Source organism: Cellulosimicrobium sp. BMG9.22 (assembly GCF_059159975.1).
Genome location: NZ_JBZGBY010000006.1, coordinates 110884 through 167126 on the forward strand (window position 1 = coordinate 110884; position 56243 = coordinate 167126).

Annotated in this window: 54 protein-coding genes (2 of these 54 only partly in view); 36 read left to right on the forward strand and 18 right to left on the reverse strand. The window is 74.1% G+C overall.

The genetic code is table 11. The features are described 5' to 3' along the window. The 8 genes from AC4H2H_RS06790 to AC4H2H_RS06825 form a co-directional block, all read left to right on the forward strand. A protein-coding gene (locus AC4H2H_RS06790) for an aminotransferase class I/II-fold pyridoxal phosphate-dependent enzyme (protein WP_494370039.1) crosses the window boundary here: on the forward strand, positions 1-783 show its 3' portion. The gene continues 471 nt to the left of window position 1, outside the view; the window shows 783 of its 1254 coding nt (coding positions 472-1254); the start codon falls outside the window, past its left edge; its stop codon occupies positions 781-783. A gap of 142 nt (positions 784-925) precedes the next feature. Next, positions 926-2428, forward strand: coding sequence for a WXG100 family type VII secretion target (locus tag AC4H2H_RS06795; RefSeq protein WP_494370040.1), 1503 nt, complete (start codon positions 926-928; stop codon positions 2426-2428). After that, positions 2425-3108, forward strand: a complete 684-nt coding sequence (locus AC4H2H_RS06800) for a hypothetical protein (protein WP_494370041.1) — start codon at positions 2425-2427, stop codon at positions 3106-3108. The genes AC4H2H_RS06795 and AC4H2H_RS06800 overlap by 4 nt, the downstream gene beginning before the upstream one ends. Before the next feature lie 119 nt (positions 3109-3227). Next, positions 3228-5216: a penicillin-binding transpeptidase domain-containing protein gene (locus AC4H2H_RS06805; RefSeq protein ID WP_494370042.1), complete on the forward strand. Its 1989-nt coding sequence runs from the start codon at positions 3228-3230 to the stop codon at positions 5214-5216. Positions 5217-5448: 232 nt separating this feature from the next. Continuing rightward, a complete protein-coding gene (locus tag AC4H2H_RS06810) occupies positions 5449-5526 on the forward strand; it encodes a putative leader peptide (protein ID WP_483776759.1) in 78 nt (25 codons plus the stop codon). Positions 5527-5836: 310 nt separating this feature from the next. Then, a complete protein-coding gene (locus AC4H2H_RS06815) occupies positions 5837-7306 on the forward strand; it encodes a dicarboxylate/amino acid:cation symporter (protein ID WP_494370100.1) in 1470 nt (489 codons plus the stop codon). Positions 7307-7496: 190 nt separating this feature from the next. Then, positions 7497-8099, forward strand: a complete 603-nt coding sequence (locus tag AC4H2H_RS06820; RefSeq protein WP_494370043.1) for a carboxymuconolactone decarboxylase family protein — start codon at positions 7497-7499, stop codon at positions 8097-8099. Then, complete coding sequence (locus tag AC4H2H_RS06825; protein WP_494370044.1) at positions 8096-8968, forward strand: RNA polymerase sigma-70 factor; 873 nt, start codon at positions 8096-8098, stop codon at positions 8966-8968. The genes AC4H2H_RS06820 and AC4H2H_RS06825 overlap by 4 nt, the downstream gene beginning before the upstream one ends. A gap of 22 nt (positions 8969-8990) precedes the next feature. Here the strand turns inward: AC4H2H_RS06825 and AC4H2H_RS06830 are convergent, their stop codons facing one another. Next, positions 8991-9692 (reverse strand): TetR/AcrR family transcriptional regulator, encoded by a 702-nt coding sequence (locus AC4H2H_RS06830; RefSeq protein WP_494370045.1) that lies wholly within the window; start codon positions 9690-9692, stop codon positions 8991-8993. Between the two features lie 120 nt (positions 9693-9812). Between AC4H2H_RS06830 and AC4H2H_RS06835 the strand changes: the two genes are divergently transcribed. Beyond that, positions 9813-10760 carry an NAD(P)-dependent alcohol dehydrogenase gene (locus tag AC4H2H_RS06835; protein WP_494370046.1) on the forward strand — a complete coding sequence of 316 codons (948 nt, stop codon included), beginning with the start codon at positions 9813-9815 and terminating at the stop codon, positions 10758-10760. A gap of 30 nt (positions 10761-10790) precedes the next feature. Here AC4H2H_RS06835 and AC4H2H_RS06840 read toward each other — a convergent pair whose 3' ends face one another. The 4 genes from AC4H2H_RS06840 to AC4H2H_RS06855 all read right to left on the reverse strand — a co-directional run bounded on the left by AC4H2H_RS06840 (position 10791) and on the right by AC4H2H_RS06855 (position 13392). Next, positions 10791-11267, reverse strand: a complete 477-nt coding sequence (locus tag AC4H2H_RS06840; RefSeq protein ID WP_494370047.1) for an SRPBCC family protein — start codon at positions 11265-11267, stop codon at positions 10791-10793. Between the two features lie 206 nt (positions 11268-11473). Then, positions 11474-11740, reverse strand: coding sequence for a hypothetical protein (locus AC4H2H_RS06845; RefSeq protein WP_494370048.1), 267 nt, complete (start codon positions 11738-11740; stop codon positions 11474-11476). A 121-nt stretch (positions 11741-11861) separates the two neighbouring features. Beyond that, positions 11862-12329 carry a hypothetical protein gene (locus AC4H2H_RS06850; RefSeq protein WP_494370049.1) on the reverse strand — a complete coding sequence of 156 codons (468 nt, stop codon included), beginning with the start codon at positions 12327-12329 and terminating at the stop codon, positions 11862-11864. Between the two features lie 133 nt (positions 12330-12462). Then, complete coding sequence (locus AC4H2H_RS06855; protein ID WP_494370050.1) at positions 12463-13392, reverse strand: quinone oxidoreductase family protein; 930 nt, start codon at positions 13390-13392, stop codon at positions 12463-12465. Between the two features lie 238 nt (positions 13393-13630). Here AC4H2H_RS06855 and AC4H2H_RS06860 point away from each other — a divergent pair, with 238 nt between their 5' ends. Beyond that, on the forward strand, positions 13631-14002 hold the full coding sequence (locus AC4H2H_RS06860) for a TraR/DksA family transcriptional regulator (RefSeq protein ID WP_494370051.1): 372 nt from the start codon (positions 13631-13633) through the stop codon (positions 14000-14002). Positions 14003-14084: 82 nt separating this feature from the next. Here the strand turns inward: AC4H2H_RS06860 and AC4H2H_RS06865 are convergent, their stop codons facing one another. Then, positions 14085-15356 (reverse strand): amidohydrolase, encoded by a 1272-nt coding sequence (locus AC4H2H_RS06865; RefSeq protein WP_494370052.1) that lies wholly within the window; start codon positions 15354-15356, stop codon positions 14085-14087. A gap of 576 nt (positions 15357-15932) precedes the next feature. Here AC4H2H_RS06865 and AC4H2H_RS06870 point away from each other — a divergent pair. From AC4H2H_RS06870 to AC4H2H_RS06910, 9 genes are all read left to right on the forward strand, one after another. After that, positions 15933-16136 (forward strand): cold-shock protein, encoded by a 204-nt coding sequence (locus AC4H2H_RS06870; RefSeq protein WP_483776761.1) that lies wholly within the window; start codon positions 15933-15935, stop codon positions 16134-16136. A gap of 177 nt (positions 16137-16313) precedes the next feature. After that, a complete protein-coding gene (locus AC4H2H_RS06875; protein ID WP_494370053.1) occupies positions 16314-16901 on the forward strand; it encodes a hypothetical protein in 588 nt (195 codons plus the stop codon). 85 nt (positions 16902-16986) lie between these two features. Then, complete coding sequence (locus AC4H2H_RS06880) at positions 16987-17691, forward strand: Pr6Pr family membrane protein (protein ID WP_494370054.1); 705 nt, start codon at positions 16987-16989, stop codon at positions 17689-17691. A 10-nt stretch (positions 17692-17701) separates the two neighbouring features. Next, complete coding sequence (locus tag AC4H2H_RS06885; protein ID WP_494370055.1) at positions 17702-18379, forward strand: hypothetical protein; 678 nt, start codon at positions 17702-17704, stop codon at positions 18377-18379. An 88-nt stretch (positions 18380-18467) separates the two neighbouring features. Beyond that, complete coding sequence (locus tag AC4H2H_RS06890; RefSeq protein WP_494370056.1) at positions 18468-19145, forward strand: copper resistance CopC family protein; 678 nt, start codon at positions 18468-18470, stop codon at positions 19143-19145. A gap of 151 nt (positions 19146-19296) precedes the next feature. After that, positions 19297-19941 (forward strand): hypothetical protein, encoded by a 645-nt coding sequence (locus AC4H2H_RS06895; protein ID WP_494370057.1) that lies wholly within the window; start codon positions 19297-19299, stop codon positions 19939-19941. 127 nt (positions 19942-20068) lie between these two features. Then, positions 20069-20815: a YcnI family copper-binding membrane protein gene (locus AC4H2H_RS06900; protein WP_494370058.1), complete on the forward strand. Its 747-nt coding sequence runs from the start codon at positions 20069-20071 to the stop codon at positions 20813-20815. 4 nt (positions 20816-20819) lie between these two features. Beyond that, positions 20820-22523 carry a copper resistance CopC/CopD family protein gene (locus AC4H2H_RS06905; RefSeq protein ID WP_494370059.1) on the forward strand — a complete coding sequence of 568 codons (1704 nt, stop codon included), beginning with the start codon at positions 20820-20822 and terminating at the stop codon, positions 22521-22523. Continuing rightward, positions 22520-23149: a DUF1775 domain-containing protein gene (locus AC4H2H_RS06910; RefSeq protein WP_494370060.1), complete on the forward strand. Its 630-nt coding sequence runs from the start codon at positions 22520-22522 to the stop codon at positions 23147-23149. Before AC4H2H_RS06905 ends, AC4H2H_RS06910 begins: the two co-directional genes overlap by 4 nt. Positions 23150-23164: 15 nt before the next feature. Here AC4H2H_RS06910 and AC4H2H_RS06915 read toward each other — a convergent pair whose 3' ends face one another. Together AC4H2H_RS06915 and AC4H2H_RS06920 are read right to left on the reverse strand one after the other, a co-directional pair. After that, positions 23165-24511 (reverse strand): DUF1214 domain-containing protein, encoded by a 1347-nt coding sequence (locus tag AC4H2H_RS06915; RefSeq protein WP_494370061.1) that lies wholly within the window; start codon positions 24509-24511, stop codon positions 23165-23167. Between the two features lie 313 nt (positions 24512-24824). After that, positions 24825-25265, reverse strand: coding sequence for an anthrone oxygenase family protein (locus AC4H2H_RS06920; RefSeq protein WP_494370062.1), 441 nt, complete (start codon positions 25263-25265; stop codon positions 24825-24827). Between the two features lie 81 nt (positions 25266-25346). On the opposite strand from AC4H2H_RS06920, the gene AC4H2H_RS06925 reads away from it, so the two are divergent. Further along, entirely contained in the window at positions 25347-25937 is a 591-nt protein-coding gene (locus AC4H2H_RS06925; RefSeq protein WP_494370063.1) for a TetR/AcrR family transcriptional regulator, read from the forward strand. A gap of 326 nt (positions 25938-26263) precedes the next feature. Here AC4H2H_RS06925 and AC4H2H_RS06930 read toward each other — a convergent pair whose 3' ends face one another. Beyond that, the gene (locus tag AC4H2H_RS06930; protein WP_494370064.1) at positions 26264-27082 is read right to left on the reverse strand and encodes an alpha/beta fold hydrolase; all 819 of its coding nucleotides are present in this window, start codon (positions 27080-27082) and stop codon (positions 26264-26266) included. Positions 27083-27224: 142 nt separating this feature from the next. Here AC4H2H_RS06930 and AC4H2H_RS06935 point away from each other — a divergent pair, with 142 nt between their 5' ends. Next, the gene (locus AC4H2H_RS06935) at positions 27225-28253 is read left to right on the forward strand and encodes a LysR family transcriptional regulator (RefSeq protein ID WP_494370065.1); all 1029 of its coding nucleotides are present in this window, start codon (positions 27225-27227) and stop codon (positions 28251-28253) included. Here the strand turns inward: AC4H2H_RS06935 and AC4H2H_RS06940 are convergent. Then, complete coding sequence (locus AC4H2H_RS06940; protein ID WP_494370066.1) at positions 28222-29007, reverse strand: SAM-dependent methyltransferase; 786 nt, start codon at positions 29005-29007, stop codon at positions 28222-28224. The two genes, AC4H2H_RS06935 and AC4H2H_RS06940, sit on opposite strands and share 32 nt — an antisense overlap. A 188-nt stretch (positions 29008-29195) precedes the next feature. Between AC4H2H_RS06940 and rpmG the strand changes: the two genes are divergently transcribed. The 3 genes from rpmG to ykgO are packed head-to-tail and all read left to right on the forward strand — an operon-like array spanning position 29196 to position 29799. Further along, positions 29196-29363 carry a 50S ribosomal protein L33 gene (rpmG, locus tag AC4H2H_RS06945; protein ID WP_494370067.1) on the forward strand — a complete coding sequence of 56 codons (168 nt, stop codon included), beginning with the start codon at positions 29196-29198 and terminating at the stop codon, positions 29361-29363. Between the two features lie 20 nt (positions 29364-29383). After that, entirely contained in the window at positions 29384-29680 is a 297-nt protein-coding gene (locus AC4H2H_RS06950; protein ID WP_494370101.1) for a type B 50S ribosomal protein L31, read from the forward strand. Next, on the forward strand, positions 29677-29799 hold the full coding sequence (ykgO, locus tag AC4H2H_RS06955; RefSeq protein ID WP_021483271.1) for a type B 50S ribosomal protein L36: 123 nt from the start codon (positions 29677-29679) through the stop codon (positions 29797-29799). Before AC4H2H_RS06950 ends, ykgO begins: the two co-directional genes overlap by 4 nt. Before the next feature lie 75 nt (positions 29800-29874). Here ykgO and AC4H2H_RS06960 read toward each other — a convergent pair whose 3' ends face one another. From AC4H2H_RS06960 to AC4H2H_RS06980, 5 genes are all read right to left on the reverse strand, one after another. Then, the gene (locus AC4H2H_RS06960) at positions 29875-31524 is read right to left on the reverse strand and encodes an ABC transporter ATP-binding protein (protein WP_494370068.1); all 1650 of its coding nucleotides are present in this window, start codon (positions 31522-31524) and stop codon (positions 29875-29877) included. Positions 31525-31550: 26 nt separating this feature from the next. Then, positions 31551-33230, reverse strand: a complete 1680-nt coding sequence (locus tag AC4H2H_RS06965) for an ABC transporter ATP-binding protein/permease (RefSeq protein WP_494370069.1) — start codon at positions 33228-33230, stop codon at positions 31551-31553. A gap of 1 nt (position 33231) precedes the next feature. Next, positions 33232-34116 carry an ABC transporter substrate-binding protein gene (locus AC4H2H_RS06970; protein ID WP_494370070.1) on the reverse strand — a complete coding sequence of 295 codons (885 nt, stop codon included), beginning with the start codon at positions 34114-34116 and terminating at the stop codon, positions 33232-33234. Positions 34117-34258: 142 nt separating this feature from the next. After that, the gene (locus tag AC4H2H_RS06975) at positions 34259-35074 is read right to left on the reverse strand and encodes an ABC transporter ATP-binding protein (protein WP_494370071.1); all 816 of its coding nucleotides are present in this window, start codon (positions 35072-35074) and stop codon (positions 34259-34261) included. Next, the gene (locus tag AC4H2H_RS06980; RefSeq protein WP_494370072.1) at positions 35071-36189 is read right to left on the reverse strand and encodes a FecCD family ABC transporter permease; all 1119 of its coding nucleotides are present in this window, start codon (positions 36187-36189) and stop codon (positions 35071-35073) included. The genes AC4H2H_RS06975 and AC4H2H_RS06980 overlap by 4 nt, the downstream gene beginning before the upstream one ends. Positions 36190-36390: 201 nt before the next feature. On the opposite strand from AC4H2H_RS06980, the gene AC4H2H_RS06985 reads away from it, so the two are divergent. From AC4H2H_RS06985 to AC4H2H_RS07005, 5 genes are all read left to right on the forward strand, one after another. Then, complete coding sequence (locus AC4H2H_RS06985; RefSeq protein ID WP_494370073.1) at positions 36391-36960, forward strand: hypothetical protein; 570 nt, start codon at positions 36391-36393, stop codon at positions 36958-36960. Between the two features lie 103 nt (positions 36961-37063). Next, a complete protein-coding gene (locus AC4H2H_RS06990) occupies positions 37064-40624 on the forward strand; it encodes a choice-of-anchor M domain-containing protein (RefSeq protein ID WP_494370074.1) in 3561 nt (1186 codons plus the stop codon). Between the two features lie 109 nt (positions 40625-40733). Next, entirely contained in the window at positions 40734-42116 is a 1383-nt protein-coding gene (gene aztD, locus AC4H2H_RS06995; protein WP_494370075.1) for a zinc metallochaperone AztD, read from the forward strand. Between the two features lie 106 nt (positions 42117-42222). Continuing rightward, positions 42223-42615: a Fur family transcriptional regulator gene (locus tag AC4H2H_RS07000; RefSeq protein ID WP_494370102.1), complete on the forward strand. Its 393-nt coding sequence runs from the start codon at positions 42223-42225 to the stop codon at positions 42613-42615. Between the two features lie 131 nt (positions 42616-42746). Beyond that, positions 42747-43028 carry an HU family DNA-binding protein gene (locus AC4H2H_RS07005; RefSeq protein WP_483775121.1) on the forward strand — a complete coding sequence of 94 codons (282 nt, stop codon included), beginning with the start codon at positions 42747-42749 and terminating at the stop codon, positions 43026-43028. Between the two features lie 92 nt (positions 43029-43120). Here AC4H2H_RS07005 and AC4H2H_RS07010 read toward each other — a convergent pair whose 3' ends face one another. Next, positions 43121-43492 carry a hypothetical protein gene (locus AC4H2H_RS07010; protein ID WP_494370076.1) on the reverse strand — a complete coding sequence of 124 codons (372 nt, stop codon included), beginning with the start codon at positions 43490-43492 and terminating at the stop codon, positions 43121-43123. 113 nt (positions 43493-43605) lie between these two features. Here AC4H2H_RS07010 and AC4H2H_RS07015 point away from each other — a divergent pair, with 113 nt between their 5' ends. Both AC4H2H_RS07015 and AC4H2H_RS07020 read left to right on the forward strand, forming a co-directional pair. Further along, positions 43606-44838, forward strand: coding sequence for a YibE/F family protein (locus AC4H2H_RS07015; protein WP_494370077.1), 1233 nt, complete (start codon positions 43606-43608; stop codon positions 44836-44838). A gap of 50 nt (positions 44839-44888) precedes the next feature. Continuing rightward, entirely contained in the window at positions 44889-45839 is a 951-nt protein-coding gene (locus AC4H2H_RS07020) for a ketopantoate reductase family protein (RefSeq protein ID WP_494370078.1), read from the forward strand. A 50-nt stretch (positions 45840-45889) separates the two neighbouring features. On the opposite strand, the gene AC4H2H_RS07025 is transcribed toward AC4H2H_RS07020, so the two are convergent. Continuing rightward, a complete protein-coding gene (locus AC4H2H_RS07025; protein ID WP_494370079.1) occupies positions 45890-46483 on the reverse strand; it encodes a TetR/AcrR family transcriptional regulator in 594 nt (197 codons plus the stop codon). A gap of 90 nt (positions 46484-46573) precedes the next feature. On the opposite strand from AC4H2H_RS07025, the gene AC4H2H_RS07030 reads away from it, so the two are divergent. Both AC4H2H_RS07030 and AC4H2H_RS07035 read left to right on the forward strand, forming a co-directional pair. Then, on the forward strand, positions 46574-47398 hold the full coding sequence (locus tag AC4H2H_RS07030) for an SDR family NAD(P)-dependent oxidoreductase (RefSeq protein ID WP_494370080.1): 825 nt from the start codon (positions 46574-46576) through the stop codon (positions 47396-47398). A 119-nt stretch (positions 47399-47517) separates the two neighbouring features. Beyond that, positions 47518-51549 (forward strand): SCO7613 C-terminal domain-containing membrane protein, encoded by a 4032-nt coding sequence (locus AC4H2H_RS07035; protein ID WP_494370081.1) that lies wholly within the window; start codon positions 47518-47520, stop codon positions 51547-51549. Positions 51550-51625: 76 nt separating this feature from the next. On the opposite strand, the gene AC4H2H_RS07040 is transcribed toward AC4H2H_RS07035, so the two are convergent. Further along, positions 51626-52141, reverse strand: coding sequence for an Lrp/AsnC family transcriptional regulator (locus AC4H2H_RS07040; protein WP_494370082.1), 516 nt, complete (start codon positions 52139-52141; stop codon positions 51626-51628). A 141-nt stretch (positions 52142-52282) separates the two neighbouring features. Between AC4H2H_RS07040 and AC4H2H_RS07045 the strand changes: the two genes are divergently transcribed. The 3 genes in view from AC4H2H_RS07045 to AC4H2H_RS07055 are tightly spaced (each overlapping or abutting the next) and all read left to right on the forward strand, a layout consistent with a single transcriptional unit that may run on beyond the window. Beyond that, positions 52283-53746 carry a thiamine pyrophosphate-dependent dehydrogenase E1 component subunit alpha gene (locus AC4H2H_RS07045; RefSeq protein ID WP_494370083.1) on the forward strand — a complete coding sequence of 488 codons (1464 nt, stop codon included), beginning with the start codon at positions 52283-52285 and terminating at the stop codon, positions 53744-53746. Further along, positions 53743-54834 (forward strand): alpha-ketoacid dehydrogenase subunit beta, encoded by a 1092-nt coding sequence (locus AC4H2H_RS07050; RefSeq protein ID WP_494370084.1) that lies wholly within the window; start codon positions 53743-53745, stop codon positions 54832-54834. Before AC4H2H_RS07045 ends, AC4H2H_RS07050 begins: the two co-directional genes overlap by 4 nt. Beyond that, a protein-coding gene (locus tag AC4H2H_RS07055) for a dihydrolipoamide acetyltransferase family protein (protein WP_494370085.1) crosses the window boundary here: on the forward strand, positions 54834-56243 show its 5' portion. Its footprint extends 297 nt past the window's final position; the window shows 1410 of its 1707 coding nt (coding positions 1-1410); it begins with the start codon at positions 54834-54836; its stop codon lies beyond the right edge, outside the window. The genes AC4H2H_RS07050 and AC4H2H_RS07055 overlap by 1 nt, the downstream gene beginning before the upstream one ends.

Genomic DNA, 56243 nt, shown 5'->3' on the forward strand with positions numbered 1-56243 from the left:
GAGCGCGCGTTCGCCGACGCGACCGGGGCCGCGGCGAACGGGCAGGGGCCCGGGAGCGGGCGCCGCGCCGTCTGGCTCGTGTGCAACCCGCACAACCCCACCGGGACCGCGCACACGCGCGCCGAGCTCGAGGCGGGTCTCGCGCTCGCCGACCGGTACGGCGTGCGCGTCGTGGCGGACGAGATCCACGCGCCGCTCACCCGCCCGGGTCTCGACGGCCGCCCGGCCAGCACCCACACACCGCTGCTCACCGTGCCCGGCGCGGACGCCGCGGTCGCCGTCGTCTCGGCGTCGAAGGCGTGGAACCTGCCCGGCCTCAAGGCGGCCGCGGCAGTCGGCGGCCCGGCGGCCGCGGACGACCTGCGGCGCATCCCCGAGGAGGCGGGCCACGGCGTGCAGCACGTGGCCGTGCTCGCGCACGTCGCCGCGCTCGATCACGGCGGGGAGTGGCTCGACGCGGTCCTCGCGGGCGTCGAGCGCAACGCGTGGCTCCTCGCCGACCTGCTCGCCGAGGACCTGCCCACCGTCCGGTATCGCCCCGGCGACGCGACCTACCTCGCCTGGCTGGACTGCCGCGGCCTCGACCACCCCGATCCGGTGCCCGACGGCGGCCCGACCCCCGCCCGGGACCCCCACCGCTGGTTCCTCGACCGGGCGCGCGTCGCGCTCGAGGACGGCCGGCGGTTCGGTACGGGCGGTGACGGCCACGTGCGGCTCAACCTCGCCACGAACGTCGACGTGCTCACCGAGGCGGTCGAGCGGATGGGCGCGTCCGTGGCCTGACCGGCGAGCGTCGGGAGCGGGTCGGGTGGGGAGTGCTCCCCATCGCGACGGCTCGCCGCGGCGCGTAGCGTCGGCGTCCGACCGTCGAGACGAGGCTGTCGCCACGCGCCGCCCGACGGCGCACGTGCTGGGAGGAGACGGCATGAGCGGGATGTGGGGCGCCGACGTCCGAGCCCTGCGCTCCCTGGCCGACGCGCTGCGCTCCGGTGCCGACGCGCTGCGCAGCCAGCGGGCGCAGGTGGGTTCGCTCGTCGACGGCGCGACCGCCTGGGACGGGCCGGACGCCGCGCAGTTCCGCTCCGAGTGGTCCGCGACGCTCGCGCCCGCGATGGTCGCGGCCGCGACGCTGCTCGACGACGGCGCCGACCAGCTCCGGCACGACGCCGACCAGCAGGAGACCGCGAGCGCCGCCGACGGGTCGGGTGGCCCCGGTGGGACCGGCGGCTCCGGCGGGCCGCCCGGCTCCGGTACCCCGACGGTGCCCACCCCGAGCCCCGGCGAGTACGCGGCGATGAACGACTCCGAGCGCAGGGAGTGGCTCGAGAACGCGACCGACGCGCAGGTCGCGGCGCTCTACGCACAGCTGGTGCGGCTCGGCGTCGACCCGGACTCGTCCGGATTCGGGGACCTCGCCCGCACGCACTGGACGCGCGTCGCGGCGGCCGAGGCGGGGTTCGACTTCGCCGACTGGGACCCGTCCGCCGGGGCGTCGGCGAACCGCAAGATCATCGAGGGCGTCTACACGTACTACGGCGAGCTCTACCTCGACAACCCGTGGATGCAGTGGGCGGGCATGGCCGCGATGATCGGGCCGTCGTTCGCCGCCGGGTTCTTCGACCTCGACCAGATGCGGCAGCTCGCGCGGGCGGTCTCGACCGGCGCACAGGCGCTCCCGCCCGGTGTGGACCGCGCGGCGCTCGAGGCGGTCGCCGGGATGACGGACGCCGAGCTCGGGTTCTACGAGAACCAGTTCCTGTCGATGCAGCGCGAGATCTTCGTCGACCAGGCCGTCATGCACGAGGCCTACCTCCACGGCGGCATGGAGGAGATCGAGCGCCTCTTCGAGGCGGACGTCATCAACGACGACGCCACCTACGACGCGTGGGTGGACATCGACGCCGGGCGGGCGGGCGACGCCCAGGCGCTCGCGGACGGCAACACCGCGCTGCTGGACCGGGAGCAGAACCGGATCATCGCGGACGACTGGCAGACCATGCGCGACCGCCCGGTCACGGGCGAGGCGTTCACCTATCTCATGACGCTCGTGGGCGAGCCGTCGATCCCCGGCGCCGGGACGTACGCGCAGTACGACCCGTACACGGTGAGCCGCGAGACGCCGGGACCGGAGAACGTCGGCATCCCGTTCACGGGCATCTCGTTCGACAACCCGGTCCAGGGATCCGTGAGCGTCGAGACCCCGCTGCCGGGCGGCAACATCGCCGACCAGTCGACGCGGTGGGAGTACGTCTCGCGGGACACCCTCCCGGCCTACCAGGAGCTCGTCACGCAGCGCCCGGACGAGGCCGCGCGGATCATCGGCACGGACGTCTCCGACCGGATCGAGGACTACCGGCTGACCAACCCCGACCGCATCGGCCGCATCCTTGGCAGACTGACCGAGTGGGACGTGGACGTGGACCAGTGACGACCGCGCGTCCGCGCGCCCGACGGGCGGGGCGCACGCTCACGGCGGGCCTCGTCGCAGGGCTCGTCGCGCTGGGCGTCGCCGCCTGCACGGTCACGTTCGGCGACCCGGACGACCCGGCCACCGGGACGTCGTCGGGCACGAGCCCGAGCACCGGGAGCGCGGCGGGGACCGGCACGACGATCGAGGACATCGAGGAGGGCGAACCCATGCGCTGGGACGTGAGCAGGCCGATCACCGCGGAGTCCGTGGGGCTGGGCGACTCGATGGCCGTCGTGAAGGTGCCGGGCGGCGCGGCCGAGGTCGAGCTGACGATGCCCGACGGCGTGTGGACGACCACGGCGGAGGAGCTGACGATCGCGCCACGCCGCGGGTACGTGAACGCGATCAACGTCTTCCGCACGTTCTCCGGCGGGCAGGCGGTGCACGACCAGCTCGTCGCGGACGCCGAGGTCCTCGGGTTCCACCGGTCGCGGATCGACCGGTGGCTCGACGAGCTGCCTGCCTCGCTGGAGCCGTCGCGGTCCGGGGGGCTGCGGGAGCGGACCGGGATCAAGGGGTCGAACGGCGACGTCGTCACGTCGGTGGAGATCAGCCACGACCCCGGTCCGGGCGGCGACGAGACGATCCGGCTCTGGTACGCGATCGGCCCCGTCACTCCTGCGGACGGGCAGGGCTGAGCGCTCCCGGCGTGAAGAAGCCGGGGACGAACCGGGCCGGTTCGTCCCGGACGCCCGGGACTTCCGGGCCGTGAGGTAGCGTCCCTCCCGTCCCGAGAGTCCGGAGCAGGGAGCAGCCAGTGAGCAGCGTCGCGCACGTCCACGGTCGAACGAGCACGCCCGGGCGTCGAGGGCGGGTCACCCGGTGGACGACGGCGCTCGCGCTCACCCCCGTGCTGGCCCTCCCGCTCGCGGCGTGCACGCCCGACCGCCCGGAGGCGCAGGACGCGGCCGCGGCGCTCGCGGACGCGATCGCGACGGGCGACGTGAGCGCCCTGGAGTTCCGCAACGGCGCCGCGAGCGACGTGCAGGGCCACCTCGAGGCCGTGCTCGAGCCGCTCGCGCCCTACGAGCGGACCGTGGAGGTCTCGACGGTCGACGTCGTCGAGGAGGGCGACGACGCGGGGGAGCGCGCGACGGCGACGCTCGCCTACCGCTGGGCCGTGGCCGGCGAGCAGGGGTGGGAGTACACGACGACGGCGGAGCTCACGTTCGCCGAGGCGGCGGAGGGCGAGGAGGGCCCGGGGCACTGGGACGTCGTCTGGGAGCCCGACGTGCTCGTCCCCGACCTCGAGCAGGGCGACCGGCTCGCGGTGAACCGGGTCGCGGCGACGCGCGCGGGCATCCTGGGCGCCGACGACGTGCCGATCGTCCAGGACCGGCCCGTCTACCGCATCGGGGTCGACAAGACCCTCGTGGCCTCGGGGGCGTGGGACCGCGCCGCGCGCGAGCTCGCGGGCGTCGTCGGCCTCGACCCGGAGGAATACGCGCAGCGCGTCGCGGGAGCGGGGGAGAAGGCGTTCGTCGAGGCGATCACCGTCCGCACCGAGGACACGGCGGGGGTCGACGTCGACGCGGCGCGCGAGGTCGCCGGAGCGCGGGTGGTCGACGACGAGATGCCGCTCGCGCCGACCCGCGAGTTCGCGCGGCCCGTCCTCGGGCGCGTCGGCGACGCGACCGCCGAGATCGTCGAGGAGTCCGAGGGCGCGGTCGTCGCGGGCGACCAGGTCGGGCTGTCCGGGCTGCAGCGCCAGTACGACGAGCAGCTGCGGGGCGTGCCCGGACTGTCGATCGAGATCGTCCCCGACGAGAGCACCCCGGACGAGGCGGCGACGGAGGTCTTCACGGTCGAGCCGGTCGACGGCGTCTCGCTGCGCACGACGCTGCACCCGGACATGCAGGTCGTGGCCGAGCAGGTGCTCGCGGGGCAGGCGTCGCCGAGCGCGATCGTCGCCATCCAGCCGTCGACCGGCGAGGTGCTCGCCGTGGCGAGCGGCACCGCGGGCGAGGGTCTCTCCACCGCGACGACCGGCCAGTACGCGCCGGGCTCGACGTTCAAGGTCGCGACGACGCTCGCCATGCTGCGGGCCGGTCTCACGCCCGAGACGACGGTCGCGTGCCCGCCCACGATCACCGTGGACGGCCGCGAGTTCCAGAACGTCCCCGGCTACCCGACGGCGGCGCTCGGCGACGTCCCGCTGCGCACGGCGTTCGCGAACTCGTGCAACACCGCGATGATCGGCCAGCGTGACACCGTGACGCAGCAGGCCCTGCACGACGCGGCGGCGTCGCTCGGGCTCGGCGTCGAGGCCGAGCTCGGCGCTCCCGCGTTCTTCGGCGACGTGCCCACGGACTCCGCGGACACCGAGCACGCGGCGTCGATGATCGGGCAGGGCAAGGTGCAGGCCTCGCCGCTCGGCATGGCGACGGTCGCCGCGAGCGTCGCGGCGGGGCACCGTGTGTCCCCCGTGCTGGTGCACCCGGAGGTGCAGACGGTCGCGGACGAGGAGGCACCCGCCGGCGACCTCACCGCGGAGGAGGCGGCGACGCTGCAGTCCCTCATGCGGTCCGTCGTCACGGACGGCTCGGCGTCGATCCTCCAGGACCTGCCCGGCGAGGTCGGGGCCAAGACGGGCACCGCGCAGTACGGCGACGGCAGCCAGTCGCACGCGTGGATGATCGCGACCCAGGGCGACCTCGCCGTCGCGGTGTTCATCGAGACCGGCGACGGCGGCGCCGTCACCGCCGGACCGCTCCTGCACACGTTCCTCGACGCCCCGAACGCCTGATCACCCGGGAACGTCGCGAGATAGCGATCCCCGGCACCTGACCAGCGGAGAACGGTGCCGGGCGTCGCTATCTCGGCCGGACGTCGCTCTCTCGGGGCGGGCCTTCTGCGAGCCGGCGTGCCGAGGGAATGCGGGATGCGTCCGGGTCGTTGCGTGCTAGCAGGTATGATCGGGTGCCGCGGGCGTCGATCTGCCCGCATCAGCGAGAACCCTCGTCCCGGGAGACACCTTCGTGCTTGTCAGCGCGTGGCACCTGACCGAGCGCCGCGACATCGACCTGCGTCGAGTCGCCAGCGCTCTCTGTCGCTGACCCCCGTCGTCGCTGACGCCTCCCCGCCTCCGCACTCCTGTCAGTACGTCAGGTCACCCAGGTGACCTGGGCTGCTGACACGCGTTGCGCGCCCCGGGCCGGCAGTACCGCAGATCACCTGGGTGACCTGACGTACTGACACGTGGTCGTGCCAAGCCGTGCGTTCGGCGCCCGGCCTCGCGGCCGCTGCAGCGACGTCGTCCCGAGCCCCTCTCCCGAGAGCGGGCGCTCGTGCGCCCGCGTCACCCCGAAAGGTCCACCCGTGTCCTCGACCCCCTCGACGGCCTCCCCGCAGGCCGGCTCGAAGCAGGTGAGCCAGGCTCCCGCCACGGCGCCCGCGAAGTCCAAGCGCCGGTTCCCCTCGTTCAGCGTCCAGATCCTGCTCGGCCTCGCGGTCGGCGTCATCCTCGGTGGCGTCGCCCTCGCCATGGGCCCGCAGGACGCCGCCGGCGAGGTCCCCAACGGCCTGACGACGACGCTCGACACCATCGGCTCGTCCTTCGTCACGCTGCTCAAGGCCGTCGTGCCGCCGCTCATCTTCACCGCGATCGTCGCGTCGATCGCAAACCTGCGCACCGTCACCAACGCCGCCCGCCTCGCGGGCCAGACGCTCCTGTGGTTCGCCATCACGGCCGCCATCTCCGTGGCCGTGGGCATCGGCCTGGGCCTGCTGTTCCAGCCGGGCAACCGCGCGTCCGTCTCGCTCGACGCCGCGTCCGAGCCAGGCCGCACCGGCACGTGGCTCGACTTCCTCAACGGCCTCATCCCGGGCAACGCCCTGGGCCTCGGCGCCTCGACCAGTCTCGAGGCCGGTGACGACGGCGCGATCACCGGTGCGTCGACCTCCGTGAGCTTCAACGTGCTGCAGATCCTCGTCGTCGCGCTCGTCATCGGCATCGCGGCCCTGAAGTCCGGCACGAAGGCCGATCCGTTCCTCGCGTTCAACCGCTCGGCCCTCGCGATCATCCAGAAGGTCCTGTGGTGGATCATCCGCCTCGCGCCGATCGGCACCGCCGGTCTCATCGGCTACGCGATCGCCGCGTACGGCTGGACGTCGCTCGCGTCGCTCGCGTGGTTCGCCGTCGCGATCTACGTCGGTCTCGCCGTCGTGCTGTTCGTCGTCTACCCGATCCTGCTGCGCACCAACGGCCTGAAGATCTCGAGCTACTTCAAGGGCGCGTGGCCGGCGATCCAGCTCGCGTTCGTCTCGCGCTCCTCGATCGGCACGCTGCCCGTGACGCAGCGCGTCACCGAGCGCAACCTCGGCGTGCCGAGCGAGTACGCGTCGTTCGCCGTGCCGCTGGCGGCGACGACGAAGATGGACGGCTGCGCCTCGATCTACCCGGCCATCTCCGCGATCTTCGTGGCGGAGATGTTCGACGTCGACCTGTCGATCACCGACTACCTGCTCATCGCGTTCGTCTCGGTCGTCGGCTCGGCCGCGACCGCGGGCCTCACAGGCGCGATCGTCATGCTGACCCTCACGCTCTCGACCCTGGGCCTGCCGCTCGCGGGCGTCGGCCTGCTGCTGGCGATCGACCCGATCCTCGACATGGGCCGCACGGCGGTCAACGTCGCGGGCCAGGCGCTCGTGCCGACCATCGTGGCGAAGCGCGAGGGCATCCTCGACCTCGAGCAGTACGAGGCCGCGACGGCCGAGGACCTCTTCGAGGACGACGACGACGCGTCGACCGAGGCCGGGACGACCTCCGAGGCGACGTCGGGCGCCGAGGCGGCTGCGCCGTCGGGCACGAAGGAGCCCGCGACCACCTCCGTCTGACGCCGACCAGGCGATTCCTCGCCGTCGAGCACGACGTTGCTGCCGTTATCCGCGGGATAACGGCAGCAACGTCGTTTTCGGCCTCAGGGCTGGGGGGCGCGTCCCGGGGTAGCGCCGTCGCGCACGTGTCACACGGGCGCCGCGGCCGGTGTCTCATGCCCGACACCCCCTCGACACACCTGGAGGAGACATGACGACGACGACCCCCCGCGTCCCGCCCACCGAGGTCACCGGGCTCTACGGGTCTCTGGTGAAGCGCGTCACCCGGTCGATGTTCGGCGAGGTGCCGGAGTCGATCGGCGTGCTGTGGCACCACCCGGCGGTGTTCAAGGACCTCATGGGCGTGGGCCGCAAGGCCGAGAAGTGGGACCGGCTCGACCCGAACCTCGCGACCTTCGCGTCGATGGCGTCGGCCGCGACGGTCGGGTGCGAGTTCTGCCTGGACCTGCACTACTTCCGGTCGCGCAACGAGGGCCTCGACGAGGTGAAGGCCCGTGAGGTGCCGCGCTGGCGCGAGTCGGCGGTGTTCACGCCGGTCGAGCGACGGGTCCTGGAGTACGCCGAGGCGATGAGCCAGACGCCACCCGCGGTCACGGACGAGCTGGCCGCCGCGCTGCTCGAGGACCTGGGACCTGCCGGTCTCGTCGAGCTCTCCGCCCGCGTGGGGCTGATGAATGCGACCGCGCGGTCCAACGTCGCGCTCGGCATCCGGTCCGAGCAGTTCGCCGCGTCCTGCGGTCTGCCGCCGCTCCCGCCCCGGTCGACCGTTCCCGCCGTAGGGTCGGACGCATGAGCGACGACCCCTTCGTCCGCCACCGCAGCCTGCTGTTCACCGTCGCGTACGAGATCCTCGGGTCGGCCGCCGACGCGGAGGACGTCGTCCAGGAGACGTGGCTGCGGTGGGCGGACGTCGACCACGAGCAGGTGCGCGAACCGCGCGCCTACCTCGTGCGCATCGTGACCCGCCAGGCGCTCAACCGGCTGCGCACGCTCGCCCGTCGCCGGGAGGACTACGTCGGCGAGTGGCTGCCCGAGCCGCTGCTGACCAGCCCGGACGTCGCGGAGGACGTCGAGCTCGCGGAGAGCGTCTCGATGGCGATGCTCACCGTGCTCGAGACCCTCGGCCCGACCGAGCGCGCCGTGTTCGTGCTCCGCGAGGTCTTCGACGTGCCGTTCGACGAGATCGCCGAGGCCGTCGACAAGTCGCCCGCCGCGGTGCGCCAGGTCGCGCACCGCGCGCGGGGGCACGTCGCCGCGCGGCGACCGCGCGTGCGCGTGGAGCACGGGGAGCAGCAGCGCGTGGTCGAGCGGTTCGTCGACGCCGTCCTCACGGGCGACGTGCAAGGGCTCCTCGACGTGCTCGCGCCCGACGTGGTGGCCGTGGCCGACGGCGGCGGGCTCGCCCGGGCGTCGCGGCGACCGGTCGTGGGAGCGGACCGGATCGCCGCCTACCTCCTCGGCGGTCTCCGCAAGACCGCGGGTGTCGTCACGGCGTCGGTCGCGTGGCTCAACGGCGCGCCGGGGGTGCGGATCGAGCTGGATGGAAAGCTGGCCACCGCGGTGTCGATGACGGTCGAGGACGGCCGCATCACGCACCTCTTCGCCGTGGCCAACCCCCACAAGCTCGCGCGTGTCGACGCCGAGGCGGCGCTCTCCCGGTAGTCCTCCGCCTCGCCGCCGACGGTCACCGACGTCCGGGCCTGTGGACCTCGTGGAGCCCGAGCGAGACCGGGGGCGGCGCCGTGCCGTCCGCGGGCACCTGATCCGCCCGGAAGGACTGGAGGAGGAGGGCGACGAGACGTCGGGAGGCGGCGACCGCGACATGGTGCGGCCGGCCGGCCAGGCTGCCGTTGGCGAGCAGCGCCAGGGTGATGTCGCCCAGGGCGAAGTCGTCGCGCAGCCGCCCGGCGTCCTTGGCGCGCCGGATCAGCACGTCCATGTCGCCCTCCGCGCGTTCGCGCGAGCCCGCGGGGTCCAGGGCGTCCGGGAAGCGGGCGAGGAACGCGGCGGCGAAACCTCGGTCGGTGGCCTGCATCGTGCACACCTTCTCCAGCAGGAGGCAGAAGCCGTGCCAGGGGTCGGGGTCTGCCAACGCGTCGTCGAGAGCCTCTGCGCACACGGCGAGCTGCTCGGCGAAGGCGGCGGTCACCAGGTCCGCGCGCGTGGGGAACCGTCGGTAGAGCGTCGCCGTGCCGACCCCCGCTCGGCGAGCCACGGCGGCCATCGGCACGTCGATGCCGCGCTGGGCGAAGGCCTCGCGGGCGGCCTCGAGGATGCGCTCCCGGTTGTGCCGCGCGTCGGCCCGGAGCGGGACTGCGGGCCGGGCCGGGGACAGCTCCGCGTCGGTGGCTCGTCCTGGTGCCGACTGAGAGGGCTGGCCGGGCATTCGCTCTCACTTCCCCGTAAGTGGACGATGCCATCCGTTTCGATGGCTAGCGTGACTGTAGCGCGGGCGTCGGATGCTCGCGCACCACCCCCGAGCCGACAGGACGACACCTTGAGCGACATGCGCGCTGCCCTCTTCGACCGCTACGGGCCCCCGGAGGTCCTGTACGTGGGACGGGTGCCGGTGCCGCCGATAACGCCCGCCCAGGTCCTCGTCCGCGTCCACGCCGCCAGCGTCAACGGCGGAGAGCTCGCCGGACGAGCGGGAAGGCTGAGCCTGGTCACCGGCCGCAGGTTCCCGCAGCGCTCCGGGGTCGACTTCGTCGGGCAGGTCGCGGAGGTGGGCGACGACGTCGTCGGGGTGCGCGAGGGCGACCGGGTGTGGGGCGCCCAGAAGCTGAGAGCGGGGAGCATGGCCGACTACGTGGCGGTCAGTCCTCGGAGGATCGCCCCGGCTCCGCAGAACCTCACCCCGGTGGAAGCCGTCTCCGTGCTCGCCGGCGGCACCACGTCGTTGACGGCGCTGCGCGACCACGCGGACGTCCGACCCGGGGAGCGGCTGCTGGTGCGCGGCGCCAGCGGGGGCGTGGGCAGCGTCGCCGTGCAGATCGGCAAGCACCTCGGTGCGCACGTCACCGCGCTCGTGCGCGCCTCGAGCCTCGACTTCGTCCGCAGCCTCGGCGCCGACGAGGCCCTGGACTACCGGACGGTGCGGCCCGAGCATCTGGGCCGCTTCGACGTCGTCGTCGACACGGCCGGTACCCAGCAGCGCGCGTACCGCGGCCTGCTCACCCCCGGTGGGCGGATGGTCGCCGTCACGATCGACATCGACAGGCCGTTCGCGAGCCTCGCGACGGTCCTCTCGTCGGTCGTGCACGGGTCCGGACGCATCCGGTTCTTCAGCGGCAGCCCCGAGACGGAGCTGCTGACCGAGCTGGCCGGGTACGCCGAGAAGGGCGTCGTCCGCCCGGTCGTCGACAGCGTCCATCGTCTCGAGGGGATCGCCGACGCCCACCGGGCTCTGGAGGCCGGCGGCGTCCGGGGGAAGCACGTCGTCCGGCTCGTCTGAGCGGGGCGTCCTCTGGCCGGGCGCCAGCCCTCAGGCGTCGCGCACGGCGGCGAGCACGACGGGGTCGGCGCACCCGCGCGCGAACCCGGCGATCCGGTGGTCGATGTCGCGGCCGAGCACCCACGAGCCGACGCGTTCGGCGACCGGAGCGAGCCAGCGCGGGCGGCAGCGGAAGCTGTAGCGCCAGGTCGCCCTCGTGCCCCCGGACGGGTCGGGGGCGAAGCGCCAGCCGCCCGCGAGGTTCTCGAAGAACCACGACCCGCGGACCATGCGCATGCCGACGTTCGTCGGCGGGTTGTACGAGACGTACTCGCTGACCATCGACAGGCCGGTGCGGTGCCGCGTGAGGGTCCGTACGCCCTTCGCGGGCGCCGTCGCGCCGTCGAGGAAGCGCTGGTTCCGGATGAACGGGTCCCAGCGCAGCCGGACCTTCCCGGTGGTCTGGGAGACGGCGAACGCGGTCGCGGGGTCGACGGGGACCACGAGCGAGGACTCGACGACGGGCATGGTCGGATGCTCCCACGCCCGGCCACGCCCCGCGTCCGCTCTCACATGCCGCCGAGTCCGGCCGCTGGACTGCCGACCTCGTCGAGCCGCGCGACCAGGCGGGGCCCCGCGACCTCGCGGTACGACGCGTCGAGCAGCTCGGCGACCTCCTGCCAGTCAATGGGTGCGGCGTCGAGGTCGAGGCCGAGCCAGCCCGCGGGGCCGTTTTAGGCGGGCACGAAGAAGCGGTCGTCCTGGGCGAGCGCGGTGCGGTCGACCGCGGGGACGGCCAGCAGGACCGAGCGGGGGTACTGCCGCGCGGGACCGTCGGTGGTCGCCCTGGTCGTGCCGCCGTAGACCGCGAAGAGCAGGCGCGCGCGGAACGTCACCCGCCCGTGCGAGACGCGCTCCTCCGCGGCGGGGAAGAGCAGGCAGAGGCGACGCAACCGGTCGAGGTACGGGTCGTCGTCGGGCACGCGCGACGGGTGGGCCATGGGACGAGCCAACCACGGCCGTCCGACACGACCCACGACCTGACCCGGCGAGGGCGCGGACGCGAGAGCGGCCCGCCCCTCCGCGAGGGGCGGGCCGCTCAGGACCGCGGCGTGAGGCGCGTCAGGACGCGAAGGCGTACCCGGCGTCGGTGCACTGCTGGCGGAACGTGTCGAGCGCGGGCTGCAGGCCCGCGGTGTCGATCTCGGCGCCCTGGACGGCGGCCTCGAACGGGGCCTTGATGGCGGTGAGGGTCTCCACGAGCTCGACGTCCGCGAAGTTCTGGACGGCGACGAGGCGCTCGCGCGTGGTGTAGATCGCCGCCGTCGCCTCCTCGGTCTCGGGGGTCGCGAGGAGCGGCGTGGTCTCCGCGACGAGCTTCTCGGCGGAGTACTCGCCGCTGTAGAAGGTGTTGCACGTCGTGGTCACGGCGACGACGGCGGGCGTCACCTCGGGCGCGGGCGCGGCCTCGGTGGTGGCGGTCTCGGTCGCGGGGGTCGCGTCGTCGCTCGCCGGGTCGGTCGGGGAGGCGCAGGACGCGAGGAGGAGGGCACAGGAAAGCGCCGCGGTAGCGGCAAGATACTTACGCATGCTAACGATTCCACACTGCACCGCCCGGTCGGTGCAAGGAGATTCGCCCGCGGACCTGGCCTGAACCGCGGGATCTCGCGGAATCCCCGAAGGTCATGTGCGCAGCGTCACAAGGTGCCGAGGCCTCGTCACGTCAGGCGACGTCGAGCACGACCTTGCCCCGCACGTGCCCGTCCGCGACGAGCCGCAGCGCCTCGGCGGCCTCCGCGAGCGGGAACCGAGCCGCGATCTCGGCGTGCAGCCGGCCCGCCTCGGCGAGCGCGAGCACCTCGTCGAGCGCCCCCTTGGCGTCGACCTTGTCGACGACGCCCGCGGCACGCGAGGCGTCGCTGCTCACGATCGTCACGGCGCGCGGCGGGTCGCCCGGATCGGCCGGCGCGAGGTCCTCGCCGAGCAGGGCGATCGTCGCCGCGACGGTCTCGGGAGACCCGACCAGGTCGACGACGACGCTCACCCCGTCGAGCCCGTCCGGCAGGTCGCGCACGGCGTCGACGAGACCCGGGCCGTAGGCGACGGGGGACGCGCCGAGGCCGCGCAGGTGGTCGTGGTTGGCGGGTGACGCCGTGCCGACGACGCGCGCCCCGAGCGCGAGCGCGATCTGCACCGCGGCCGATCCGACGCCACCGCTCGCGCCGTGCAGGAGCACCACGTCCCCCTCGCCGACGTCGGCCTGGACGAGAGCGGAGAACGCCGTCGCCGCCGCGACGGGGAGCACGGCCGCCTGGTCGAACGGCACCGACGCGGGCTTGGGTCGCACGTGGTCCACCCGGACGAGCGAGAGCTCGCGCTGGGCTCCGGTCCCGTGCCACACGACCTCGTCGCCCGGGGCGAGGTCGTCGACGTCGGGCCCGACGGCGTCCACGACCCCCGCCGCCTCGAACCCGAGCACCCCGGGAACCCTGCCGCCGAAAGACCCCGCGAGGCGCTTGAGGTCCGCGGGGTTGACCCCGACGACCCGGTTCGCCACCCGGACCTGCCCTGTCCCCGGATCGGCGACCACCTCGTCGTCGACGTGCAGGACCTCGGGCCCGCCGAAGTCCTCGAAGGTGACGACCGAGCTCATGCAGGTCCCCCAGGTCTCGTCGGCGGCAGCCCGGGGTCGGCCGGGCGGATCCACTCTTCCATCCCCGCCCGTCGCTGTCATGCGGCGCTCATGGGCTCAGGTCCCCGTCCGCGAAGGCCGTGCGACGCGCCGAGACGTGAGAATCCGCCCCCGATCGGGGCGGATCCGAGGCGGATTCTCACGTCTCGACGGGGAGGGCGGGACGCTTCGGGCGTCGTCGTGCGTTGGGCAGAGCGAGATGGTCGATCAACTCGTCGCGGGAGATTCACCCGACGGCGCCCGCGCCCGCGCGCTCGCGGTCCGCGCCGCCGCGGTCGGTCGCGCCCGGGCGCTGCGTGCCGACGTCGCCGGGATGGTCGAGGCGTCGCGCGACTCGAACGCCGACGACGAGCACGACCCCGACGGCGCGACCATCGCGTTCGAGCGCGCGCAGGCGGACGCGCTCGCGCACGACGCCCTCGCGCGGGTGGAGGAGGCCGACGCGGCGCTCGCCCGCCTCGACGCCGGGACCTATGGCACGTGCGAGGCGTGCGGGCAGCAGATCGCCGCCGCACGCCTGGAGGCCCGCCCGACGGCGCGGACCTGCGTCGGGTGCGCGGCGCGCCCCTGACACCGCGAGATCGACCCGCACGTCCGAGATCGACCTTCGGGGGGTCGATCTCGCGACGGACGGGTCGATCTCGAGGATCGCCTCAGCGTGCGAAGCGCTCGCCCCGCTCGACGACGCGGCCCGCACCGCGCCCGCCGTTCGCCGTCGTGTCCCACGTGTAGACCTCGGTCCCGGTGACGAGCACGTGCTCGGCGCGGGCGGTGACGTCGAGCGGGTCGCCCGACCACACGACGACGTCGCCGTCCAGCCCCGGCGCGAGCGCGCCGACGCGGTCGTCGAGGCCGAGGAACGACGCCGGGTTGACGGTGAGCGCGCGCAGCGCGACGTCCCGGTCCAGGCCCTCCTTGACCGCGAGCGACGCCTGGTGGACGAGGAAGTTGATCGGCACGACAGGGTGGTCGGTCGTGATCGCGACGCGGACGCCCGCACGCGCGAGGGCCCCGAGGTTCGCGATGTCGCGGTTGCGCAGCTCGATCTTCGAGCGCGAGGTGAACAGCGGGCCGAAGATCACCGGCACGTCGCGCTCGGCGAGCACGTCCGCGACGGCGGCGCCGTCGGTCCCGTGGTTGATGACGAGCCGGTACCCGAACTCGTCCGCGAGGCGCAGGGCCGTCGCGATGTCGTCGGCGCGGTGCGTGTGCTGGTCCCAGTACAGCTCGCCCGCGAGCACGCGCCCGAGCGTCTCCTTGGCGAGGTCGCGGTCGAACGGCTCGCCCTTCGCCTCGGCCGCGTCGCGCTTCGCCACGTAGCTCTGCGCGTCGACGAACGCCGCGCGGATGACCTTCGCCACGCCGAGGCGCGTGGACGGCGTCTTCTTCTGGTCCCCGTACACGCGCTTGGGGTTCTCGCCGAGCGCCGACTTCACGGACACGGCCTCGCGGATGATTTGCTCGTCGACCGTGCGCCCGCCCCAGGTCTTGATCGCGACGGTCTGGCCGCCGATCGGGTTGCCCGAGCCGGGCTTCACGACGGCGCTCGTCACGCCGCCGACGAGAGCGTCCCGGAAGCCCTCGTCCTCGACGTTGATCCCGTCGATCGCGCGCAGCGCGGCGCCGTTCGGGTCGGTCATCTCGTTGGTGTCGTTGCCGGCCCAGCCCTCGGCCTCCTCCATGACGCCCATGTGGGCGTGCGCCTCGACGAACCCGGGCAGCACCCAGCGGCCGCGCGCGTCCAGGGTGGGTACGCCGTCGGGCACGACGACGTCCGCGCCGACCGCGGTGATGATCCCGTCCTCGATCAGGACCGTGCCGTTCTCGATCGGGTCGGACGCGACGGGCACGACGTAGCCGTTGGTCACGGCGACGCTGCGGCGCGTGGTGCGGGGGAGCGGGCGGGAGGTCGATGAGGTCGTCATGGCCCCATCATCGCCCGAGGCCCGCCCCCCACGGTGACCCCCCGACCGGCGGCCGGAGACTCGTGGTGTACTCTGGGGTCTGCGCATCAGTCGCGGGACGTCGTTCCTGCGACGTTCTTCGGTCCTCAGCATCGGAGCGAGGCCATGTGCACCGGGCAGCACGAGCTGCCGAAGACGATCTCCGCCACAGTGCGCGGAGCGAGAGCAGAGAACATTCTTTCTTCCACCCTTGAACACCCTGGGTCGAGCGCCGACCCCGGGATCCTTGCGGTCCCGGGCGACTCCGGCCCCGACCTCGTGCTGCGCCGCGCCGACGACGACCTGTGGGTCGCGACGGCGGACGGCGAGTACGCCGGTCTGGTCACCCAGCTCCCCGACGGCTTCCACGTCCACGACCGCTACACCCGGTCGCTGGGCGTCGTCGCCGATCTCCACCACGCGAAGAGGCATCTCGTCGCCCCGCGTGAACGCTCGGCAGGTCCTCGCCGGACCCGCCCCCACAACCGTCGGCGCCCGGCAGGGCGCGGCATCCGGACCCGCAGTCGTGGGCCGGTCGTATCAACGAGAGAAGACATCATGGCTACAGGCACCGTGAAGTGGTTCAACGCGGAGAAGGGCTTCGGCTTCATCGCCCCCTCCGACGGCACCGCCGACGTGTTCGCCCACTACTCCGAGATCGCGTCGAGCGGCTACCGCTCGCTCGAGGAGAACCAGAGCGTCTCGTTCGACGTCACCCAGGGCCCCAAGGGCCCGCAGGCGACGAACATCCAGCCTCTGTGATCTCCCACCCGCCCGGCGCCTCGCGCCGGGGCGGGTGACGACACACCTGAAGGGCCGCGCCTCGGCGCGGCCCTTCGGCGTTCCCGGGGCCGGGACGGCCGTCCGCCCGCATATAGAGTGGTGCACCCCGGGCCGCGATCCGACGGCTGCGGGACCGCCGTCGGACAGGGGACAGCCGTGACCACACCGAGCGCGACGACACGCGCGACCCGCGGGCTCGGGCGTGAGCTCGTCGGCATGCTCGTGGTCGCGGCGATCGCGATCGGCGCGGCGCTCGCCGTCGTCGGCGTGTGGCAGTGGGTCTCGACGACGCGCGACGTCGACCTGGCCCGGGAGCTGAGCAGCGAGGGCGTCGCCGTCGAGGCGACGGACGCCGTCCTCGTGATCGAGGGCAAGTCGGGTTCCGACGGCGTCCAGGTCGCCCGCGTGACGGCTCGCGTCCCCGGGCTGGACGAGCCGGTCGAGCTCCGCGCGGCGGAGAGCGCCGAGGGCGTCGACCCGGCGACGGTCGACCCGCCGCAGCATCTTCCCGCGCCGGAGGGCAGCCCCTACGCCGGTTCGTTCCCCGCCGTCCAGGATGCCGACGCGCCGGGGACGGTCTTCGCGCGCTCCGACCTCGACCGCACGCTCGCCGACGGTGCCGAGGACGCCGCGCGCAGTCTCCGCACCGCGATCGCCGGTCTCGTGTGGGCGGGGCTGTGGAGCCTGGTGGTGTGGGCGGTCGTGGCGCGCCGCCGTCGAACGCGGCGCCGCTCCGCCCACTAGGCTCTGCACCCGGGGACGCCCGTATCCGTGGTCGGGCGGCCGCAGCGGCACGACGACCACGGGACACCGCGCGCGAAGGAGCCGCATGCACGTCGTCGTCGGGCTGTTCCGACTGTTCCTCGTCGTCCTCGCCCTCGTCGGCACGCGCGCCGTCTGGCGCGACGGCGACATCGAGGGCCTCGTCTACTTCACGAACCAGACCGGCTTCCTCGTCGCGGTCGCGTTCGCGTGGGCGGGGTTCGCGTCGCTGTTCCGGCGCGCGCAGCCGCCGGCGTGGTTCAAGGGCGCGGTGACGCTGTTCGCCGCGATCACCGGTCTCGTGTCGTGGCTCGTGCTCGCACCCGAGGAGCCCGACGCGCCCGCCGTCCTCCTCGGCCTGACCGACGGGCAGATCGAGCACGAGGTGCTTCCGCTCGCCGTCGTCGCCGACTTCGTCCTGCTCGACGCGCACCGCCGCCTGCGCGGCCTCGACGCCGCGCGCTGGCTGCTCTACCCGCTCGCCTACTTCGCGTTCACGACGATCCGCGGGTTCGTCAGCCCGGGCAGCGAGTACCCGTACGGGTTCGTCGACCTCGACGCGCTCGGCTGGACCGGGTTGCTCGTCAACGTCGTGCTCTACGGCGCGGGCTTCCTCGTGCTCGGCCTCGTCCTGGTCGGGATCGACCGGCTCCTGCCCACCGGACCCGCGATCGGCCGCTACCCGGGCATCGTGACGCCGGCCAGGCCGTCGGCCGTCGAGGCGTCGTCGCCCACCGAGGCGGCCCCGCCGGGCGGCGAGACCTCGCGCTAAGGTGGCCTCCGTGCCTACCCCGGTCGTCGGTCCGCTGCGCGTCGCACGCGCCGCGCTCGTGGCGACCCTCGTGCTCGCCCTGACGGCGCTCGCCCACCGTGTGGCGGGCGGGGCGCTCCCGGACCCGCTGGTGCTCGCGGCCCTCGCCGCGTTCACGCTCGCCGGCACGACGGCGGCCGCGCGCGTGCGGTTCACGCCCGCCCGGCTCGTCGCGCTCCTCGGGGGCGCGCAGCTCGGGCTGCACCAGGCCCTCACGGTGCTCGCCCCGGGCGGATCGTGCGCACCCGGCGTGGGCCATGGTCATGCCGTCGCGACCGCCGGCGGCGTCGTGTGCGCGGCGCCCTCCGCGCTGCCCGACGGCGGGGCGAGCCTCGCGCACCCGGCGCACCTCGCGGCGTCGGGCACCGCGGGCCTGTGGATGGTCGCCGCGCACGTGGTCGCGACCGTCGTGCTCGCGCTCGTCCTGTCGCTCGGCGAGCGCGCGCTCGAGCGGTTCCTCGCCTGGGTGACGCCGCACGTCGCGCTCCCCGCGCCCGTGGCCGTGCCGGTGACCGGCCCCCGCCTGGTGGTCCCGTCCCACGCGTCGCGTCCTGTGGTCGCGTGGCGTCCGCGCGCCACCCCGACCCGCGGTCCGCCGTCGGGCGACGGCCCGTCGGGAGCACCGCACCGCCCCCTCGCCGCGTCCTGACGCGGCACCCGACGAGGCAGACCCGGCGACCGCCGGGCCACGGGGCACCACCGTGCGGCGACCGCCGCGCCTCGGACGGAAGATCCTCATGACCCTCTCCCTGCGCCGACCCCTGTCGGCTCTCCCTGCTGCCCTCCTCGCGCTCGTCGCGACGCTCGCGCTGTCGTTCGGCCTCACGACCGCGGTCTCGACGCTCACCGCCGCCCCGGCGTTCGCGCACGACCGGCTCCTCTCGTCCGACCCGGCCGACGGGGCGCAGCTCGCCGCCCCGCCCGCGGCGATCACCCTCGCGTTCAACACCGAGCCGCTCGCCGTCGAGCCGCAGGTCGTCGTCTCGGACTCGGCGGGGACGGTCGTCACGCAGGGCGCGCCGACGATCGACGGCAGCACCGCGTCGTTCGCGATCGACCCGGCCGTCGCGCTCGGCGGCGACACGTACACCGTCGCGTGGCGCGTCGTGTCGTCGGACGGGCACCCGATCGAGGGGACCTTCGCGTTCGCCGTCGCCGCCCAGCCGGAGCCGACGCCCACGGCCACCGAGGGGCCGGCGACGGAGACGGTGACCCCGGACGAGACGGCGTCCGCGGAGACGACCTCCGCCCCGGCGCCTGACGCCGGTGTCGCGGAGGAAGCCGCGGAGGACGGCGGGTCCTCGCTCGTCCCCGTGCTCGTCGGTCTCGGGGCCCTGGTCGTCGCGGCCGCGGTCGTCGTCGTGCTCGTGCTGCGCCGTCGTGGGGCGGGATCCCCGCACGACCCGCAGGACTGACGACCGACCACACCGGCGCACCGGGCGGGGACACCTCCGTCCGGTCGCCCGGGCCGGCCCACGGCAGCGCTCCTCGATGCGGGAAGAGGGTGTGACTTTTGATTGACGACGACCGAAAGTGCCGCTACGTTCTGACGGAAGCGAGCGGACGGTGCAACGGGGTGCCGACGCCATCGAGCAGGAGGTGCCGGTCGATGCCGTTCATCCTGCCGACCGGCATCCCGACCAGGACCATCGCGAGCGCACGACCATGACGTCGCCCGGCCTCGGACTGCTGCACGGCCTGCGCGCCCTTCTGCTCGCCGCCGTGGTCGTCGGTCTGTCGGTCGTCTCTCACGACCTCGCCGGCGGCGCGCGGCCGGGCCTCGTCCCGCTCGTCGTGCTCGCCGTGCTCACCGCGGTCGCCGTCCGGCCGCTCGCCCGGCGGGAGGTCCGGCTGCCCGTGCTGCTGGCCGTGCTGGGGGTCGGGCAGCTCGCCCTGCACCACGGCTTCGAGGCGAGCGCCACGCTGACGCCCGTGCCGGCGGTCTCGTCGCACGGGCATGCCGACGAGACCTCGACCCTCGCGATGCTCGGCGCGCACGCCCTCGCCACGGTCGTCGTCGCACTCCTGCTCCGCCACGGCGACTCGGCCCTCTGGCGCCTGTGGTCCTGGCTCACCGGGCGCGGCATCCCCGCGCGTCCGCGCGCTCTGGCCGTCACGGCCGCGCTCCCCGCGAGCGCCGCGCTGCCCACCGTCCGCCCGGCCCCCGTGCCCGGGACGGTCGGCGGACGCGCCCCACCGGCCTTCGCCTGACCCCGGACGCTGCACACCGAACGCCGTACCCGCGCGTTCGTACCCCGGCGTCCCGCTCCCGCGCGCCCCGGCGGGCACGACGTCGTGCCTGCGCGCGCACCTCCCACTTCTCGAAAGGTCCACCCTCATGCGAAAGACCCTGCGCGCCCTCGGCGCCGCCGCACTGACCACCGGTCTCGTCGTCGTCGGCGCGAGCGCCGCGTCCGCCCACGTCGGCGTGACGCCCGACACCACCTTCGCGGGCGCGTACGCGCTCCTCACGTTCGGCGTCCCGCACGGGTGCGGCGAGTCGTCGACCACGAAGGTCTCCATCCAGATGCCCGAGCAGATCATCGCGGTCACGCCGAGCGTGAACCCCGGCTGGGACGTCGAGAAGGTCATGGAGGACCTCGCCGAGCCCGTCGACGACGGGCACGGCGGCGAGTACACCGAGCGGGTCGCCGAGATCGTCTACACGGCGAAGACCCCGCTGCCCGACGGGTACCGGGACGCGTTCGTGCTCTCCCTCAAGCTGCCCGAGGCGGAGGGCGAGACGCTCGTCTTCCCGACGGTCCAGACCTGCGAGGAGGGCGAGAGCGCCTGGGTGCAGGTCCCCGCGGAGGGCGAGGACGCCGACGCGCTCGAGCTGCCCGCGCCGATGTTCGAGCTCACGGCCGCCGAGGGCGACGGCCACGGGGACTCGGCAGAGGCCGACGCGGAGACCGCGGTCGACGACGGGACGGACGCCCAGGCCGCCGGTGCGGACGGCGCGGCCGCGACGACGTCGGACGACGCCTCGACGCCCGTCGCGACGTGGGTCGCGCTCGCGCTGGGCGCGGCCGGGCTCGTGCTCGGGCTGCTCGCGTTCCTGCGCACGCGCCGCGCCAGGGCCTGACCCCGTGAGCCGCCCGGCCCTGCGCCGGGTGGTGGCCGTCGTCGTCGGTGCCGCGGCCGCGGTCCTGCTCGCGATCCTCGCGAGCGGCCCGGCCGCGGCCCACGCCGTCCTCGTGGGCACCGACCCGCAGGACGGCACCGTCCTCGACGCCCCGCCCGACGAACTGACCATCACCTTCAACGAGCCGGTGCAGGCGGTCGACGGCGGGACCACCGTGCTCGCCGCCGACGGCTCGCCGGTCGACGTGGCGGTCGACGCGGTCGACTCGGCGCTGGTCGTCACCCCGGACGAGCCGCTCGACGACGGCACGTACGTCGTGAGCTGGCGCGTCGTCTCGCTCGACAGCCACCCCGTCGCCGGGGCGTTCACGTTCTCCGTCGGCGCGCCGAGCACGACGACGGTCGAGGCCCGCGTCGCCGAGCCGACGGCGGCCCTCGTCGCCGTGCGTGCGCTCGACCAGGCCGCGGTCTACGCGGGGACGTTCCTCGTCGCCGGGCTCGTCGCGTTCGAGCTCCTCGTGCTGCACGTGTCGCCCGGGGCTGCGCCGGTCCTGCGGCGTCGGCTGCAGCGCGTGCGGCGCTGGGCGCTCGTCGTCGCGGGCATGGGCATCGTGCTCGCGGTCCCGCTCACGCCGGCGTGGCAGGCCGGCGCGGGGCTCCGCGCGCTCGTCGAGCCCGCGACGTGGACGTCGGGGCTCTCGTCGGAGGCGACCGTCGCGGGCGTGCTCGGGCTGGTCGGGCTGGTGGTCGCGACGCTCGTCGCACCCCGCGCGGGCCGCGAGACCCGGGCGGCGTGGCCCGCCGGGGTCGCGCTCGGCGCGTCGGCGCTCGCGCTCGGGTCGCTCGTGCTCGTCGGGCACACGCGGACGTTCGGCCCGCCGTGGCTCGTGGTCACGGCGGACGCGCTGCACGTCGTCGCCGGAGCCGTGTGGCTCGGCGGGGTGCTCGGGCTCGCGCTCACGCTCGCGCCGTCCGCGCACGTGGACGCGCGACGGGGCGCAACGACCGTCTCGCGGTTCTCCGCGCTCGGCGCGTGGGTCGTCCTCGCGCTCGCGCTCACGGGGACCGTCCTCGGCTGGCGCATCCTCGGCACGGTCGAGGCGCTCGTGTCGACCGCGTACGGGCAGACGCTGCTCGTCAAGGTCGGCGTCGCGCTGTGCCTCGTCGCGATCGCGGCCTGGAACCGGTACCGGCTCGTGCCCGAGATCGCGGGCTCCGGCGGTCGTGCGTCCCGGGCGACGTCCGCCACCGCGCGTCGTCGGCTCGGCCGGACGGTCGCTGCCGAGGCGGCCCTGCTGGGGGTCGTGCTCGTCGTGACGGGCGTGCTCGTCTCCCGGAGCCCTGTCGCGGACGCGCCGCCGCCCGCTGCGGAGACCGCGCCCCAGGCGGTCGAGGTCGTCGAACCCCTCGGCGACGGGACGCTCCGCGCGCGGGTCACCCCCGGGCGCGTGGGCGTCAACGCGCTGGAGCTCGAGCTGCTCGACGCCGACGGCGCGCCGCTCGAGCCCGTCGAGGTGCCCGAGCTGACGACGACGCTCGCCGAGCCGGCGCTCGGTCCCTTCGCCCGGCCGCTCACGCCGACCGGACCGGGAACGTACGAGGCGACGCTCGACCTGCCGATGGCCGGCGACTGGACGCTCCACGTGAGCGTCCGGACGTCGAAGTACGAGAACCCGATCGTCGAGATCCCCGTGGAGGCGACGCCATGACCCGGACGAACGCTCGACCGCGCGCGACGCTCGCACGGCGGGCGGCAGCCGTCCTCGCGGCCACCGCGGTCGTCGTCCTCACCGCCGGGCCGGCGGGAGCGCACGTGCTCATCGAGACCGTCGAGCCGCACGGTGACGGGATCTCGACGCTCACGTTCACGTTCGACCACGGGTGCGACGGCGAGCCCACCGACACGCTGCGGGTGACCCTGCCCGAGGGCGTCAAGGCGCTCTCGGCGGACCAGCCGGAGGGGTGGACGTCGGAGGTCTCCGCGGACGCGGTGGCCTGGGAGGGCGAGCCCGTGCCCGACGGCGAGCGCGCCGCCTTCACGGTCGACGTCCGGGTGACGGGCGACGTCGGCCAGGCGTTCGTGTTCCCCGCGGAGCAGTCGTGCCCGTCGGGAGCGTCGTACGACTGGACGGACACCGACCCGTCCGGCGCCCACCCGGCGCCGACGTTCGTCGCGACGGCGGCGTCCCTCGCCCCGGTGGTGGCCGCTCCTGTGCCGCCGGGCGCGTCCTCACCGACGCCCACGGCCCCGCTCGTCGTCGCCGTGGTGCTGGGGGCCGGCGTCGCGGGCGTGGCAGGCGGGTGGTCGGCGCGTCGTCTCGCACGCAGCACCTGAGTCGTCGAGCGAGGATCAGTCGAGGGCGACGATGTCCGGGAGCGTCCAGGTCTTCTCGAACAAGGCTGGGGTCGGCCCGTAGAAGCGGACCAGGACCTCGAGGTCGCGGTCGGGATGGGTGGGCAGCCAGTTGGCCTCGGCGCCGTCGGTCGGGGTGGGGCCGAGGTGGAGGTCGACCGAGCCGTCGTCGTTCGTGCGCAGGCCGGGCGTGGTGGACGCCCGGCTCGCGTACGGCACCTCGCGGACGAGGGCGTGCGTCTCGCGGTCGTAGGCGGTGGCGGACCAGTAGAGCTCGACCGGCGGGTCGGCCGGGACCGTCAGCCGATAGCGGCGGCTCCCGGTGAGCGGGTTGCCGTCGGCGTCGCGGATGCTCATCAGGTAGAACTGCCCGGCGCCCATGTGCTTGATGCCGGAGAACGCCCAGTAGTACGCGCCGCCGCGGGCGTCGACGGGGTAGGAGTCGGGGTCGGTGAACCCGGCGCCCGCCGCCTTGACGAGCTCGGGTGAGGCGGGCAGCGCCCATCCGGTGCCGGGGAAGAAGGGCGTGGCGAAGAACGACTCGTACTGGCCGTCGAGCCAGTCGCGGGCCTCGGCCGCCGCCTCGGACAGCGCGGTGCGCGCCGCGTCGTCGGGGGAGAAGGGCGTGCCCTTGTCGATGCCGAGCGACCGGAGGACGTCGATCATGACCCGGTCGCGCTCCAGCCAGGGCTGGGTCTGGACGAAGCCGTCGAGCACCTCGAAGAACGTGACATCGAAGGTGAGGGTCGCGTCGAAGTCCGCGTCTGCTGCGTCGACGAACACCGTCTCGCCGGGGTCGTCGGCCTGCGCCAGGGGGTACATCGCGATCGTCCGGCCGTAGTCGACGGCGGCCGCGACGTCGGAGTCCTCGCTGCTCGCGATGCTGGACCGCAGCAGGGCGTAGCCGACGTGCACGCCCGACCGCAGCGGGATGAAGCCTTCCGGGACGTCGTCGTCGTACCCCGGAGGAAGGATCAGGTAGCGCCCCCCGGCGCCCTGGTCGACGCCGGCCTTGCCGACGTCCTCCAGGGGCACCTGCCACCCGTCCATGACCGAGCCGATGATCGCGGCGCCGTCGTCGGTCGCGGCGGGGATCTCGAGCACGACGGGGCCCTGGCTGACGTCGTAGAACGGCATGAAGTAGATCGCGTCCGGGTTCGGCGTCAGCGTCTGGTTGTGCCAGTCCAGGAGCCGCGACCAGTACACGACCTGGTTGGGCCCGGCCCCGAGCTGCTCGGCGGCGGTGCGCATCAGCGCGTAGTTCACCGCCGGGATCCCCCAGACGACGGCGTCCACCCCCCGACGTCGCATCGTGCTCAACCGCCGGTCGTCTCCCGTGCTCACCATCGCTCGTGCCCCTTCTCGTCGTGTGGTGCTCGTCACGATAGGCAGCGGAGGGCGGTTCGGCCCGCCGAACCCGACGACGACGCGTGAGCGGGCGCTCCCGCGACCCTGGACATACTGTGATGCAGGTCACTCCATGCGGCCGTCCCGAACGAGTGCACCCTCCCTCTCGCACTGGTGGGGGACGTCGTCACGACGGGTCACGTGACGACACCTGGACCGGTGGCGGTCCGCGACGAGAGCTTCGCTGGGGGGAGCTCTCGCGGCGGATCGCCACCGGTTCGTCGTCTTCCGTGCGCCTCCCGCCGAGTGCTCAGGCCGCGACCGCGACGGTCAGCAGCGCGAACGCGGCGACGAGGAGCGCGATCCGGACGAGGTGGTACCGGTCCCAGCGGCCCGCCTGCTCGCGCCAGTCGGCCGGTGCCGTCTCGGGGGTCCACGTCTTCCCGCGGTTGTTGATGGGGACGAGGACCGCGATCGACAGGACGATGCTCAGTGCCAGGAGGGCGGCGGCTGTCCAGGCCGCCCAGGCGGCGGCCGGAAGGAGCAGCGCCGAGACGGCAGTGAGCGCGAGCGACCCGAAGTACCAGAACGGCATCGCGCGCCCGAGCATCCGCCCGCCGTCGGCGCGCGCGAGGATGCCCATGTTGGCGGGCAGGCGGTCGACGATCGGGTTGACGACGAACGCCACCGACGCCTCGACGCCCACCATGAGCCCGACGACCACCACTGCGACGATCGGCAACCAGTCCATGTCCATCTCCATCCGTTTCGAGGCCATCTAGCGCCGCTAGGAAACGTAGCACCGAAAATCTAGCGACGCTAGGATGGCCTCATGACGACACCCGGAGCAGCGCACAAGGCACGTCGCCTCGCGGAGCGGGAGGAGCGGATCGTGGCAGCGGCCCGTGCCCTCGCCGAGGACCAGGGGTGGGAGTCCGTGACGACCCGACGGCTCGCGGACGCGATCGGCTACAGCCAACCCGTGCTCTACGGGCACTTCCCGGAGGGCCGGTCGCAGATCGTCACCGCCGTCGCGCTCGTCGGCTTCGAGGAGCTGGCGGTGGCCCTGGCCGTGCGGCCCGGGGCCGGCCACGACGCGACCGGCGTCGACCGTGTGCGGGCGCTCGTGACGGCGTACCTCGACTTCGCCGCGCGCCACCCCGCGACGTACGAGGCGATGTTCTCCCTGCCGATCGCGGCACCCTTCGCGTCCCCGGAGACCCCGCGCTCGATGCAGGCGGGGTTCGACGCGATCGTCGACGTGCTCCGTGCCCTCGACGAGGCGCCGACCGATCTCCCCACTGCCGCGGAGGTCATGTGGGGAGCGATGCACGGCGTCGCGACGCTGCAGCGCGCCGGCCGTTTCTCGCCGGAGAACCACGACCGCCGCGTCGACGAGCTCGTCCGCCGCGTCGCCGGCTGAGGCGCTTGTTCACCGACCGCGCTGACGTCAGGGGCGACCAGCCGGTTCCGGCGGCCTGGACCCTATCGGCGACGGCGACGCTCTCGTAGCCGGGAAGGTGCAGAGCAGTGCGGCGTGCTGTGAGTCGCAACGCTCGATGGCGTGGTTCTGTGATCGGTCAGTAGCCGGTGAGTAGGGTTTCTCAGCTCGTAGTTAGTGGGAGACGGGGGTCTGCTTCCTCTCCCATCGGGTGCGGAGCGCCGGTCACGCACCCGGGGGCAAGAGGCGGTTCAAGGGGGCGTCGGCAGTCGATGTCGGACAGCACTGCGAGCTTCGTCATCTGGCGGTCATCGCTCCGTCGTGGTGTGCAGGCGCGCCACTTCCCGAACGGCGTCGGCGACTGCCGTGAAGTCCTTGCGGAGGATGTGGTCGTGGTTGCTGGCAACCTTCGCGCTCAATGTGAGGTTCGGATTGCGGGCCACGACGGCGTCGAGGCTGGCCCGGATGCGCTCCTGCTCATCGCCCTTGCTCCCCAGCGACGTGCCCGACGCGACCACGAAGCGCGTGGGGACCGTGATGGCATCCAGCACGGGTGCCAGCGCACGCTCGCGCGCGAGCCGGCCCAGCTCGATGTTGGACTCGGCCTGCTGGGCCGGCGTCATCCGCGGGGTGAGCCCGGTGGGGCGCAGCAGCACGGTGATCGGGGCCATGAGCCGAAACAGCTTGCGGATCCGCTGCTCCATGGCCTGGTCGAGCCAGTCGTGCGGCTGTGCGCCCTCGACCAGGACCGCGCCGAGCGCGCGTGCTGGGTTCCGGCTCGCCCAGTGCGCGGCGACGAACGCACCGTAGGACCAGCCCACCACCAGCGCCCGGTCCACACAGCGTGCTGCCAGCACGGCGTCGACGTCGCGCACGGCGGCCTCGAAGGAGTAATCCGACGACGTTCCCGACCGGCGCCCGCGAGCCCTCTCGTCGAAGGTGATATGCCGAAACCCGGGGCCCAGGACAGCAACAACGCGCTTCCAGTTCCCCATCGTGGCGAACTGGCCGTTGCAGTACAGGATCGGGATCCCTGGGCCGCCGGTGTCCTCGGTGTACAGGTGGGTGTCGTCGACCGGAACCAGACCGGTCCACGGCACGGTCATGTTCGGCAGGTCCTGCGTCATGAAGCTCTCCTCATCGCGTGTCGGTGGCGCCGGAGCCGCGGGGCGGGCGGCGCCGGCCACCAGCCTTGCGGTTGCCTGCTCGGCGATCAACGACAACCTGACTAGCATTCGATGACCTCGGGGTAATCGAATGAAGGTGCTCATGGAACTGCGAGACATCGAGATCTTTCTCACGGTGGCCGACACGCTGCACTTCGGCCGCGCGGCGGAGAAGCTGCATGTCACGCAGTCGCGCGTGAGCCAAGCGATCAAGGCCCAGGAGCGCCGCATCGGCACGTTGCTGTTCGAGCGCACGAGCCGCACCGTCCGGTTGACCCCGATCGGCATCCGACTGCGTGAGGACCTGAAGGCGGGGTACGACCTGATCCAGGCCGGCGTCTCAGAAGCCACACGGGCCGCCCGAACCCCGTCGGGCACGCTGAGGGTCGGCGTGATGGGAGCGCTGGCCAGCGAGCTGGGTCCGCTGGCCGACCAGTTCACTGCGGGTAATCCCGGTGGCACGCTCGAGTTCGCCGAGATCCACTTCGGCGACCCGTTCACCGTTCTGCGGTCGCATGACGTCGACGTGGTTGTGGTGTGGTTGCCGGTCCGCGAGCCGGACCTCACCGTGGGTCCTGTCGTCCTCAGCGAGCACCTCGTCCTCGCCGTGAACCACACCAGCGACCTCGCTTCCCGCGCGGCGGTCACCATCGAGGACCTCGCCGACCGCACCGTCCCCGATACCGGTCCGACCGCGCCGGGCTACTGGATGGAGACGGTGCTGCCGCGCACGACTCCCGCGGGTCGGCCCATCCACCGCGGCGCCCGCGCCCGCACCTTCCACGAGATCCCGCCCCTGATCGCGTCCGGCCGAGCGGTCTGCCCAGTCCACCAGCACGCCGAAAAGTACTTCGTCTTCCCTGACATCCGCTTCGTTCCGATCACCGACGCCCCACTCGCGCGGTGGGCCCTCGTCTGGCGCGCCGACGGAGAGACCGCGCTCATCCGTAACCTCGCGGACCTGGCGGAGAGGAGGAACGCGCCCATGAGTCTGCGGCGAGAGAGCCGTGTCTTCCCAGGCGACGAACCGAGTGCGGGTCTCAACCCAGGTAGTGGGGCGGTAGGGCAGGGTCTGCCCCTCGGACCTCGGAGCTCCGACGCTACCGGTGGACAGATCGGCAGGGACGCGTGACGGTCGCCCGGCCCGGGTGCAGGACCAGCGTGACGAACCCGAGACCGCCGCGGTACCCGTGGAGCCAGCCGTCGCGGTGCTTCTCGACCTCGGCGAGCACCTCACGCGCCTCGGGGTGGCCTGGGTTCTCGACCGCCCAGCGGGCGGGTGCCCCGGTCCAGGCCCAGTCGTAGTCGTCCCACTCCTCCTGCGTGCTGACGTGCCCGTGCACCGTCGCCCACCCGTGCCGCGTCACGAGGTCGACGGTGCCGGGCAGGTCGAGGTACTCGTCCGCCGAGGCGCCACCGAGGCCGTCGAGGACGGCCGCTGTCGGGGGCGCGGGCCAGAAGCAGTCGCCGAGCAGGAGCAGCCCGTCGGTGGCGAGGTGGCCGCGGGCGGCGTCGAGCGTGGGTCGGAGGCCGCCGAACGCGTACGCCGCGCCCACGCTGAGCACCGCGTCGAACGGCGCCTCGCTCACGTACTGCCGGGCGTCGCCCTGGACCAGCGTCAGCCGGTCCGCCACGCCCGCGGCAGCGGCGGCCTTGGCCAGCGTCTCGGCGAACCCGACGTCGGACGTGTCCACGCCTACCGCGGTGAGGCCGGGTTCCCGGCCGAGCGCCCGCAGCAGCCACGTGCCGTCACCGCACCCGAGGTCGAGGACGCTCCGTCGGCCGCCCGTCGTCCGGTCGAGCAGGCCTTCGACGCGGGCATCGCTCAGCGGCGACGCGATCGGGTGCTCGGAGTGCGCCAGGCGCACGAGGGTGGATCGATCCATCCCCCGATCCTGGCCGGTCCTCGTCGGCCGGAACAAACCACCCCTGAGAACTGTTCTCGATAACGGACCAGCGGCGAGGCTTGACGAGAATGATTCTCACTATCTAGCCTCACGCTGTCGCTCACGCGCTGTCCGCCAGAGGATCGACGCCGCCGTGGCGCGATCGTCACCCGAGGGGAGAAGCACTGATGGCTACCCGTACTGACGTCCGCCCGGTGATCAAGCTCCGGTCCACCGCTGGGACCAGCTTCACCTACGTCACCCGCAAGAACCGCCGCAACGACCCCGACCGTCTGGTGCTCCGCAAGTTCGACCCCGTGGCCCGCCGCCACGTCGACTTCCGCGAGGAGCGCTGATGGTCAGCAAGGAGAGCACCGTGAAGAAGACCGTCCACCCCGAGTACGGCCCCGTCGTCTACCGCGACAAGTCCGCCGACTTCGCGTTCCTCACGCGCTCGACCCTCGCGGGCGACCACCCGCAGGGCCCTGGCGTCCCGCGGGAGACGATCACGTGGACCGACGGCAACACCTACCCCGTCGTCGACGTCGAGGTCTCGAGCGCGAGCCACCCGTTCTACACGGGCAACCAGCGCGTCGTGGACACCGCGGGCCGCGTCGAGAGGTTCCGCCAGCGCTACGGCGCTCGCGGCACGCAGGGCGGGGGCGCGCGATGAAGGTCCGCGCCTCCCTGCGCTCGCTCAAGGACAAGCCCGGGGCGAAGGTCGTGCGCCGGCACGGCAAGACGTTCGTCCTCAACAAGGCCAACCCGCGCTGGAAGGCTCGCCAGGGCTGAGGTCCGAAGGGTGGCGCGCGTACGCACTCGTCCTGGGCCCCGCCGTGACGCCTGCCGCGGCGGCGCGGGGTCTCGTCATCGACGAGGGCGGGGGAGGCCGGACGACCAGTCAGGGCCGACGTCGAGGTGGACCACGCGATCGGCGGCGTCGACGGTTGCGCGTCGGTGCGCGACGACGAGCGTGGCGCGGGTCGGAGAGGCGGCGAGCAGCTCCATGATGGCGGCGTCGGCCCCGTGGTCGAGCGATGCGGTCGCCTCGTCGAGGACCAGCACCCGCGGGTCGCGCAGCAGGGCACGCGCGATGGCGACGCGGGCGCGCTGACCCCCGGAGAGGCCTTGGCCGTGCTCGCCGACGGGAGTGTCGAGGCCCTGTGGCAGCCCGACGTCGGCGCGCAGCAGCCCGGCGTCGCGTGCGGCCCGCTCGACGACCTCTTCCGGGGCGAAGGGGTCGCCGAGGACGATGTTGGACCGCACGGTGCCGCGCAGCAGCGGGGACGACTGCGGAACGACGGCGACGAGTCCGCGCAGGGCCTCGTCGGGCAGGTCCCGGACGTCGGTCCCGTCGACGCGGACGGCACCGGTGTCGGGGTCCCAGAGCCGTAGCACGAGCCGGGCGGCCGTCGTCTTGCCCGCACCGGACGGTCCGGTGAGCGCGACGATCTCCCCGGGTCGCACGTGCAACGAGAACTGGTCGAGGACGGGCCGCGCACCGTCGTAGGAGAAGGACACGGCGTCGAGCACGAGACCGCTCTCCTCCTCGACGGGTGACCGCTCCCGCCGGCCGGGCTCCTCCCCGACGTCCGTCGCGACGGCGGACGGGAGGTCGAGCACGTCCGTGATCCGCTCGGCCGACGCACGCAGCGTGCCGGCGTTGCGGAACAGGTCGGCGATCTGCGCGGCCGGCCCGAGCCCGGCGACGGCGACGGCCAGGGCGAGGGGGACGTCGGCAGGCGCGACGCTGTCCCGTCCCAGGAGCGCGATGACGAGCGCGCCGAGCGCGGCACCCGCGAACAGCAGGTCGCCGATGCTGCGCTCGCTCCCGACGCGGGAGGCGTCGCGGACCTGGAGGCGGCCGAGCTCGCGGGTGCTCCCGGTCACCCGGTCGAGCTGGGCCTCGAGGGCGTCGGCACCGGCGAGCTCCCGCAGGCCGCGGACGGTGTCGAGCACCTGCGTGCGCAGCAGCGCGGTGCCCTCGGCGAGCGCATCGCCGTCGCGTCGGGCGCGCCGGGCCGTGGCGAGGGGGACCGCGACCCCGACGACGAGGAGCGGGACCCACACGAGCAGCAGCAGCGGGCTGATAGCCGCCGATGCCGCCGCGCTGACGGCGAGGACGAGCCCGGCGCCGAGCGTCTGGGCGATCGTGTGCGCGTAGAGCCACTCGAGGGTCTCGATGTCGGTGACGACCGTCGTGGCCAGGTCGCCGGAGTGCCGGTGGTGCGTCCGCGACGGCAGCGCGCGGCGCAGCGCGTCGAAGACCCGTCCCCGCAGGACGCCGATGAGCCGGTAGGCGAGGTCGTGCGACACCCACGACTCGCGCCAGGCCGCACCTGCGGCGACGAGGCAGAGTGCCGCGAGCCCGACGGTGGTGGGCCCGAGGCGGGGCGTCTCACCCGCGGTTGCCCGCCCGACGATCGCCGCGAGCCAGAGGACGATCGCCAGGACGGCGACCTGGGCGACGACGTTCCACACGACGGTCTCGACGAAGAGCCGTCGGTGGGTGGCCACGACGGGGAGCATCCGCAGCACGGGCCTCATCGGCCGACTCCCGCGAGCACGCGCTCCGAGGGCGGCCCGTCCCCGGAGCCCGCCACCCGGCCGCCCTCGAGCGCGACCCACCGGTCGGCGTGGGCGCACGCGCCCGCTCGGTGCGCGACGATGATCGTCGTGCGGTGCCCGTCCCGTCCGGCGAGGGCGCCCACGAGGCGTCGCTCGGTGTCGGGGTCGAGCGCGGAGGTCACCTCGTCGAGCACCAGCACGGGTGCCCGGGAGACGAGCGCGCGCGCCACGGCGAGGCGCTGGCGCTGCCCGCCCGAGAGCTGGGCGCCGTCCTCCGCGAGGACCGTGGCGTACCCCTGCGGCAGGGCGAGCAGCACGTCGTGCACCTCGGCGGCGCGCGCGGCGTCCGCGAGCTCCGCGTCGGTCGCGTCCGGGCGGTACAGGCGGAGGTTGTCCGCCACGGTCCAGGCGAACAGTGCGGGATCCTGCGGCACCACGACGACGCTGCGCGCACGGGCCGCGCGGTCGTAGGCGCGCAGGTCCGTCTCGCCCACGCGGACGGTGCCCCGGTCGGGGTCGACGTCGCGCTCCAGCAGCCGGACGAGCGTGCTCTTGCCGGAGCCCGACGGGCCGACGAGCGCGACCGTCTCCCCGGGGGCGATGCGCAGGGTGACGTCGGTGACGCCGACGTCGGTGCCCGGGTAGCGGTACGACACCTGCTCGAGCGCGACCGCCGCGGGGAAGGGGGCGGGCCGCGACCGGGTGCCGTCGTCGGTCACCGTCGCCCGTGCGGACAGCAGCCGGTCGAACCCGTCGACGGCGGTGAGCCCGAGGTAGCCGGCGTGCCAGTGCCGGGCGAGGTCCGTGACGGGACGGAAGCACTCCCGGGCGAGCAGCATCACGGTGATCGCACCGGCGACGGGCAGCGTGCCGCGGGCGGCGTCGACGAGCGCGACCACGACGGCGAGGACGACCCCGAGCTGCATCGCGAGGACTCCGATCCCGGTGTCGACGAGGGACCGGCGCAGCTGGTCCATGGTGGACGTGCGCAGCGCCTCGGCTCGCTCCCCGAGCCGGTCGCCGACTCGTCCGGACGCGCCGAAGGAGCGCAGGAGCGGGATCGACTGCAGCGCCTCGACGTAGTCGCCCGCGAGCTCCTCGAACCGCTGCCAGCGCAGGCGTCCGTGGCGCACGAGGCGTGCGTCGCCCAGGCGGGGCAGGAGCACGGCGACGGCAGCCGAGCCGGCGAGAACACCCGCGGCAGCGGGCGAGTACGTCCCCACGAGAAGGACGACGCCGACGGGGACGACCGCTGTGACCACGAGCTGGGGCAGGTAGCGGGTGCAGTACGCGTCGATCCCGTCCACGCCGTCGAGCACGGTCGCCGCGGTCTGCCCGGAGCGGCGCTCGGCCGCGGGGACGGCGTGCAGCTGGTGCAGGAGGCGGGCGCGCAGCCTCGCCCGCACGCCCACCCCGACGCGCGCGGCGAGCGGTTCCTGCGCCCAGACGACGACCGCGCGCGCCGCGGCGAGCACGGCGAGGGCCGCGAGGAACGGCAGCACCTGCTGCTCGCCCCTGACGACGGCCCCGACCGCCGCGCCCGCGCAGACCGCGAACGCGACGTGCAGCGCGCACAGCGCGACGCCGAGCGCGGCCAGGGCGGCGATCGCACCCGGGACCGCGCCCGCGAGATGGAGGAGCCGCCGGTGAAGCACCTCAGAACGCGTCGGGGTAGAGCTGCTCGGCGATCTGGCGCACCACCGAGACGTTGCCGAGCGTGCCCGGGAAGACGTCGGCGGTCGACACGGCGACGAGACGGTCCTCCCGTACCGCGGGCATGTCCGGAAAGGACGTGGTCAGGTACTCGCGGGTCGCGGCCTCGTGCGCGTCGTCGTAGACGGCGAACACGAGCGCGTCGGGCTGCTCGGCTGCGAGCGACTCGGGGGTGATCGTCGCCGCGAAGAAGTCGGCGAAGGCGGGCTGGTCGGGCGTGTAGACGTTGTCCGCGCCGGCTCGGCGCAGGATGTCGTGCTCCACGCCCGCGCCGATCGCGGACAGCGTCGTGCCCTCGACGTACACCTGCGCGACCCGCAGCGGCTCGACGTCGACGACGGCCGCCTCGACGCCGTCGAGCTCGGCCTGGCTCTGCTCGACGAGCCCGGCGGCGGCGTCCTGCACCTCGAAGATCTCCCCGAGGTTCTCGAGGTCGGTGAACAGGTCCGTCACCTCGGCCGACATCCGTCGCTCGGCGCACCCTCCCGTCGCGACGTACACCGCGGCCCCGGCCTGCTCGAGCTGTTCCAGGCTCGCGAAACCCTGCTCGGCGGTGAACTCGTACGTCGTGGGCGAGTACACGAAGTCGGGCCCCACGGCGAGAAGGTCCTCGCGCGCAGGTGGCATCACGTCTCCGAGCTCCGGCACGTCCCGCGCGAGGCCCGCGACGTCCTCAGGCAGGGCCTGCGCCCCCGCCTGTGCCTGCCCGGCCAGGCGATCGGCCAGACCCAGCCGCAGCAGCAGCTCGGTCTGCGCGGGGTGCATCCCGACCACCGCCGTCGGCACCTCCTCGAGCACGACCTCGCGGCCGCAGTTCTCCAAGGTCACCGGAGTCGGTGCGGTGTCGTCACCGGCGCCGCTCCCCGCCGGCGGGTCGGCCGTGACCGACTGGCCGCAGCCGGCCAGGAGTGCGGCGGCGAGGACGGTCGCCGAGGCGCGGCGTGCGATGGTCCGGGGGCGTGGGGCGTCGTCATGGGTGCGTGCTCTCTGCTCGGAGGACGGTGGTGCGGTCGGGAGTGCGCGCCGTGGCGCGGGGCAGGGGTGAGAACGCGAACACCGGCGGGTCGCCGAGCACGCGCACGTCGACCGCGAACGTCGCACGGACGAGGTCGGGGGTCAGGACGACGCCGGGTGGGCCGTCGGCGACGACACGGCCCTCGGCGAGCACGACGACGCGGTCGCAGTACTGCGCGGCGAGGTTGAGGTCGTGCAGCGCGGCGATCACGGTGCGTCCGAGGCCGCGCACGGTGCTCATCAGGTCGTGCTGGTGGCTGACGTCGAGGTGGTTGCTGGGCTCGTCGAGCACGAGGACGGAGCTGCGCTGTGCCAGGGCGCGCGCGAGCATGACGCGCTGCCGCTGCCCTCCGGAGAGCGTCGCGACCATACGGTCGGCCAAGTCGTCGACCTCGGTGCGACGCATCGCCTCGTCGACGATCGCGAGATCCTCCGCGGTGTCGCGGCCGAACGACGCGTGGTGCGGGCCACGGCCGAGCAGCACGGTCTCGTGCACGTCGAGGTCGAACTCCGTGCGCGGGTCCTGCAGCATGACCGCGACCCGGCGGGCGGCCTCGCGCGGGCTCAGCGCGCGCACGTCGTCGCCGTCGACGCGTACCGTGCCGGTGCTCGGGCGCACGGCCCGGTACACGGTCCGCAGCAGGGAGGACTTGCCGCTGCCGTTCGGCCCGACGAGACCGACGACCTCGCCAGGCTCGACGACGAGCGACGCACCGCGCACGACCTCGCGGCCACCGAGCGTGACGCCGACCCCGTCGATCTCCACCCTCATCGGCCGAACCCCGCCCGCTGGGCGCCGTCACGGCGCATGAGCCACAGGAAGAACGGTGCGCCGACGAACGCGGTCAGGATGCCGAGCGGGATCTCGGTCGGAGCGGCGACCGTGCGCGCGAGCAGGTCCGCCGCCATGAGGAACACCGCACCCCCGAGCACGGTCACGGGCAGCATGCGGCGATGGTCGGAGCCGACGACGATGCGCGCGACGTGCGGCACGACGAGCCCGACGAAGCCGATGCCGCCCGCGACCGACACGACGGTCCCCGTGAGCAGCGACGCGACGACGAGCAGCCCGCCCCGCAGCCTCGTGGCGTCCACGCCGAGCGAGGCGGCCGACTCGTCACCGGTGAGCAGGGCGTTGAGCGATCGCGAGAAGGTCGCCGCCACGACGCACCCCACCACGAGCGCGACGGCCGGCCCGACGAGGCTCGTCATCGTCGCCGCCGAGACGCTGCCGAGGAGGAAGAACAGGACGCTCACGACGTTCTGCGCGTCGGTGGAGATCGTCAGGTAGCTGGTGATCGCGCTGAAGAGGCTGCCCAGCGCGACGCCGGACAGGATCATGCGGGTCGGCGACAGGGTGCCGTCCTTGCGGGCCAGCGCCGCGACGCACGCGCAGGCCACCAGCGCCCCGGCGAACGCCGCGACGTTCAGCGAGAGCCCGCCGACGGCGGCCGACCCGAGCACGATGACGAGGACCGCTCCGACGCTCGCACCCGACGAGACCCCGAGGATGGACGGCTCGGCCAAGGGGTTGCGCACGGTCACCTGCATGAGCGCGCCGGCCAGCGCGAGGCCGGCACCGGCCAGACCTGCCAGGAGCACGCGTGGCAGGCGGAACTGCCACACCGCCTGGTCCTGCAACGGCGTCAACGACCCGTCGCTCATCCACGACATCCCCGGGAGCAGGTGCCCGAGGACGATCTGCGCGGCTTGTGCCGGCGTGACCGCGACAGACCCCGCCGCGCACGAGATGACGACGAGCAGCAGTGCTGCGGTCGCGAGGACGGTGCTGAGCAGGACGGCTCGGCGGGCGAGCGGACGTCGAGCGTCCTGGCGTCGGACCGGCGGTGCGGTGCCTGCGGCGGGGCGCCGGAGCTGATGAAGCACGTCGTGAAGATACTGATAATTGTTCTCATGGCCAAATCGCATGCGTGGCCACATCGCATGCGCGCTGCCTCCTTCTCATGGCGACGGCTCGCGATCCCGTCCAGCACGTGGGATGCCGGGGCACATCGCTTGCGCGCAATCAGAATGAGAACCATTATCGACACACCGCTCACAGTGGGCGGGCTGGACAAGGAGACGACTATGCGTTCGATGCGAACGGCAGGGGGCGTCCGGACGGGCGCGGCGATGCTCGGGGCGACGGTGCTGACGGTGGGTCTGTCCGCAGCGCTCGCCGGGCCGGCAGCGGCGGCGGACCGGTCGACGGGCCACTTCGACGTGGCCGCCGAGATCGAGTGCGACTCGACCGGCGACGTGGCCGACGTGCACGTGCACGTCCACGAGCACGTCGGCGGCACGCACGTCGAGCTGCCGGCCGGTGACTGGCTGTCGTTCACCGGCGGAGGGGCGAGCGGTCCCGCGATCGGCCTCGCCGTCGAGGAGGGCGCGACGTGCGACCTCGCCGAGGTCGAGTTCACGGCGAACGCCCTGGGTGCGTCGAGCACGGGCACGTCGCTGTCGGCCACGAGTGCGGCCGGTTCCTTCACGTCGAGCGGCGCGGGGGCGTCCGGTTCCGTCGTCCTGGGAGCCGGCGACCACGAGGACGCCTCGTGGAGCTTCGCCACGACCGGCACCTACGTGCTCACCTTCGACGTGAGCGTCGACAACGTCCCGTGGGCGACGTCCGAGGAGCTCCCGCTCAAGAGCTCTTGACGTGCGTGCGTGCGGACGGGGCGCGCGGCCCGTCCGCACGCACGTCCGCAGGGCGTTCCCCGCAGCCAGATTCACACCCAGAACAGGACGAGGACCCGGACCAGTGAGACGACAGACCACGAGGCGATCGCGCCGCACAGGACGGACGGCACGACGGCGCGTCGTCGTGGCGGGGGCGCTCGCAGCAGGGCTCGCCCTGCCCCTGGCGGCAGCCCAGGCGCAGGCCCAGCCGGAGACGGGAACGGACGACACTGCCCCGGTCTCGCGCACGGTGCTCGACGCGGGTGTCGTCTTCGTCAGCGCGACCTACGCCGACGGCGAGCCGGGCGTGCGGATCGGTCACGCCGCGCAGCTCGGTACGCGCGCCGACGGAGTGGAGAGCTGGCACGACGCGGACGACGTCGTCATCTCGGTGCCGGAACCGGTCCAGGGCGCCCTCGTCGAGGGGCGAGGGTGGGAGCCGCTGGGCCCGGCCGGGACGACCGTCTGGGGGACGCAGTACTTTGCGAAGTCTCCGTCGGACACGTCGAGCGCGGTGTCCGTCGTCCTGAGCCCGCGCGAGGTCCCCAAGGCGGACGTCGTCACCGGTGGTGTGGCCTGGTCGATCGACGACGCCGACGGGCCCGGAGTGGTCGCGTTCACGAGCACGGGGCCGTTCTCCACGGTCCTGCCGATCGTGGCGTCGCGGTGGTACGCCGCCCACGGTCTCGCCGGCGAGGTCTCGCAGTCCGTGCAGAGTCCCGGCGGCTTCGAGCGGGTCGAGGACTCGATGATCGTCACCGAGCTCGGTCTGCACTGCCTGCACCTGCGCACCTCGATCTCGACGAAGGGCGGTGAGACCGTGGAGTCCGACCCCGTGGTGCTGCGTGTCGCGGTGGGCGACGTGCCCGACGTCGCCACGGCGGAGTGCGAGGGATCGACGGACCCGACGGATCCCACGGACCCGACGGATCCCACGGATCCCACGGACCCGACGGATCCCACGGCCCCGACCGATCCGACGGACCCGCGCAACAACATGGTGCTGCCCCCGACGCACACCGATCTCTCGCTGCGACCTGGCGACGACGCGCTGCGGCTGCTGCTGCGCGAGTCCACCACGTCGTGGGAGACGTGGCACGAGCCGGCCACGACGGTCGTGCACGTGCCCGACGCGGCGCGCATCACCGTCCCCGAGCCCACGGCGTCGGCGGACTCGACGTTCCTCGCCCCCGCGGGCCACCCGATCTACCGGCTGCCGAAACAGCCGAAGCCGCGTATCGCCTGGCTCGGTCTCGCGTCCGAGCACTTTGATGCGTCGGACTACGAGCGGCTGCCCAACCTGCGCGTCGAGTCCGTCACCGGCCTCGACGGCAGGACTGCACCGGGCGACTTCTTCCTCGGCGCCGACGAGGCGTTCGTCCGGTCGGGCGCGGCCCCGTACTTCTCGACGAAGCAAGGGCTGCCACAGGCGCACCAGGCTCTCCCGACGAGTCTCGCGCACAAGCACCTGAGCTGGGACTTCACGGCACCAGGGACGTACTGCGTGCGTCTGACGGCCGACGCCACCGAGACCGACGGCACGCCCGTCGATGACGACACCGTGCTCACGTTCGTGGTCGGGGGCACCTCCTACGACCCCACCTCCGCCCCGACCTGTCTGCAGGCGGAGGTCGACCGCACCGTCAGCCACGTCGTCGCCCCGGCCGCGGCGCCGGCCGGAGGTCAGGCGGTGATCGATGAGCCCCGCTACCTCGAGCACGTGCACTTCGCGCACCTCACGCCCCACCTGACGGACGCCGGGCTGGACCTCTCCCTCGTGGAGGGCGACCGCGCGTCGTCGGGTGTGCGGCACGACCTGGCGGGCGTCGTCGTCGGGACCGGCGACACGGTGCAGAGCCTGAGCGTCGAGTGGTTGCGGGAGGACTGGCGCGACGCCGAGGAGCCCTTCGTGCGCGGCTACGAGCTGCGCGGCCAGTCAGCGGCGTCGAACGACCTGAGCCTGGACCTCGCCGACCTCGACCCCAGCGCGTTCGACGGCGCCCTCACGTGGACGCTCGACCACGTCGACGGTCCGGGGACGTTCCTCGTCGTCGACGAGTGGCAGTCCCTCGTGCCCGGGCACAAGGGTCCGCTGCTCGCGACGAACCCCGACTACCCGGCATCGTCGGCGACCGTCGTTCCGGGCGCCGCCAACCTGCTGCGCTGGAGCTTCTCCGACGCAGGACGGTACTGCGTCACGACGACCCTGGCCGGCACGACCGCAGCGGGACCGTCCGTCGGCGTGACCACCACCCTGACCGTCGCGGCGGGTGTCGACCCGGGGAGCGTGGAGCCGTGCGACTCGACGGACCCGACGGACCCGACGGACCCGACGGACCCGACCGACCCGACCGACCCGACCGACCCGACGGACCCGACGGACCCGGGATGGCCCGTCACCGACCGTACGGTCCTGCGCAGCGGCCACGTCGACCTGCTCGCCCGGGTGACGGGCGCCGCTGGCTCGGTGGGCCCGACGCTGGAGACCGTGGTTCGCGACGACTCGGCGGTCCCGTCGGTCGAGCACGACCTCGCCGAGGTGGTGCTCGACGTTCCCGATGCCGCCCGCCGGCAGGTTCCGGCCGATCCGGCCTACGCCTTTCTGGGTGAGCCCGGCGACCCGGTGTGGCTCCTCCCTGAGAGCCCGCAGACCGACCTCGTGTGGCCCGGGTGGAACCTCGAGGTGCCGGACGGCTCCGGCGCGGCGTCGGTCCGCTGGGACCTCGACGACGTCCGGGCACCGGGCGCGTTCACGCTGTACGACTCGGCCGGCGACGACTGGGGTGCTCCGCGCGTGCTGCTCGACGCCGACCGCACCACTCTGACGTACGCCGAGCACGCGCACGCCACGTGGACCTTCGACGCTGCGGGCGTCTACTGCCTCGACATGACGCAGACCGGGCTCGACGCGTCGGGCACCCCGTTGCCCGGCGCGGCGGACGGCGGCACGCTGGTCCTCGCCGTCGGTGTCGACGCCCGCCGCGCGGACGAGCAGCACTGCGGCATGACCGCGGCCGACTTCGCCGCGGGCCCGGCCGACCCGGCCGACCCGGCCGACCCGGCCGACCCGGCCGACCCGGCCGACCCGGCCGACCCGGCCGACCCGACCGACCCTGGTGGGCCGGCGGCGCCGAGCGAGGGTGACCTCACGGAGGTGAACCGCGGGACCGTGCGGGTCGAGGGCGAGTTCGCTCCTGGGGACACCGTCCCGGTGACGCTCGACGTGGCGTTCGCCGGCGCGACCGTCTCGTCGTGGTTGTTCTCCGAGCCGGTGCCGCTCGGCACGGCTCAGGTCGACGGCGACGGGTCCTACGAGGTCGTCCTGCCCGCTGACGTGGCACCGGGGGAGCATCGGCTCGCCGTGACGGAGCCTGACGGCGCGCTCGTGGGGTGGACCCCGCTCACGGTGGTCGCTCGGACGGACGGGACGAACGGTTCCGGCCTGGTCTCGGACGGCACGCGAGCGGACCGCGCCTCGAGCTCCGGCCCGCCGACGGCCGCGCTGGCGCGCACAGGCGTCGCGACGGCGTCGCTCTGCGCCGCGGGCCTCCTCGTGACGATCGTGGGCGTGGTCCTGGTCGGAGCTCGTCGCCGGCTCGCCGGCGTCCCGGGAGGGCGCGGGGCGCATGGCACCTGGCAATAATGAGAATGATTCCACTTACTGTTAGTGTGCCGGTAGAACCGCCTCCCGGCGCTCGTCCCCACCGGAAAGGAGAGGGCCCCGCCCGTCAGGCGGCGGAGCCCGACCGCGCATGACCTTCACCGCACGCAACCGAACCCGGACGCTCGCCGCTCTCGGCGTCGTCCTTCCGCTCACGATGCTCGGGGCGTGCTCCTCGGGGGAGCCGGCCGGCGAGCCGTCCGCCAGCGAGACGACCGCTGACGAGCACGCCGCGGAGGTGACCGAGGCGGCTGCCGTCACGCCGCGGCTGGCGATCACCTACGACGGCGGCGTCCAGGTGCTCGACGCGACGACGCTCGAGGTCGTCGAGGACATCGAGCTCGACGGCTTCAACCGGCTCAACGGGACCGGAGACGGCCGGCACCTCCTCGTCTCGACCTCGGGCGGCTTCCAGCTGCTCGACGCCGGCGCGTGGGCCGAGCCGCACGGGGACCACTCGCACTACTTCACGTCGACGCCGGAGATCACCGACGTGACATTCGGCGCCGAGAAGCCCGGTCACGTCGTCGTCCACGACGGCCGCACGGCGCTCTTCGACGACGGGACGGGCGAGATCACCGTCGTCGACTCGGACGCCGTCGCGGACGAGTCGCGCGAGGCTCGTACCCACACCACGCCCGAGGTCCACCACGGTGTCGCGGTCGAGCTCTCGGACGGGAGCCTCGTCGTCTCCGAGGGCACCGAGGACGCCCGCACGGGCATCCGCGTGCTCGACGCCGAGGGTGCCGAGATCGCCGCGTCCGACGAGTGCCCCGGCGTGCACGGCGAGGCCATGGCCGCGGGCGAGGCCGTCCTCGTCGGCTGCGAGGACGGCGTCCTCGTGTACAAGGACGGGGCGATCACCAAGGTCGCCAGCCCGGACGCCTACGGCCGCATCGGCAACCAGGCCGGCAGCGAGGAGTCGACGGTCGTCCTCGGCGACTACAAGTCCGACCCGGACGCCGAGCTGGAGCGGCCGACGCGCGTCTCGCTGACGGACACGGCGACAGGTGTGCTCACCCTCGTCGACCTGCCGTCGAGCTACACGTTCCGCTCGCTCGCCCGTGGCACCGGGGGAGAGGCCCTGGTGCTCGGCACGGACGGTCAGATCCACGTGATCGACCCCGCGACCAGGCAGCTCGTGCGCTCGATCCCCGTGATCGACGCGTGGGAGGAGCCGGAGGAGTGGCAGTCGCCGCGACCCGCGATCTTCGTGCTCGACGGGTCGGCCTACGTCACCGACCCCGCAGGGAAGGCCGTCCACGCCGTGGACATCGAGACGGGCGAGGTCTGGAACACGGTCGAGCTGGACGTCGAGCCGAACGAGATCAACGGCGTCTCGGGCGACGCCGACGCGGCGTCGTCGGAGCACGACGAGCACGCGGAGTCCGGTGAGCACGCGGAGGAGGAGGAGCACACGCACACGGAAGACGGTCATGACCACGAGCACGAGGACGAGCCCTCCCAGGGCTGACCGGCGCCGGCCGGTCCGTCGCGCGCCCGGCGCTCGCCGCACCTTCGATCCTCCTCCCGTGAGATGCTCGGACGTCCCACGGGAGGAGGTGGTCGTCGTGCAGAGGATGACGCGGCAGCGCGCCGTGCTTCTCGACGCGATCGGCGCGCAGGACGGGTTCCGCAGCGCGCAGGACATCCACCAGGACCTGCGCGCGCGGGGTGACGCGGTCGGGCTCGCGACCGTGTACCGCGGCCTGCAGGCGCTCTCGGAGGCCGGCGTCGTCGACACGCTGCGCACGGCCGAGGGCGAGAACCTCTACCGTCGCTGTGCGCGCACCGAGCACCACCACCACCTCGTCTGCCGGTCGTGCGGGCGCACCGAGGAGATCGACGGTCCGAGCGTCGAGAGCTGGGCGCAGCACATCGGGTCGTCGCACGGATTCGTCGACATCGAGCACGTCGTGGAGCTCTTCGGGACGTGCTCGGCATGCCGTGCCAGGGGCTCCGAAGACACCTGAGGCGCCAGAAGTCGCGCGAAACTCGGTGTGTTCCCTAGTGTTGTCCCCGGTGCACGGCCTCTCGGCTGGCACACTGAGCCGTGACGACGGGTGGTGACCACCGCGCGTCGTGAACCGAAGAAGGGATTCGCATGTCGCTCAACAAGTCCGAGCTCGTCTCGGCCATCGCCAGCAAGGCCGACCTGTCGAAGGCGGACGCCGAGAAGGCTCTCAACGCCTTCCAGGAGGTCCTCATCGACTCGCTGGGCAAGGGCGAGGCCGTCAAGGTCACGGGCCTCCTGTCCGTCGAGCGCGTCGAGCGTGCCGCCCGCACGGGCCGCAACCCCCGCACGGGCGAGGAGATCTCGATCCCGGCCGGCTTCGGCGTGAAGATCAGCGCCGGCAGCCTGCTCAAGAAGGCCGTCGCCAAGTGACGTCTCGCTGACCGGCCGTTCGCGGCCCGGTCAGCACGCACGAAGGCCCGGAACCCCGCGAGGGGTCCGGGCCTTCGTCGTCTCTGCGCAGGTCAGGCGTGCACGACGTTCGCGAGGACCCCGTGGTTCGTCAGGCGCGTGCCGATCGACTGGTCGACCTCGGAGAACGCCTTGTTCGAGCGGGCGATCCCGACCGCGCCCGCCATGGCGCCGTGGCCGGTCGGGCGGTCGATGCGCGCGACGAGCTGGTGCGCGTGGGCCATGAAGTCGACCGTGAAGACGAGGTGCTGGGCCTTGCCCGCGAACGCGCCGAGCCAGAACGTCTTCTGCTTGCTGCCGCGCTCGGCGGCCCACTGCCCGGTCGGGCGCACGGTGACCGTGAAGCCCTGCTCCTGGAGCGCGGCGTGCAGGTGCTGCTTGGCGACCTCGGGGTCGCCGGTGAGGAAGTAGTCGACGGTGGCCATGGGGCTCCTCGTGCGTAGGGATCGGGGCGAGGCAAGGTGCCCGGCCTCGGGGATGCTATCGCCGACGGCGCGTGCCGCCCCGCGCCGTCGGCTCGCCGTGGCAGCATCCTCGGGTGAGCGAACCGACCTCGGACGTGGTGACCGGACACGGCCATGCCCATGGACCCGCCGCCCCCGCGACGCGGCGGGTGCGCCTGACGCTCACCGCGCTGCTCGTCCCCGCGCTGCTCGCCACGCTCGCGGGGCTCGTCGCGCTGTGGCCCGCGGCCGCCGACGTCCCCGACCGGATCCCCGTCGCTGCCGAGGGCAGCACGGTCCTGCGCGCCACGGTCACCGGACCGGTCGACGAGGAGACGAGCGCCGTGCCGGCGCGCCTCGACGCCGGGTCCCGGGCGAACGGCGTGGACGTCGGCGGCGAGGAGATCACGGTCAACGCCCCGCCCGAGTACGTCGCCTACGGTTTCGACGAGGGCGACCGGCTCCGGGTCCTCTACATTTCCGAGGCCGCCGCCGCGGGCGGCAGCCCCTACGTGTTCCTCGACTTCGAGCGCGGGCTGCCCATCGGGATCCTCGCGATCGCGTACGCGCTGGTCGTGCTCGCCGTCGCGCGCTGGCGCGGGCTCGCGGCGCTGGCCGGCCTCGCGGGGGCGTTCGTCGTCATCGCGTGGTTCACGCTGCCCGCGCTGCTCTCCGGCCAGGACGCGCTCGGGGTCGCGCTCGTGACGTCGTCGCTCGTCATGTTCGTCGTGCTCTACGTCGCGCACGGGTTCACCGCGCGCACGTCGACGGCGCTGCTCGGCACGCTCGTCGGGCTCGCCATCACGGCGGTGCTGGGCTGGTGGGGGTCGGGGGCGGCCAACATCACGGGGCTCACGTCGGAGGAGTCCCTGTGGGTGCCGCAGTACGCGCCATCGCTCGACATCCAGGGGGTCGTGCTGTGCGGCATGGTCCTCGCGGGCATGGGCGTGCTCAACGACGTGACGATCACCCAGGCGTCCGCGGTGTGGGAGCTGCGCGCCGTCGCGCCGCTCGCGACGCGCGCCGAGCTGTTCACCCGGGCGATGCGGATCGGCCGCGACCACATCGCCTCGACCGTCTACACCATCGCCTTCGCGTACGTGGGCGCCGCCCTGCCGCTGCTCATGGCCGTGTACCTCTCCGACCAGAACATCGCGACGAGCCTCACGTCGGGCGAGATCGCGGAGGAGGTCGTGCGCACGCTCGTCGGCTCGATCGGCCTCGTCCTCGCGATCCCGATCACGACGGCGATCGCCGCGCTCGCCGTCCCCGGCTCGGCGTCGGTGGCGTCGGTCCCCGTGGGTAGGGTCGAGGTCCCCGCGACGTGACGCCGCCGGGACGGGCCCGACGGTCCGGAGCGGACCACGGGAGGACGACGGTGACGACGGAGCCGGCAGGGACGAGGGCGAGCAGCCTGGACGTGGCGGTGCTCGGGCCGGGCGGGGTCGGCGGTCTGGTCGGGGCGTTGCTCGCGCGCTCCGGCGCCGAGGTGACCTACCTCGCGAGCGAGCCGACGGCGGCCGCACTCTCGGCGCACGGCGTGCACGTGCGCAGCGCCCAGGTGGGCGACGTCCACGTCCCCGCCCGCGCGACGACGCGGCTCGAGGCGCCGGTCGACGTCGTGGTCGTGGCCGTGAAGCAGACGGCGCTCGCCGAGGCGCTCGACCGGGTCCCGTCGGACGTGCTCGGCGACGGCCTCGTCGTGCCGTTGCTCAACGGGCTCGACCACCTCGACGTGCTGCGCGAGCGCTACGGCACCGAGCGCGTCCTGCCGGCGACGATCCGCGTCGAGTCCGCACGCGTCGCACCCGGCGAGATCGAGCACACGAGCGCGTTCGTCGAGGTCGACGTCGCGCCGGGCCGTGTGCCGCCGGAGCGCGTCGAGGCCGTGCGCGCTCTGCTCGACGCCGCCGGGATCGCCACGACGGTGCAGGCTGACGAGACGGCGCTCATGTGGGCCAAGCTCGGGTTCCTCGCGCCCTTCGCGCTCCTCACGACGGCGCACCGCGCGCCGATCGGGGAGGTCCGGACCACGCACCGCGCCGAGCTCGAGGCGCTCGTGCGCGAGGTCGCGGCCGTCGCGGAGGCGAGCGGTGCGCCGTCGGATCCCGAGCGCACGATGAGCCTCTACGACCGGTTCGCGCCCGAGGCCAAGTCGTCGATGCTCCGGGACGCGGAGGCCGGCCGGCCGCTCGAGGTCGACGCGATCGGCGGCGCGATCGTGCGCGCGGCGGCCCGGGCCGGCGTCGACGTGCCGCTGACGCGGCGCCTGGTCGCGGACCTCGGCGGGCGGCCGGAGGGCCGCGCGGACGGGGGCCGCACGCCGTAGCTGCCCGGTCGGGCTCCCGCGGTCGGCTCCCAGGACAGGGCCGCGCGTCGTCAGGTCCGCGCCTGCACAGCCTCGGTGGCGCGCCGATACACCGCTCGGAGGTCCGTGCTGCCGTTGCTCCGCGTCCAGAGCTGCCCGGCGACGTCGAGGCAGGCGATGGCGCTGGCGACGATGGCGTCGGCGGCCGGGTCGCCCGGGTCCTCAGGATCGGTGCCGAGCCGCCGCCGGATGTTGGGGACGAGCTGCTCCTGCCACCGCAGGTGCTTCTCGATGCTCCGGGCGCGGAGCGAGGGCGTCTCGTACATCATCCTCGCGACCCTGAGCGCGACGTCCGGGTCGTCGGTGGAGCCGTCGACCTGCCACAGCGCCTCCTGGAGCGCCTCCCACGGGGGCACCGAGAGCGGGATGTCCTCGAGGGCCGCGCGGACGAGCGCGCCCTGGTCGGCGAGGTCGCCGAGGACGATGTCCTCCTTCGTGCCGAAGTAGCGGAAGAACGACCGCCGGGAGATGCCGGCCGTCGTCGCGATCTGGTCGATCGTCGTCTCCTCGAACCCCTGGTCGAGGAAGAGCTCCATGGCGACCCGCGTGATCTCGGCGTAGACGGCGCGCCGCGAGCGCGTCCACAGTCCGTCCTCGTTACCCATGGCCCGACCCTACACTCGACGCCTCGTTGACACGGAGTGCCAGTCAGACATAGCGTGAAGCCACTGGTTCCTCCGAGCAGGGAGTGCACGATGGATCGCCGAGACCTCAGTAGTCAGACCGTCGTCGTCACCGGGGCCAGCTCCGGCATCGGGGTCGCGCTCGCCCGCGCTCTCGCGGCCCGCGGGGCGGGCCTCGTGCTCGTCGCCCGACGGCGCGAGCGCCTCGAGCGACTGGCCACCGAGCTGGAGGGCGCGCACGGGACCGCCGTGACGGTCGTCCCCCTCGACCTGTCCGTGCCGTCGGCGGCCGCGGACCTGAGGGCCGCGCTCTCGGACGCAGGGGTCACCGTGACGAGCCTGATCAACAACGCCGGGTTCGGCACGTTCGGTGACTTCCTCGACGAGGAGCCGACGCGGCTCGCGGAGGAGGTCGCCGTCGACGTCTCGGCGCCGGTGCAGCTCAGCCACGCATTCCTCCCCGGCATCGTCGCCGCACGCGGATTCCTCATCAACGTCGCGAGCATGGCTGCGTACACGCCCACGCCGCGCATGGCGGTGTACGGCGCCTCGAAGGCGTTCGTCCTCAGCTTCACCGAGGCGCTGTGGGCGGAGCTCCGGGGCGCGGGAGTCACGGTCTTCGCGCTCTCTCCTGGTGCGACGAGCACGGAGTTCAACGCGGTGGTCGGCACGGACGACGCGACTGCGGGCGCCAGGATGCGCACACCGGACGACGTCGCGGCGACCGCGATGGCGCACCTGGACCGCCGCAACCCGGGCCCGGGCGTCATCGACGGGATCGGCAACCGGCTCAGCGCCTCCGTCGTACGCCTCGCGAGCAGGCGCTCGACGGCCGCGGTGATGCACCGGGTCACGGACCCCGCCCGCCGCGACAGCAGGCAGAGCGTCGCCCGGTGACGACGCCGGTCTCGGGCGGCGGTCTCGCGGCCTGAGGGACCGAGAGCCTTCACGGGACCGCCACGCGACCCCCTGTGGACAGGTCCCCAGGGGACGCTCAGGTTCGCCAGGATGTGCGCATGAGAGAGCCGTGGGTCGATGCCGCGCTGGCGCGGCTGCCCGAGACGCGTTCCTGCCCCGCGTGCGCCGCACCGTTGCGGTCGGCTCGCTGCGACCGGTGCCTGCTCGAGCTCACCGGCCCGCTCGCGTTCGAGGTCGCCGCCACGTCGAGGGCGGCCGCCGCTGCCCTCGCCCGTCGGCAGGAGGCGCTGGACGCCCTGCGCGCCTCCCAGCCCGCCGCGGCTGCGTGGGCCGCACGGACCGGCGTCGGCCCGGTCGCGGCACGCCCGGCAACGCCCCCGGTGACGCCTCGGGTGACCCGCCCGGCGACCCGCCCGGCGGAAGGCCCGGCCGTCCCGCAGGCGGCGGGTCACGTCACGCCGCCGCGCCCGCCGCACGGTCCGGGCCAGCCCCTCCCGCCGGGATCCCCGGCCCAGTCGTCTGGCTCCGTCGGGCTCCAGCCCGTGCTGGCGGCCGCCGGCGCGGGCCTGCTCGCCGTCGCGACGCTCGTCTTCGTCTTCTTCACGTTCGCCGACGACCTGGCGCTGCGGGCCCTGGTCACCGGGGTCGTCACGGTCCTCACCGTGGGCGCGGCGGTGTTCCTCCGGTCGCGCGGGCTGCGCTCGTCCGCCGAGGCGGTCGCGGCGCTCGCCGTCGTCCTCGCGCTCGTCGACGTCGAGCTCGCGCTGAGCGCGTGGGCCCTCGACCCGGTCGGTGCCGCGACCGCGCGCGCGACGCTGCTCGCGGTCGTCGTCGCCGCGCTCGGCGTCGTCGGGGACCAGGCGCGCGTGCGCGCGTGGGTGACGAGCGCCGTGCTGCTCGGGCCGGTGCTCCCGCTCGTCGCCGCACCTGCTGCGGGCGCGTCGTGGGGCTGGGCGACCGCGCTGCTCGTCACCGCGGGCCTCACCGCCGTCGCCGGGCCGGTCGCCGTGAGGGCCGGTGCGCGCGTCGGCAGCACGCTCGCCGTCGAGCGGACGTTCCTCGGCGTCGCGCGCACCGTCGCCGTGCCGCTCGCGGTGCTCGTCGGGCTCTCCGTCCCCGCGGTGCCCGGGCTTCCGACCGGGTCGGGTGCGGCCCTCGTCGCGCTCGGCGCCGCGCTCGTCTCGACGGTGCTGCGCGTCGCGACCGAGGAGCGGCGGTGGTTCGCGACCGGCGGCGCGACGGCGGTCCTCGCCGCTGCCCTGCTCGGTGTCGGGGGCGACGGCGGCTGGGTCGGGCTCGTGCCGGCGCTGGCCGCGATCGCCTGGCTCGTCGTGCTCGCGCTCAGCACGCCGCGGCTCGTGGCGGGGCTGCTCGGCGGGCCGCTGTCTGCCGCGGGACGCTCGGACGTCCTGCTCGGCGGGGCGGTCGTGGCGCTCCTCGCGGCGGGCCCTGCGCTGACCCTCGCCGGGCTCCGCGTCGCCGAGGTGCTCCTGACGCCCACCGGCGGCACGTCGGTCGCGGTCGACGACGCACCGCTCGGTCTCGGCGTCCTCGGGCCGGGGTCGTGGGGCGGCGACGTGTCCGTCCCCGTGCTGCTCGTCGGGATGCTCGCGGGCCTCTCCGCGGCGCTCGTCGTCTCCCTCGTCGCGGGGCACCTCGCGCTGCGCACGCCGCGGCAGCCGGGGCCGGGCGTTCCCGGCGCGGCCCCGCAGCACCCGCGTCTCGGCGCCGCGCCCGTCGTGCGCACGGGTCGCGTGCTCGCGCCGTGGCTCGCGCTCGTCCTGTTCCTGGCTGTCGTGCTCGACCCGCGCCTCGCGGCCGTGTCGTCCCTCGTCCTGCTCGCGCTCCTGGGGGCCGTGCTCGTCGTCGCGACGGCACTGCCGGTCGATCCGACGTCCCCGCCGCCCAGGGGTGCGTCCGCACCGGGCGCGCCCGTGCGGGCCGTGCGGCGCGGGCTCGGCGCGGTGCTGCGCCCCGTCGTCGGGCGCGTCGTCCCGACGCCGCGCGCGACGGTCCGGCACGGCCTCGCCCCGGTCGGCCGGGCCGAGCGACGGGTGTGGCGTGCCGCGGCGCTGACCGGGCTGATCATCGTGGTCCTGCTGCTCGTCGCCGGGTCCTGGGCCGCACGGCCGACCGCGACGGTCGGGGGCGTCGTGGTCGCGCTGCTGCTGCTCGCCGCGCGCGCCGTCGCTCCCCGCCGCCTGCACGCGCCGCTCGTCGCGTACGCGTACGCGTACGCGCTGCTCGTCCTCGGAGCGACCCTCGCGTGGACCGGCATCGGCGTCGTCGCGGTGCTGTGCACCGTCTCGGGGGTGGCGTCGCTCGTCGCGCTCGCGGTGACCCTCGTGCCGCGCGTCGAGCGGGAGTCGTGGTGGGCCGTGCTCGGCGTCACTGCCGTGCCGTTCGTCCTGGGCGTCCTCACGGTCGTGGACGAGCGCAGCTGGTGGTCCGTCGCCGCGTGCGTGGCGATGCTCGCGCTCGAGGTCGTCCTCGTCGTCTCGCGTCGCCCCGGGACGACGGCGCCCCTGCGCGTGCTCGCGGCGGCGCTCGTCCTCCCGACGGCGTCCGTCGCGGTGGTCAGCGCCGGCGCCCTGGTGCTGCCCGGCAGCGGGTCGCCCGTCGTGCTCCCGGTCGTCGCCGTGCTCGTGGCGACCGCGCTCGCGGGGGCGCGGCCCGTGCTGCACGCCCTCGGCCTCGCCGGCGCGCGACCGTGGGTCGAGGCGAGCGCGGCGTTCACCGGGGCGATCGCCGTCGGGCTGGCGTACGCCCGGCCGGCCGCGGGGCCCGAGATCGCCGTCGCGGTGCTGCTCGTCCTCGCCGTCGGGGCGGGGCTCGCTGCACGGGAGCGCGACCGGCGCGGGGAGTGGTGGCTCGCCGGCGCCCTCGCGACCGCCGCGCTGTGGACGGCGCTCGCCGCCGCCGACGTCGGCCTCGTCGAGGCCTACACCGTCCCGCCCGCGCTCGCCGCCCTCGTCACCGGCGCCGTGCTGGCGCGCCGCGCACCGCGCTGGTGGGAGCTCGCGACGGCGGGCCTCGTGCTGCTCGTCGTGCCGTCGGTGCTCGTCCTGGCCGGGCAGCCGGGAGCCGGCGACGTGCGCGCGACCGTCCTGCTCGGTGCCGGCGCACTGTGCGTGGCCGGGGGCGTGCTGCTGCTGCGGCACCCGAGCGGCTGGTCGCGGTCGGCGGCGCTCCGGCTCGCCGGGGCTGCCGTGCTCGCCGCGACCGCCGGGACGGTCGAGTCGCTGCACGTCGCGCACGTCCCCGGAGGCGGTGCTCTCTTCGCGCTCGGGTTCGCCTGGGCGCTCGCGGCCGGTGCCCTCGCGCTCGCCGCGGGGCTCGTCGCGGACCGCGTGACCCCCGACCGGTGGTCGGCCGTCGTCCGCCGGTGGGCTCTCGCGCCTGCCGGGGCGCTCGCCGTCGTGGGGACGGTCGCGAACGTGCGTCCCTCGTGGGGCGTCATCGCGACGGTGTGGTTCGTCGAGTGCGCACTGCTCGTCGTGCTGGTCGTCGGTGTGCGCCGTGCCGTCCGAGGCCGGTACGACCTGCCGCCCGCATGGTTCACGTGGCTCCTCGCGCTCACCGCCGCGATCGGTGCGTGGTCGCCGCGTGAGCTGCGTGTCGAGGTCTTCTCGCTCCCGCTCGGTGTCGGTCTGCTCGTGGCCGGGTACGTCGCGCTCAGCGCCACCGGCACGCCAGGGGCGGGGGCCGCCGTCGGGCGGGGCGGAGCGCTCGCCCGCCCGACACCGTCGCTCGCGACGTGGCCCGTGGGCTTCGTCGGGTCGTGGCGCACGCTGGCGCCGGGCATCCTCGCGACCGTCGGCCCGTCGGTGCTGGCGACGTACACCGACGCGCGCACGTGGCGAGCGGTGCTCGTCGTCGTGATCGCGCTCGCGGCGGTGCTCGTCGGGACGCGCAAGCACCTCGCGGCACCGTTCCTCCTGGGTGTCGCGGTGCTGCCGGTCGAGATCCTCGTCGTGTTCGTGTCGCAGCTGGGCACGCGGATCTCCGCCGGGCCGTGGATGCTCACGCTCGCTGCGGCCGGCGGCCTGCTGCTCATCATCGCGACGTACTACGAGCGCAGGATCGCCGCCTACGACGGCGCCGCCGCCTACCTCCGCGACCTGCGTTGAGAGTGGCTGCCCGGAGCCCGGCGCTGCCGAGGTAGAACCCTGGTCCGCCGAGATAGAACGGTGGTCGACCAGGGTTCTACCTCGGCGGGCCGGGGTGCTCCCGCTGCGGAGGCGGGGTGGTCCTGGCGCGGCGCTGCTGCTCGATGAGGGGGCGCAGGCGGTAGGGGACGAGCTCGCCCATCGACAGCGAGGTCTCGGTCCGCTCGACCCCGTCGATCGCGAGGATCGCGGCGTCGATGCGGAACAGGTGGTCGGTGTCGCGGCACGCGACGGTGACGCGGAGGTCCGCCGTCCCGCTGCGCCCGTGGGCCTGGACCACCTCGGGGATCAGCGCGACGTCCTCGACGATCCGGGCGAGCTCCTTCTGGCGGAGCTGCACCTCGACGAACGCCGTGAGCGGGTGCCCGAGGACGTGCGGGTCGATGCGCCGGTCGAGGTCGAGGAACGCGCCCTCGGCCTCGAGCCGGGCGAGGCGTGCCGCGACGGTGTTGCGCGAGAGCCGCAGCCGGTCGGCGAGCGCGACGATCGTCGCCCGCGGGTCGTCGGCGAGCGCGAGCAGGAGGTCGAGGTCGACAGCGTCGGCGCTGTGCATGCTGCTCACCCTAGCGGAGTGATGGTGATCACACTGCGCAGCGTGTCGGACGTCGGTGGAGCCATGTGCGTGACGCGGGTTACGTTCGCCTCATCCGGTGCTCGACGGTGAGCGCCGGCCCCGAGAGGTGAGGTGGCGATGATGTCCAGCGAACCTGCGGTGCGGACCGGTCCGACGGCGGCGACCCCGCCGAAGGCGCACGACGGTCACCGGGCGGCAACCCCGCGCGACGCACGAGCAGAGCGGAAGAACCCGGTGCGCGACGTCGTGCAGGGGGTGCCCGTCGACCAGCATCGGGGTGCTCCGGACGGCGCGCACTCGGCCGGTTCGACGCCCACGGTCGGTGACGCTCCCCGTCCAGCCGGGGACACGGCGTCGGGCACGACGCCGACGCTGCGCCTGCTGGAGGAGGACGGCACGCGCCGCCCCGACCCGGAGCTCGACCGCTGGCTCGCCGACCTCGACCTCGACGCCCCCGACGAGTCCGCGCGCGACGCGGCCCGGGCGGCGCTGCTGCGGCTCTACGAGGACATGGTCGTGGCACGGCGGGTCGACGCCGAGGCGACCGCCCTCCAGCGGCAGGGCGAGCTTGCGCTGTGGCCGCCGCTGCTCGGCCAGGAGGCGGCGCAGATCGGCTCGGCGCGCGCGCTGCGCGACGACGACTTCGTCTTCTCCTCCTACCGCGAGCACGCCGTGGCGCGGGTGCGCGGCGCCGCGCTCGTCGACCTCGTGCGCGTGTGGCGCGGCGTCGCTGTGGCCGGGTGGGACCCGTACGCGATCGGCATGGCGCCGACGCAGGTCATCATCGGCGCGCAGGCGCTGCACGCGACCGGCTGGGCGATGGGCGTGCAGCTCGACGTCCACGCCGGCCGCGTCGACGCCGGTGCCGGGCTCCCCGTTGGGGTCGCGTACTTCGGCGACGGCGCCATGAGCCAGGGCGACGTCAACGAGGCGTTCGTCTTCGCCTCGACGTACCGGTCGCCCGTCGTCTTCTTCTGCCAGAACAACCAGTGGGCCATCTCCGAGCCCGTCGCGCTGCAGTCGCGCGTCCCGCTCGCCGAGCGCGCCCGCGGGTTCGGCATGCCCGGCGTCCGCGTCGACGGCAACGACGTCCTCGCCGTCCTCGCGGTCACGCGGGCGGCGCTGGACCGGGCGCGGCACGACGGCGGCCCGACCCTCGTCGAGGCCGTCACCTACCGCATGGGCCCGCACACCACGGCCGACGACCCGAAGCGCTACCGCGACTCGGCCGAGGTCGAGGCCTGGGCGGGGCGCGACCCGGTCGCGCGCTTCGAGGCGTACCTGCGCGGGGTGGGCGTCCTCGACGACGACGCAGCCGCTCGCGTGCAGGGCGCCGCCGACGCCGCCGCCGCCGAGCTGCGGGCCGGGTGCGTCGCGCTCACCGACCCGCCGCCGCTCTCGCTCTTCGACCACGTGTACGCCGAGCCGCACCCCGCGCTCGGGCGCGAGCGCGCCGAGTACGCGCACTACCTCGCGTCGTTCGGCGACGCGGCCGGGGACGCAGCCGGGGACGACGACGCGGGCGCGCCGGGCGTCGGGGGCGACCGTTCGCCGTCGGGCACCGTGACGGGAGTGACGCGATGACCACGACCCTCACGCTCGCGAAGGCGCTCGGCGCCGGGCTCCAGCGCGCCATGACCGACGACGACCGCGTGGTCGTCATGGGCGAGGACGTCGGGAAGCTGGGCGGCGTCTACCGCGTGACGGACGGGCTGCAGGCCGAGTTCGGGCCGCGGCGCGTGCTCGACACCCCGCTCGCGGAGTCGGGGATCATCGGCACGGCCGTCGGGCTCGCGTACCGCGGGTACCGGCCGGTGTGCGAGATCCAGTTCGACGGCTTCGTGTTCGTCGCGTTCGACCAGATCGTGTCGCAGCTCGCGAAGATGCACGCGCGCACCGGGGGGAACGTGCGGCTCCCGATCACGATCCGCATCCCCGTCGGGGGCGGCATCGGCGCGGCCGAGCACCACTCGGAGTCGCCGGAGGCGCTGTTCGCGCACGTCGCGGGCCTGCGCGTCGTGTCGGTCGCGAACCCGCAGGACGCGTACACGGTGCTGCGCCAGGCGGTCGCGTGCGACGACCCGGTGATCTTCTTCGAGCCCAAGCGGCGCTACCACCTCAAGGGCGAGGTCGACCTCGACCCGTCCGAGCCACTGCCCCTGGACCGGGCGCGCGTCGTGCGCGAGGGCCACGACGTCACGCTCGTGACGTGGGGCGGCCTCGTCGGGACGGCACTCGACGCCGCGGTCGCCGCGTCCGACGACGGCGTGTCCGTCGAGGTGATCGACCTGCGATCGCTCTCGCCGGTCGACCACGACACCGTCGCGGCGTCGGTCCGCAAGACGGGCCGCGTCGTCGTGACGCACGAGGCGCCGCGCCACGCCGGGCTCGGCGCGGAGATCGCGGCGACCGTCGCGGACCGCTGCTTCGAGTACCTCGAGGCGGCGCCCGTGCGCGTCACCGGGCACGGCATCCCGTACCCGCCCGCGAAGCTCGAGGGGCACTACCTGCCCGACCTCGACCGCATCCTCGACGGCGTCGACCGCGCGCTCGGCCGGGCCGAACCGTTCGTCGCTTCGACGCCCGGGGCGGTCGCTGCCGACGACGCAGCGCCGGTCGCGTCGTCGGGCTCCACTGGGGCGTCGCGCCCGGTCGAGGCGGTGGCCCGGTGATGACGATGCGCGAGTTCCGCCTCCCCGACCTCGGGGAAGGTCTCACCGAGTCCGACATCGTGAGCTGGCACGTGCACGCGGGCGACCGCGTCGAGCTGAACCAGGTCATCGCCGAGGTCGAGACGGCCAAGGCGCTCGTCGACCTCCCGTCCCCGTACGCGGGCGTCGTCGCGTCGCTGCACGCGGAGGAGGGCCAGACCGTCACCGTCGGAGAACCGCTCGTGACGTTCGAGGTCGACGACGGCGCCCCGCCCCCCGCTCCCGCCGATCCCCTGGGACCTGTGGCCGGCCCGGGTGCCGAACCCGGGGATAACGATGTTTCGGCCGCCGGATCGGTGGACAACCCCGGGTTCGGCAATGCGCCGTCGGGTGGCCCGGAGTCGAATGCCGAGGCCGGCGCGCAGGAGCCGAACCTCGTCGGGTACGGGGCCGGACCCGAGCAGACGGGCCGACCGACGCGCCGCCGTCGGGCAGGCCTGACGGCGGCGACACAGCCGCGGCCCGAGACGCCCGCCGAACCCCGGGTTGTACACGGTTCGGCGGCCGGATCCGTGGACAACCCCAGGTTCGACGCCGCGCGGCCGCGGTCGACGCCGCCGGTGCGCGCGCTCGCGAAGAAGCTCGGCGCGCACCTCGAGCGCGTCGAGGGCACCGGCCGCGACGGCCTCATCACGCGCGAGGACGTCCTGGCTGCGGTGAGCTGCCACCGCGACGTCGTGCGGCAGCCTCAGGACGCGCGCGTCGCTCACCCCGGGCCGACGACGGCGCTCGGCGGCCCGACGGCGCCTACCGGCGAGAGGGGAGAAGTGGCCCCTGCCGGCGCCGGTCGAGGGGCCACTTCTCACCTCTCGGTAGGCTCCGATGCCGGTGTCGACGCCGGCCCTGGGCTCGAGCCCGACGTCGTGCCGGTGCGGGGCGTGCGCAAGCACACCGCCGCGGCGATGGTGTCGAGCGCGTTCACCGCGCCGCACGCGACGGTGTTCCTCACGGTCGACGTGACCCGCAGCGTCGGGCTCCTCGAGCGCCTGCGCACGCACCGCCTCGCGCGGGGCGCACGGATCACGGTGATGGCGCTTGCGGCGCGGGCGCTGTGCCTCGCGCTGCCGCGGCACCCCGCGCTCAACAGCGCGTGGCGCGACCTGCCCGACGGCTCGGCGGAGATCGTGCGGCACCGCCGCGTGCACCTCGGCATCGCGGTCGCCACCGACCGCGGGCTCGTCGTGCCGCACGTCCCCGACGCGCAGGACCTCGACCTGCCCGACCTCGCCGTCGCGCTCACCGACCTCACGGTCACCGCACGCGACGGCCGCACGACCCCCGAACGACTCACGGGCGGCACCATCTCGATCACCAACGTCGGAGTCTTCGGTGTCGACGCGGGCACCCCGATCCTCGTGCCCGGCGAGGCG

Coding starts and splice junctions, on each gene's coding strand:
- AC4H2H_RS06795 (WP_494370040.1), top strand. CDS start 926: ATGAGCGGGATGTGGGGCGCCGACGTCCGAGCCCTGCGCTCCCTGGCC.
- AC4H2H_RS06820 (WP_494370043.1), top strand. CDS start 7,497: ATGACGACGACGACCCCCCGCGTCCCGCCCACCGAGGTCACCGGGCTC.
- AC4H2H_RS06825 (WP_494370044.1), top strand. CDS start 8,096: ATGAGCGACGACCCCTTCGTCCGCCACCGCAGCCTGCTGTTCACCGTC.
- AC4H2H_RS06830 (WP_494370045.1), bottom strand. CDS start 9,692: ATGCCCGGCCAGCCCTCTCAGTCGGCACCAGGACGAGCCACCGACGCG.
- AC4H2H_RS06835 (WP_494370046.1), top strand. CDS start 9,813: ATGCGCGCTGCCCTCTTCGACCGCTACGGGCCCCCGGAGGTCCTGTAC.
- AC4H2H_RS06840 (WP_494370047.1), bottom strand. CDS start 11,267: ATGCCCGTCGTCGAGTCCTCGCTCGTGGTCCCCGTCGACCCCGCGACC.
- AC4H2H_RS06845 (WP_494370048.1), bottom strand. CDS start 11,740: ATGGCCCACCCGTCGCGCGTGCCCGACGACGACCCGTACCTCGACCGG.
- AC4H2H_RS06850 (WP_494370049.1), bottom strand. CDS start 12,329: ATGCGTAAGTATCTTGCCGCTACCGCGGCGCTTTCCTGTGCCCTCCTC.
- AC4H2H_RS06855 (WP_494370050.1), bottom strand. CDS start 13,392: ATGAGCTCGGTCGTCACCTTCGAGGACTTCGGCGGGCCCGAGGTCCTG.
- AC4H2H_RS06860 (WP_494370051.1), top strand. CDS start 13,631: ATGGTCGATCAACTCGTCGCGGGAGATTCACCCGACGGCGCCCGCGCC.
- AC4H2H_RS06865 (WP_494370052.1), bottom strand. CDS start 15,356: ATGACGACCTCATCGACCTCCCGCCCGCTCCCCCGCACCACGCGCCGC.
- AC4H2H_RS06870 (WP_483776761.1), top strand. CDS start 15,933: ATGGCTACAGGCACCGTGAAGTGGTTCAACGCGGAGAAGGGCTTCGGC.
- AC4H2H_RS06880 (WP_494370054.1), top strand. CDS start 16,987: ATGCACGTCGTCGTCGGGCTGTTCCGACTGTTCCTCGTCGTCCTCGCC.
- AC4H2H_RS06890 (WP_494370056.1), top strand. CDS start 18,468: ATGACCCTCTCCCTGCGCCGACCCCTGTCGGCTCTCCCTGCTGCCCTC.
- AC4H2H_RS06900 (WP_494370058.1), top strand. CDS start 20,069: ATGCGAAAGACCCTGCGCGCCCTCGGCGCCGCCGCACTGACCACCGGT.
- AC4H2H_RS06910 (WP_494370060.1), top strand. CDS start 22,520: ATGACCCGGACGAACGCTCGACCGCGCGCGACGCTCGCACGGCGGGCG.
- AC4H2H_RS06920 (WP_494370062.1), bottom strand. CDS start 25,265: ATGGACTGGTTGCCGATCGTCGCAGTGGTGGTCGTCGGGCTCATGGTG.
- AC4H2H_RS06925 (WP_494370063.1), top strand. CDS start 25,347: ATGACGACACCCGGAGCAGCGCACAAGGCACGTCGCCTCGCGGAGCGG.
- AC4H2H_RS06930 (WP_494370064.1), bottom strand. CDS start 27,082: ATGACGCAGGACCTGCCGAACATGACCGTGCCGTGGACCGGTCTGGTT.
- AC4H2H_RS06935 (WP_494370065.1), top strand. CDS start 27,225: ATGGAACTGCGAGACATCGAGATCTTTCTCACGGTGGCCGACACGCTG.
- AC4H2H_RS06940 (WP_494370066.1), bottom strand. CDS start 29,007: ATGGATCGATCCACCCTCGTGCGCCTGGCGCACTCCGAGCACCCGATC.
- rpmG (WP_494370067.1), top strand. CDS start 29,196: ATGGCTACCCGTACTGACGTCCGCCCGGTGATCAAGCTCCGGTCCACC.
- ykgO (WP_021483271.1), top strand. CDS start 29,677: ATGAAGGTCCGCGCCTCCCTGCGCTCGCTCAAGGACAAGCCCGGGGCG.
- AC4H2H_RS06975 (WP_494370071.1), bottom strand. CDS start 35,074: ATGAGGGTGGAGATCGACGGGGTCGGCGTCACGCTCGGTGGCCGCGAG.
- AC4H2H_RS06985 (WP_494370073.1), top strand. CDS start 36,391: ATGCGTTCGATGCGAACGGCAGGGGGCGTCCGGACGGGCGCGGCGATG.
- aztD (WP_494370075.1), top strand. CDS start 40,734: ATGACCTTCACCGCACGCAACCGAACCCGGACGCTCGCCGCTCTCGGC.
- AC4H2H_RS07000 (WP_494370102.1), top strand. CDS start 42,223: ATGACGCGGCAGCGCGCCGTGCTTCTCGACGCGATCGGCGCGCAGGAC.
- AC4H2H_RS07005 (WP_483775121.1), top strand. CDS start 42,747: ATGTCGCTCAACAAGTCCGAGCTCGTCTCGGCCATCGCCAGCAAGGCC.
- AC4H2H_RS07010 (WP_494370076.1), bottom strand. CDS start 43,492: ATGGCCACCGTCGACTACTTCCTCACCGGCGACCCCGAGGTCGCCAAG.
- AC4H2H_RS07025 (WP_494370079.1), bottom strand. CDS start 46,483: ATGGGTAACGAGGACGGACTGTGGACGCGCTCGCGGCGCGCCGTCTAC.
- AC4H2H_RS07030 (WP_494370080.1), top strand. CDS start 46,574: ATGGATCGCCGAGACCTCAGTAGTCAGACCGTCGTCGTCACCGGGGCC.
- AC4H2H_RS07035 (WP_494370081.1), top strand. CDS start 47,518: ATGAGAGAGCCGTGGGTCGATGCCGCGCTGGCGCGGCTGCCCGAGACG.
- AC4H2H_RS07040 (WP_494370082.1), bottom strand. CDS start 52,141: ATGCACAGCGCCGACGCTGTCGACCTCGACCTCCTGCTCGCGCTCGCC.
- AC4H2H_RS07045 (WP_494370083.1), top strand. CDS start 52,283: ATGTCCAGCGAACCTGCGGTGCGGACCGGTCCGACGGCGGCGACCCCG.
- AC4H2H_RS07050 (WP_494370084.1), top strand. CDS start 53,743: ATGACCACGACCCTCACGCTCGCGAAGGCGCTCGGCGCCGGGCTCCAG.